50 protein-coding genes, 1 tRNA gene and 1 riboswitch (1 of these 52 only partly in view) are annotated in these 56,649 nt (G+C 65.0%); of the genes, 23 read left to right on the top strand and 28 right to left on the bottom strand.

Annotated elements, in window-relative coordinates; genetic code table 11:
* Positions 1-278: 278 nt before the first annotated feature.
* Positions 279-608, top strand: coding sequence for a hypothetical protein (locus tag LJ656_RS29220; protein ID WP_230512969.1), 330 nt, complete (start codon positions 279-281; stop codon positions 606-608).
* Between the two features lie 96 nt (positions 609-704).
* Here the strand turns inward: LJ656_RS29220 and LJ656_RS29225 are convergent, their stop codons facing one another.
* Both LJ656_RS29225 and LJ656_RS29230 read right to left on the bottom strand, forming a co-directional pair.
* Positions 705-1,451 (bottom strand): CbtA family protein, encoded by a 747-nt coding sequence (locus LJ656_RS29225; RefSeq protein ID WP_230512970.1) that lies wholly within the window; start codon positions 1,449-1,451, stop codon positions 705-707.
* 11 nt (positions 1,452-1,462) lie between these two features.
* Entirely contained in the window at positions 1,463-1,684 is a 222-nt protein-coding gene (locus LJ656_RS29230) for a CbtB domain-containing protein (RefSeq protein ID WP_075304984.1), read from the bottom strand.
* A gap of 42 nt (positions 1,685-1,726) precedes the next feature.
* Positions 1,727-1,872: riboswitch (cobalamin riboswitch) on the bottom strand.
* Between the two features lie 92 nt (positions 1,873-1,964).
* Between LJ656_RS29230 and LJ656_RS29235 the strand changes: the two genes are divergently transcribed.
* The 8 genes from LJ656_RS29235 to LJ656_RS29270 all read left to right on the top strand — a co-directional run bounded on the left by LJ656_RS29235 (position 1,965) and on the right by LJ656_RS29270 (position 11,892).
* Complete coding sequence (locus LJ656_RS29235) at positions 1,965-2,543, top strand: histidine phosphatase family protein (RefSeq protein ID WP_230513081.1); 579 nt, start codon at positions 1,965-1,967, stop codon at positions 2,541-2,543.
* Between the two features lie 424 nt (positions 2,544-2,967).
* The gene (locus LJ656_RS29240) at positions 2,968-4,485 is read left to right on the top strand and encodes an ATPase domain-containing protein (RefSeq protein WP_230512971.1); all 1,518 of its coding nucleotides are present in this window, start codon (positions 2,968-2,970) and stop codon (positions 4,483-4,485) included.
* A gap of 3 nt (positions 4,486-4,488) precedes the next feature.
* Positions 4,489-6,147: an ATP-binding protein gene (locus LJ656_RS29245; protein ID WP_230512972.1), complete on the top strand. Its 1,659-nt coding sequence runs from the start codon at positions 4,489-4,491 to the stop codon at positions 6,145-6,147.
* Positions 6,148-6,281: 134 nt separating this feature from the next.
* Positions 6,282-6,869, top strand: coding sequence for a MarR family winged helix-turn-helix transcriptional regulator (locus tag LJ656_RS29250; protein ID WP_230512973.1), 588 nt, complete (start codon positions 6,282-6,284; stop codon positions 6,867-6,869).
* Positions 6,870-6,875: 6 nt separating this feature from the next.
* Positions 6,876-8,978: an FUSC family protein gene (locus tag LJ656_RS29255; RefSeq protein ID WP_230512974.1), complete on the top strand. Its 2,103-nt coding sequence runs from the start codon at positions 6,876-6,878 to the stop codon at positions 8,976-8,978.
* 81 nt (positions 8,979-9,059) lie between these two features.
* On the top strand, positions 9,060-9,269 hold the full coding sequence (locus LJ656_RS29260; RefSeq protein ID WP_230512975.1) for a DUF1656 domain-containing protein: 210 nt from the start codon (positions 9,060-9,062) through the stop codon (positions 9,267-9,269).
* Positions 9,266-10,291 (top strand): efflux RND transporter periplasmic adaptor subunit, encoded by a 1,026-nt coding sequence (locus LJ656_RS29265; RefSeq protein WP_230512976.1) that lies wholly within the window; start codon positions 9,266-9,268, stop codon positions 10,289-10,291. The genes LJ656_RS29260 and LJ656_RS29265 overlap by 4 nt, the downstream gene beginning before the upstream one ends.
* Positions 10,288-11,892 carry an efflux transporter outer membrane subunit gene (locus tag LJ656_RS29270; protein WP_230512977.1) on the top strand — a complete coding sequence of 535 codons (1,605 nt, stop codon included), beginning with the start codon at positions 10,288-10,290 and terminating at the stop codon, positions 11,890-11,892. Before LJ656_RS29265 ends, LJ656_RS29270 begins: the two co-directional genes overlap by 4 nt.
* 225 nt (positions 11,893-12,117) lie before the next feature.
* Here LJ656_RS29270 and LJ656_RS29275 read toward each other — a convergent pair whose 3' ends face one another.
* The 5 genes from LJ656_RS29275 to xylF all read right to left on the bottom strand — a co-directional run bounded on the left by LJ656_RS29275 (position 12,118) and on the right by xylF (position 19,025).
* On the bottom strand, positions 12,118-12,579 hold the full coding sequence (locus tag LJ656_RS29275; RefSeq protein WP_230512978.1) for a (2Fe-2S)-binding protein: 462 nt from the start codon (positions 12,577-12,579) through the stop codon (positions 12,118-12,120).
* 40 nt (positions 12,580-12,619) lie between these two features.
* On the bottom strand, positions 12,620-14,890 hold the full coding sequence (locus LJ656_RS29280) for a xanthine dehydrogenase family protein molybdopterin-binding subunit (protein ID WP_230512979.1): 2,271 nt from the start codon (positions 14,888-14,890) through the stop codon (positions 12,620-12,622).
* 255 nt (positions 14,891-15,145) lie between these two features.
* A complete protein-coding gene (locus tag LJ656_RS29285; RefSeq protein ID WP_230512980.1) occupies positions 15,146-16,345 on the bottom strand; it encodes a sugar ABC transporter permease in 1,200 nt (399 codons plus the stop codon).
* Complete coding sequence (xylG, locus tag LJ656_RS29290; RefSeq protein WP_230512981.1) at positions 16,342-17,901, bottom strand: D-xylose ABC transporter ATP-binding protein; 1,560 nt, start codon at positions 17,899-17,901, stop codon at positions 16,342-16,344. Before xylG ends, LJ656_RS29285 begins: the two co-directional genes overlap by 4 nt.
* 95 nt (positions 17,902-17,996) lie before the next feature.
* A complete protein-coding gene (gene xylF / locus LJ656_RS29295) occupies positions 17,997-19,025 on the bottom strand; it encodes a D-xylose ABC transporter substrate-binding protein (protein ID WP_230512982.1) in 1,029 nt (342 codons plus the stop codon).
* Positions 19,026-19,527: 502 nt separating this feature from the next.
* On the opposite strand from xylF, the gene LJ656_RS29300 reads away from it, so the two are divergent.
* The 5 genes from LJ656_RS29300 (at position 19,528) to LJ656_RS29320 (ending at position 24,279) form a co-directional block, all read left to right on the top strand.
* Positions 19,528-20,751 carry a XylR family transcriptional regulator gene (locus LJ656_RS29300; protein WP_230512983.1) on the top strand — a complete coding sequence of 408 codons (1,224 nt, stop codon included), beginning with the start codon at positions 19,528-19,530 and terminating at the stop codon, positions 20,749-20,751.
* Positions 20,752-20,785: 34 nt separating this feature from the next.
* Positions 20,786-21,871, top strand: coding sequence for an aldose epimerase family protein (locus LJ656_RS29305; protein WP_230512984.1), 1,086 nt, complete (start codon positions 20,786-20,788; stop codon positions 21,869-21,871).
* 193 nt (positions 21,872-22,064) lie between these two features.
* On the top strand, positions 22,065-22,373 hold the full coding sequence (locus LJ656_RS29310; RefSeq protein ID WP_230512985.1) for a DUF4148 domain-containing protein: 309 nt from the start codon (positions 22,065-22,067) through the stop codon (positions 22,371-22,373).
* Positions 22,374-22,566: 193 nt separating this feature from the next.
* Positions 22,567-23,388 (top strand): isocitrate lyase/PEP mutase family protein, encoded by an 822-nt coding sequence (locus tag LJ656_RS29315; protein ID WP_230512986.1) that lies wholly within the window; start codon positions 22,567-22,569, stop codon positions 23,386-23,388.
* Between the two features lie 255 nt (positions 23,389-23,643).
* On the top strand, positions 23,644-24,279 hold the full coding sequence (locus tag LJ656_RS29320) for a helix-turn-helix domain-containing protein (protein ID WP_230512987.1): 636 nt from the start codon (positions 23,644-23,646) through the stop codon (positions 24,277-24,279).
* Between the two features lie 53 nt (positions 24,280-24,332).
* Here LJ656_RS29320 and LJ656_RS29325 read toward each other — a convergent pair whose 3' ends face one another.
* Entirely contained in the window at positions 24,333-25,370 is a 1,038-nt protein-coding gene (locus LJ656_RS29325) for a DUF1338 domain-containing protein (protein ID WP_230512988.1), read from the bottom strand.
* 126 nt (positions 25,371-25,496) lie between these two features.
* On the opposite strand from LJ656_RS29325, the gene LJ656_RS29330 reads away from it, so the two are divergent.
* Positions 25,497-26,429, top strand: coding sequence for a LysR substrate-binding domain-containing protein (locus LJ656_RS29330; protein WP_230512989.1), 933 nt, complete (start codon positions 25,497-25,499; stop codon positions 26,427-26,429).
* 24 nt (positions 26,430-26,453) lie between these two features.
* On the opposite strand, the gene LJ656_RS29335 is transcribed toward LJ656_RS29330, so the two are convergent.
* On the bottom strand, positions 26,454-27,581 hold the full coding sequence (locus LJ656_RS29335; RefSeq protein WP_230512990.1) for a 4-hydroxyphenylpyruvate dioxygenase family protein: 1,128 nt from the start codon (positions 27,579-27,581) through the stop codon (positions 26,454-26,456).
* A gap of 252 nt (positions 27,582-27,833) precedes the next feature.
* Complete coding sequence (gene pcaQ / locus LJ656_RS29340) at positions 27,834-28,868, bottom strand: pca operon transcription factor PcaQ (RefSeq protein ID WP_230512991.1); 1,035 nt, start codon at positions 28,866-28,868, stop codon at positions 27,834-27,836.
* Between the two features lie 109 nt (positions 28,869-28,977).
* Here pcaQ and pcaH point away from each other — a divergent pair, with 109 nt between their 5' ends.
* Complete coding sequence (gene pcaH, locus LJ656_RS29345; protein ID WP_230512992.1) at positions 28,978-29,682, top strand: protocatechuate 3,4-dioxygenase subunit beta; 705 nt, start codon at positions 28,978-28,980, stop codon at positions 29,680-29,682.
* Positions 29,683-29,685: 3 nt separating this feature from the next.
* Positions 29,686-30,273, top strand: coding sequence for a protocatechuate 3,4-dioxygenase subunit alpha (pcaG, locus tag LJ656_RS29350; RefSeq protein ID WP_230512993.1), 588 nt, complete (start codon positions 29,686-29,688; stop codon positions 30,271-30,273).
* 212 nt (positions 30,274-30,485) lie between these two features.
* Here the strand turns inward: pcaG and LJ656_RS29355 are convergent, their stop codons facing one another.
* Positions 30,486-30,752: an H-NS family nucleoid-associated regulatory protein gene (locus tag LJ656_RS29355; protein WP_230512994.1), complete on the bottom strand. Its 267-nt coding sequence runs from the start codon at positions 30,750-30,752 to the stop codon at positions 30,486-30,488.
* Between the two features lie 508 nt (positions 30,753-31,260).
* Between LJ656_RS29355 and LJ656_RS29360 the strand changes: the two genes are divergently transcribed.
* The gene (locus tag LJ656_RS29360; RefSeq protein WP_075304953.1) at positions 31,261-31,899 is read left to right on the top strand and encodes a LysE family translocator; all 639 of its coding nucleotides are present in this window, start codon (positions 31,261-31,263) and stop codon (positions 31,897-31,899) included.
* Positions 31,900-31,964: 65 nt separating this feature from the next.
* Here the strand turns inward: LJ656_RS29360 and LJ656_RS29365 are convergent, their stop codons facing one another.
* Entirely contained in the window at positions 31,965-33,599 is a 1,635-nt protein-coding gene (locus tag LJ656_RS29365; protein ID WP_230512995.1) for an acyl-CoA synthetase, read from the bottom strand.
* A gap of 225 nt (positions 33,600-33,824) precedes the next feature.
* Here LJ656_RS29365 and LJ656_RS29370 point away from each other — a divergent pair, with 225 nt between their 5' ends.
* Positions 33,825-34,568 carry a Crp/Fnr family transcriptional regulator gene (locus LJ656_RS29370; RefSeq protein ID WP_230512996.1) on the top strand — a complete coding sequence of 248 codons (744 nt, stop codon included), beginning with the start codon at positions 33,825-33,827 and terminating at the stop codon, positions 34,566-34,568.
* A 35-nt stretch (positions 34,569-34,603) separates the two neighbouring features.
* On the opposite strand, the gene LJ656_RS29375 is transcribed toward LJ656_RS29370, so the two are convergent.
* Positions 34,604-34,954: a transposase gene (locus tag LJ656_RS29375; protein WP_230512997.1), complete on the bottom strand. Its 351-nt coding sequence runs from the start codon at positions 34,952-34,954 to the stop codon at positions 34,604-34,606.
* A 273-nt stretch (positions 34,955-35,227) separates the two neighbouring features.
* Here LJ656_RS29375 and LJ656_RS29380 point away from each other — a divergent pair, with 273 nt between their 5' ends.
* Complete coding sequence (locus tag LJ656_RS29380) at positions 35,228-36,367, top strand: porin (RefSeq protein WP_230512998.1); 1,140 nt, start codon at positions 35,228-35,230, stop codon at positions 36,365-36,367.
* A gap of 168 nt (positions 36,368-36,535) precedes the next feature.
* Here LJ656_RS29380 and LJ656_RS29385 read toward each other — a convergent pair whose 3' ends face one another.
* The 9 genes from LJ656_RS29385 to LJ656_RS29425 form a co-directional block, all read right to left on the bottom strand.
* Positions 36,536-37,681: a porin gene (locus tag LJ656_RS29385; protein WP_230512999.1), complete on the bottom strand. Its 1,146-nt coding sequence runs from the start codon at positions 37,679-37,681 to the stop codon at positions 36,536-36,538.
* An 898-nt stretch (positions 37,682-38,579) separates the two neighbouring features.
* Positions 38,580-38,753, bottom strand: coding sequence for a hypothetical protein (locus LJ656_RS29390; protein ID WP_230513000.1), 174 nt, complete (start codon positions 38,751-38,753; stop codon positions 38,580-38,582).
* Between the two features lie 205 nt (positions 38,754-38,958).
* Positions 38,959-39,165, bottom strand: a complete 207-nt coding sequence (locus LJ656_RS29395; RefSeq protein ID WP_230513001.1) for a hypothetical protein — start codon at positions 39,163-39,165, stop codon at positions 38,959-38,961.
* Positions 39,166-39,498: 333 nt separating this feature from the next.
* Positions 39,499-39,586, bottom strand: a tRNA-Ile gene (locus LJ656_RS29400).
* 155 nt (positions 39,587-39,741) lie between these two features.
* Positions 39,742-42,132, bottom strand: coding sequence for an RNA polymerase sigma factor RpoD (gene rpoD, locus LJ656_RS29405; protein WP_230513002.1), 2,391 nt, complete (start codon positions 42,130-42,132; stop codon positions 39,742-39,744).
* Positions 42,133-42,224: 92 nt separating this feature from the next.
* A complete protein-coding gene (gene dnaG, locus LJ656_RS29410) occupies positions 42,225-44,102 on the bottom strand; it encodes a DNA primase (protein ID WP_230513003.1) in 1,878 nt (625 codons plus the stop codon).
* 121 nt (positions 44,103-44,223) lie between these two features.
* The gene (locus LJ656_RS29415; protein ID WP_230513004.1) at positions 44,224-44,670 is read right to left on the bottom strand and encodes a GatB/YqeY domain-containing protein; all 447 of its coding nucleotides are present in this window, start codon (positions 44,668-44,670) and stop codon (positions 44,224-44,226) included.
* A gap of 246 nt (positions 44,671-44,916) precedes the next feature.
* Complete coding sequence (gene rpsU, locus LJ656_RS29420; RefSeq protein ID WP_008919901.1) at positions 44,917-45,129, bottom strand: 30S ribosomal protein S21; 213 nt, start codon at positions 45,127-45,129, stop codon at positions 44,917-44,919.
* A gap of 68 nt (positions 45,130-45,197) precedes the next feature.
* On the bottom strand, positions 45,198-46,415 hold the full coding sequence (locus tag LJ656_RS29425) for a BaiN/RdsA family NAD(P)/FAD-dependent oxidoreductase (RefSeq protein WP_230513005.1): 1,218 nt from the start codon (positions 46,413-46,415) through the stop codon (positions 45,198-45,200).
* A 133-nt stretch (positions 46,416-46,548) separates the two neighbouring features.
* Here LJ656_RS29425 and tsaD point away from each other — a divergent pair, with 133 nt between their 5' ends.
* Positions 46,549-47,577 (top strand): tRNA (adenosine(37)-N6)-threonylcarbamoyltransferase complex transferase subunit TsaD, encoded by a 1,029-nt coding sequence (tsaD, locus tag LJ656_RS29430; RefSeq protein WP_230513006.1) that lies wholly within the window; start codon positions 46,549-46,551, stop codon positions 47,575-47,577.
* A 154-nt stretch (positions 47,578-47,731) separates the two neighbouring features.
* Here the strand turns inward: tsaD and folE2 are convergent, their stop codons facing one another.
* The 4 genes from folE2 to LJ656_RS29450 all read right to left on the bottom strand — a co-directional run bounded on the left by folE2 (position 47,732) and on the right by LJ656_RS29450 (position 51,958).
* On the bottom strand, positions 47,732-48,538 hold the full coding sequence (gene folE2, locus LJ656_RS29435) for a GTP cyclohydrolase FolE2 (protein ID WP_230513007.1): 807 nt from the start codon (positions 48,536-48,538) through the stop codon (positions 47,732-47,734).
* Between the two features lie 238 nt (positions 48,539-48,776).
* Positions 48,777-50,684, bottom strand: coding sequence for a 1-deoxy-D-xylulose-5-phosphate synthase (dxs, locus tag LJ656_RS29440; protein WP_230513008.1), 1,908 nt, complete (start codon positions 50,682-50,684; stop codon positions 48,777-48,779).
* A gap of 87 nt (positions 50,685-50,771) precedes the next feature.
* Positions 50,772-51,653 (bottom strand): polyprenyl synthetase family protein, encoded by an 882-nt coding sequence (locus tag LJ656_RS29445; RefSeq protein WP_230513009.1) that lies wholly within the window; start codon positions 51,651-51,653, stop codon positions 50,772-50,774.
* Positions 51,650-51,958, bottom strand: coding sequence for an exodeoxyribonuclease VII small subunit (locus LJ656_RS29450; protein ID WP_230513010.1), 309 nt, complete (start codon positions 51,956-51,958; stop codon positions 51,650-51,652). The genes LJ656_RS29445 and LJ656_RS29450 overlap by 4 nt, the downstream gene beginning before the upstream one ends.
* Before the next feature lie 320 nt (positions 51,959-52,278).
* Between LJ656_RS29450 and LJ656_RS29455 the strand changes: the two genes are divergently transcribed.
* On the top strand, positions 52,279-53,385 hold the full coding sequence (locus LJ656_RS29455) for an aromatic ring-hydroxylating oxygenase subunit alpha (protein ID WP_230513011.1): 1,107 nt from the start codon (positions 52,279-52,281) through the stop codon (positions 53,383-53,385).
* A 148-nt stretch (positions 53,386-53,533) separates the two neighbouring features.
* The gene (locus LJ656_RS29460; protein ID WP_230513012.1) at positions 53,534-54,403 is read left to right on the top strand and encodes a sulfurtransferase; all 870 of its coding nucleotides are present in this window, start codon (positions 53,534-53,536) and stop codon (positions 54,401-54,403) included.
* 24 nt (positions 54,404-54,427) lie between these two features.
* On the opposite strand, the gene LJ656_RS29465 is transcribed toward LJ656_RS29460, so the two are convergent.
* Positions 54,428-55,300 (bottom strand): dienelactone hydrolase family protein, encoded by an 873-nt coding sequence (locus LJ656_RS29465; protein WP_230513013.1) that lies wholly within the window; start codon positions 55,298-55,300, stop codon positions 54,428-54,430.
* 91 nt (positions 55,301-55,391) lie between these two features.
* On the bottom strand, positions 55,392-56,649 hold the 3' portion of the coding sequence (locus LJ656_RS29470; protein WP_230513014.1) for an NAD(P)/FAD-dependent oxidoreductase. The gene runs 98 nt beyond the window's last position; only the last 1,258 of its 1,356 coding nucleotides appear in the window; its start codon lies off the right edge, out of view; it ends in the stop codon at positions 55,392-55,394.

Genomic DNA, 56,649 nt, shown 5'->3' on the forward strand with positions numbered 1-56,649 from the left:
TGTTTTCGGTTTCGTCAGAAACCGGTCGCTCACTCAACGTACTGACGATGATTAATCCGTCTTTCGACAGACAAACCTTCCTCTAATACTGTGTGAGGCTTTTGATACTTTTGCTATCCGGTGACTCCGAAGAACCACCGTCGCATTCCGCATCAAGTGCCCACACTTATCGGCTGTTAGTTTTTAAAGATCGATTCGCTCAACGCGCTGCGCCTGAACTTCAACTACCCGGCGCTGCTTCGTTTGCGTCGCTGCGTCATCAGCGAAGAAGCGAGATTATGGAGATCCGAACACACTCCGTCAACACCCTTTTCGCAATTATTTTAAAAAAGTCGCAAAGCACAAAAAACAGGCAATGGATCACCGCCCCGCAATTAGTTAGGGATCCGATTGGACTGGCCGCACTTGCGCGAACCACCAAGGCTCGACAAACATCGGAAGAAACAGAAACCGCCGAACTCGAATGTTTCGCGCCGGGCGAATACCGAAGTTCTCTGCAGGCGAACGCTGACCGCGCAACCCAGGCGCGGCGAGAATCAGATAAGAGGAATGAAGAGCACGCCGGCTGGAAGCTTTTCCACAGAAAATGTTCGCAAGCCTGTGGATAACCCCGCCAAAACTGCGCCAAGTACTTGATGCAAAACCGTTCTTTTGCATTGCGCTGAAAGCGCGACCGCGCCTGCGGTCGCGCGTCGAGCGGAGAATCAGAGCGACTTCATCGTCACGCGCGCATTCGTACGCATGAAAGCGCTGCGCTCGACCAGCGCGCCGAACAGCAGCCCGATGGTCGTCCACATGATGAACTGCATGCCGATCGCTGCCACACGGAATTTCCACAGGAGCACCGCCGGGAACGAGGCAGGCACTTCATCGATAACCGGCATCGACAGTTGCACGGTCGCGATGATCGCGACGAACACGAGCCCCGCGACGATCGAGCCGTTCCACGCGCCGAGCTTCGCCACCGCGCGCCGACGTACTTTCAGCGAAAACACCAGCGTCGCGAGCGAAATCGCAATCATCAGAAAGAACAGGCCGGTACGCGTGCCGATCGTTTCCGGGTCGCCGACCGACGGTGGATTGGCCGGATACTTGAGATTCGGCACGATCACGAGCGCGATAAAAGCGCCGACTGCGAGCCACGCGGACAACGCGCGCACGCTCAGCGCGCCCACGCGCCCATATGCATACGCGAACACCAGCGAGAACAGTCCGCCGAATGCCGCACCATAAGTGACCACGCCGGTCAGCAAGCCGAGCCCGGCCTGGGTCTCGCGGCTCACGAGTTCGTGTTCGTGTTCGTGCTCCTCGCCGTGCGCGGCGGCCGCTTTTTCCTCGAGGGAAACAGCCTGATCGACCTGCGGCTCGCCGGCGATTCGCGCGAACGCGAACGTGAGCAGGCCCGCGACGATGCCCGCGAGCATCCCGCGTACTAATAACTTACCCACCATGATGAACTCCGTTAGTGGCAGGGAAAGCCGAGCAGATGGCGGCCGTCGTGCACGAACTCATGCACGTACATGCCGGGCACCAGCGACGTGGCGCCCTGTTCCGCACCAACGAAGTACAGCGCGAGCAACAGCAGCAAACCGCCGAACACCACCCAAGGCAGCAGCTCGCGCAGAGGAATGGGAGTGGGCTGAGCCGCCGGTTGCGCGGCGGAATCGAAAACAGCTTGGGTCATCACGGACATCTCCTGGGGTAACGCGCCCCGATAGTCGATTGCAGAGGAATGGTGCGAAGTTCAGGTCTGGCTTTCGGCTTTTGTAAATGCATTGCCGATTACAGTGGCGCGACCGCGCCGGGTTCTCACCGGCTTCCGTGCTTCGCAAGGCGCCTATTCTACGCGCTAAACTTCGGCCTTCGTGAACGTCGGCATCGGGTCTCGCGGCGTCATGCGTCAGCATGAATACTGGCGCAGCGGCGGCCGCGCAAAAGCGCGTCGGGCACTCATAAGGGACTCAATGGATACGCGACTGTTACTGGTGAGCCACGCGGCGACGCTCGCGCAGCGCGCGGGCCGCTTCCCCGCCGACGAACCGCTCGAAGCCCGGGACCGTGCCGCAGCCGAGACCGCGCGCGCGGTTCTCGCACGGCGCGCCGATCTCGACGGCGCCACCGTATTCACCAGCCCGGCGGCCTGTGCGCGCGATACCGCCACCGCGCTCGGCCTCATGGCCACACCTGTCGATGCATTGGCGGACGTCGACTACGGCGAGTGGCGCGGCCAGCGTCTCGCCGACATCGCGCAGCAGGCGGCTGACGCGCTGGCCGCGTGGACACGCGACCCCGCGATCGCGCCGCCCGGCGGCGAGTCATTTACTGAAGTGGTGCAACGGGTCGGGCAATGGCTCGACCACGCCGCGCCTTCGGCTCGAACCGTTATCGCCGTTACGCACGCGCCGCTAATGCGCGCCGCCCTTGTTTATGCGCTCGGCGCTGCGCCGGAGCTGTTCCCTCGTATAGAGATCGCGCCGCTATCGATGATCGAATTGCGCTCGTCGCGGCGCGTCTGGACCTGGTGGCCGGCCACTGCTCTTTAAAGACCGACCGCGCTGCTTCCGTCTCGACGCCCCGGCCGCCAGCCTGCTGGCAGCTTGCGACGTACGTCAGCTCGATTCGCACGCGCGGTCCTTTCGCCCCCGCGTGGACGGGTTGCTGTTCCAGCGCGCGCCGACAAAAACCGCCCGCGCCTGTCGCCCCGACACCACCAGCCGCAATTGATCAGCCCCCGGCGGCGTCAACGTTATCTCGGCGCGCTGCCCCTTCCCACATAAATAGAACTGCTGCCGTGCCGCCGAATTCTGATCGCGGGTCGCGACGGACAGACACGCCGAGCCGGCACACCTCATCACCGTCTCAAGGCACGCAAATTGCATAGCGCCATACCGCCCGCGACCTCGCCGCCGCGTTAATCCAACACATCCGACGCATCCGACGCTACCGCCGACACCCACGCTAACCATCATGTCGACCACACCCGCCACCTCCACCCCCGCCCGCCTTGCCTCGGGCATCGAAGGCATCGACGACATCCTCGGCGGCGGTCTCACGCCGAACCGCATGTATCTCGTCGAAGGCGCGCCCGGCACAGGTAAAACTACCCTGGCATTGCAATTCTTACTCCAAGGTCTCGAAGCGGGGCAGTCGGGCCTGTACATCGCGCTGTCCGAAACCCGCGAGGAACTCCTTGCGATCGGCGCGAGCCACGGCTGGGATCTGAGTCGCTTCACGATCTTCGAGCAGTTGCCCGAAGAGGAGCTCGAGCCGCAGTACGAGCAAAGCGTGCTGCATCCGGCGGAAGTCGAACTCGGCGAAAGCGTGCGCAACGTGATCCAGCACGTCGACGAACTCAAGCCCGCGCGCATCGTGCTCGACAGCCTGTCGGAGCTGCGTCTGCTGGCGGAGAACCCACTGCGCTACCGCCGACAGATTCTCGCGCTGAAGCGGCATTTCTCGACCCGCGAATGCACGGTGCTGCTGCTCGACGACACCTCGTCGGTCGGGAGCGGCATCCAGCTGCACAGCATCGTGCACGGCGTGATCAGCCTCGACAACGTCGCCCACGATTACGGCGGCAACCGCCGCCGCGTACGCATCGCGAAGATGCGCGGGATCAAGTTCCGCGAGGGCTATCACGACTTCACGCTCAACACCGGCGGCCTGCGCGTGTATCCGCGCCTCGTCGCGGCCGAGCATCACCGGCAGTTCGACACGCAACCGCTCGGCACCGGCACGCCGGGTCTCGACGCGCTGCTCGGCGGCGGTCTGATTCCCGGCACCAATGCGCTGATCATCGGTCCGTCGGGGGTTGGCAAGACCACCACCGTGGTGTCGTGTCTGATCACCGCGCTCAACCGCGGCGAACGCTGCGCCTACTATGTATTCGACGAAACGCTCAGCACGCTCATCAGCCGTTGCGCGACGCTCGGCATGGACCTCGCGCCGTACGTCGACAGCGGTCTGCTGACGCTGCGGCAGATCGATCCGGCGGAAATCTCGCCGGGCGAGCTGTCGAGCGACGTGCGCAACGCGGTCGAAAACGAGCACGTGCGCTATGTCGCGATCGACAGCCTCAACGCGTATCTGCAGGCGATGCCGGGCGAGCGCTACCTGCTGCTGCACATGCACGAGATGCTCGGCTATCTGAACCAGCAGGGCGTGGTCACGATGCTGGTGCTCGGCCAGCACGGCATCATCGGCGAAGTGCAGACCGAGGTTGACATCAGCTATCTGAGCGACGTGGTCATACTGTTCCGCTATTTCGAGCATCACGGCGAGGTGCTGACCGCGGTGACTGCGGTGAAGAGCCGGGCGAACGACCATGAACGCACGATCCGCCAGTTTCGTCTCAGCCGCGCGGGTGTCGAGGTCGGCGAGGCGCTGCGCGACTTCGAGGGCGTGCTGTCGGGTCTGCCACCGTATCGCGGCGCGACCGCGATGCTCGGCGCGAGCAGCAATCTGCTCGATAGCACCGGACACTGAACGATGGAGCAGCGTGTCCTCATCCTCGCGCCGTTCGGCCGCGACGCCGACGTGATCGCCGCGGTCCTGCACAACGACGCCCGCGCATGCGTGAGCTGCGCCAGCACCGACGCGCTCACCACCGAGCTCGACATCGGCGCGGGCACCGCGCTGCTGACCGAGGAAGCGCTCGCCAACGGCCACGCGGCGGGCCTGTTCGCATGGCTCGAGCGGCAACCCGCGTGGTCCGATTTCCCGTTCATCCTGCTGGCCGCGCGCAGCATCGGCCGCCGCTCGGCGCGCGGGCTCGAGATGCTGGAGCGGCTCGGCAACGTGGTCGTGCTCGAACGTCCGCTCAATTCGGAGACCCTGCGCCGCGCGGTCGGCTCGTCGCTGCGCGCACGCGGGCGGCAATACGAATCGCGCCGCCTGCTCGCCGAACGGATTGCCGCGCAGGACGCGCTCGAACAGCTGAACGATTCGCTGGAAAGCCGCATCGCCGCACGCACGCACGAACTCGCGTCGGCCAACGATCGCCTGATGGCCGAGATCCACGAACGCGCGAAGGTCCAGGCGGTGCTGGTCCAATCACAGAAGATGGAAGCGCTCGGCCAGCTGACCGGCGGCATCGCGCACGACTTCAACAATCTGTTGAACGTGATCATGGTGAATGCCGAACTGATCTCGCGGGTCACCAGCGACGAGCGCCTGCGCGGGATGGCCGCCTCGGTCAAACGCGCGACCGAACGCGGCGCGAAACTGACCGGCCAGCTGCTCACCTTCTCGCGCAACAGCAACCCGGATCTGCAGGCGCTCGACGTGGTCGCGCTGCTGCAGAACATGCGCGACATCATCGCGGTCTCGCTCGGTTCCGGCATCCGTTACGACACCGTGTTCGAGCGCAGCGAAATGTGGACGCGCGCCGATGCGAACCAGCTCGAACTCGCGGTGCTCAATCTGGCCATCAACGCGCGCGACGCGATGCCGGGCGGCGGCACCCTGGAGATTCGCGTGAGCAGCCGCGACGCGCCCGACGAAACCCTGAACGCGGGCCGCTACGTGGTGATCGACGTGATCGATAGCGGCACCGGCATTCCGCCCGCGGTGATGTCGCGAGTCTTCGATCCGTTCTTCACGACCAAGCCGGTCGGCAAGGGCACCGGGCTCGGTCTGAGCCAGGTGTACGGGATCGCGCGCCAGGCCGGCGGCGCCGCGCGCATTTTCAGCGAGGAAGGCGTCGGCACCACGGTGCAGATCTGGCTGCCGTGGCGCGAGCGAGTGGCCGCTCGCAACGAAGCCGAGGCCGACGCCGAAGCGAATGCGACCAGCGACAAGCGCGTGCTGGTGGTGGAAGACGACAGCGAAGTGCGCGCGATGCTGGTCGAATCGCTGCGCATGCTCGGCTATACGGTGACCGAGGCCGCCGACGGTCAGGCCGGCCTGAGCCGCCTCGCCGACGATCAGCCCGATCTGCTGATGGTCGATTTCGCGATGCCGGGCATGAACGGGCTCGAGGTGATCGCCGCCGCGCGCAAGCAGCGCGCCGATCTGCCGGTGATCCTCGCGACCGGTTACGCGGACGTCGACATCACCGGCGCCGCGGTCAAGCACTGCACGATCCTGCGCAAGCCGTTCCAGCTCGACGAGCTGGCGCGCACGGTGCGGCTCGGGCTGGCCGCTTAACCGACACCGCGCGCCGGCCTTTACCGCGTCGCGTTGACATCACTGTCGCATTCTTGCCGCAGACTCAGGTGATCCGGCATTAATTTCCAATTCAATAGCTTGCTAACGAATCGTTTGGAAATACAATACCGGCCATGTCGAATCTCGATGCCCTGCGTCTCACCGTGAGCAGCACGCTGGTCGTGGCCGCCAGAAAATGGCGCCGCACGAGTCATGGCGTACTGGCCACGTTCAATGTGTCGGAAGCGTGCGCGACGCCGCTGCTGACCGCGAGCCGGCTCGGCTCCGCGGTGCGCCAGGTCACGCTCGCCGATCACATCGGCATCGAAGGGCCATCGCTGGTGCGCCTGCTCGATCAGCTGTGCGCGGCCGGCCTGATGCGCCGCGAAGAAGACCCCGACGACCGGCGCGCGAAGACCGTCGCGCTCACCGACGAGGGCCGCGCGGTCACCGCGAAGATGGAAGAGGAACTGGTGACGCTGCGCGCGCAGGCGCTCAAGGGCGTGTCGCGCGACGATCTCGAAGCCGCGCTGCGCGTGCTCGGCGCGTTCACGGTCGATGCCGCCGAGCAAGCCGCCGCGCCATCGGCGAACCAGGCGGACCAGGCAAACCACGGGAACCGGCCGCAACCCACGAGCCCGACGGCCGTCCCGGTCAAACCCCGCAAGCCCACCAAACGCCGCGCGCGCGCCGCCGCGCCGCATCACGCCGAGTCCGCGTAACGGTTTATGGTCTATCCCTCCCTCCGCGACTGGCTGTTCTCGGTCAAGACTTTCGCCGCGGCCATGCTCGCGCTCTACATCGGCCTCGCGTTCGAGCTGCCGCGGCCGTACTGGGCGATGGCCACCGTCTACATCGTATCGAATCCGTTCGTCGGCGCGACCCGCTCGAAGGCGATCTATCGCGCGCTCGGCACCGCGCTCGGCGCGGCCGGCGCAGTCCTGCTGGTGCCGCCGTTCGTCGAATCGCCGTATCTGTTCAGCGTGATCGTCGCGACCTGGGTCGGCACGATGCTGTACTTCGCGATCTCCGATCGTACCGCGCGCAGCTACGTGTTCATGCTGTCCGCCTACACGATGCCGATCATCGCGCTGCCGTCGGTGGGCAATCCGCTCGGCGTGTTCGATCTGGCCGTCAGCCGTACCGAGGAGATCATTCTCGGCATCGTGTGCGCGAGCATCGTCGGCAGCACGCTGTTTCCGAGCCGGCTCGCGCCGACCATCATCGAGCGCACCGACGCGTGGTTCCGCGACGCCGCGTTCTACGCGACCGAAACGCTGTCGGGCCGCATCGCCGGCGCGGCGCTTTCCAGCGCGCGGCAACGGCTCGCCAGCACGATCAACGGTCTCGAACTGCTGCTGAGCCAGCTCGCCTACGATCACACCCGTCCCGACATCCTTGCGCGCGCGCACGAGCTGCGCGGCCGCATGCAGTTGCTGCTGCCGATCATGTCGGCGCTCGCCGACCCGCTGCTCGCGCTCTATAACAACGGCCCGCAACACTGGCCCGCCGGACTGCGCGAACTGATCGACGACGTCATCAAGTGGTTCAATCAGCCGCTGCCCCCGGCGAGCGAGGGCTATCACGCGGACGAGACCGCCAACGCGCTGCGCGAGCGCATCGCCGCGATGCGTCCACCCGCCGATGCGTTGAAACATTGGGAAGGCGCGCTGCTGTCGAATGCGCTGTGGCGTTTGAAACAGGTGATCGACGTGTGGCAGGACTGCCGCTCGCTGCGCATCATCATCACGCGCGAGGAAGGTTCGTGGCGGCCGCACTTCCGCCATTGGCGGCTCGGCGGCACCGAACGCTTCTACGACCGCGGGATGATGCTGTTCGCGACCGTGTCGGCGGCCGCGGCGGTGGTGTTCGCGTGCGCGCTGTGGATCACCTCGGGCTGGAACGACGGCGCCAGCGCGGTGACGCTCGCGGCGGTCGCGTGCTGCTTCTTCGCCGCGCTCGACGAGCCCGCGCCGCTGGTGTTCCGCTTCTTCGTCGCGACCGCGGTCGCGGTGGTCGCCGCCGGTCTGTATCTGTTCGTCGTGCTGCCGAACGTGCACGACTTCGCGATGCTGGTGGTCCTGTTCGCCGCGCCGTTCATTCTGGTCGGCACGCTGATCCCGCGCCCGCAATTCAATATGGTGACGGTGCTGGTCGCGGTGAACACCGCGACTTTCATCAGCATTCAGGATGCGTACGACGCGAACTTCCTGACCTTCCTGAACGCGAACCTCGCGGGTCTCGCCGGGCTGCTGTACGCGTACCTGTGGACTCGCGTGACCCGGCCGTTCGGCGCCGAACTCGCGGCCGCGCGGCTGCTGCGCTCGAGCTGGGCCGACGTCGCGCTGACCGCGTCCGCTCAGCGGATCGAGGATCCGCGCAATCTCGCCGCGCGCATGCTCGACCGGCTGATGCAGCTGATTCCGCGGCTTGCCGCGACCGACGACCATCGTCATCCGTCGATCGAGAGCTTCCGCGATCTGCGCATCGCGTTCAACGCGCTCGACCTGCGCCGCCTGACCCGCAAGCTCGGCGGCGAAGCGCCGGCCGCGATCGATCATGTTCTCGATGGCGTGCATACCTACTACGAGAGCTGCGTCGCGCGGCGGCATCGTCAGCCGGTGCCGCCGAGCCTGATGTCGTCGATCGACGCGGCGGTGGCGCGCGTCACCGCGCAAGGCCTCGCCAACGCGGCGGCGCCGACCGAAATCTCGCCGACCTCGGCGCGCCAGCTGCGCGATGCGCTGCACGCGCTGGTCGGCTTGCGTCTTTCGCTGTTTCCGGCGACGCTCACGAAACCGACACCGACCGAACCGGAGGCCGCCGCGTGATGAACCTGCGCGTCATGACCCCGTTCATCCTCGTCAGCGCGTTGGCATGCGCCCCCCGTCCACCCTTTTCCAGTTCCCGCGATGCTCGGTGAAATCGATATCTTCGGCGTGTTCGTGCCGTCCGTGCTGGTGCTGATGTTGATCGCCTATCTGATCAACCTCGCGATCCGCACGGTGCTCGCCTACACCGGCTTCTACCGCCTCGTCTGGCATCGCTCCATCTTCGATCTCGGCATCTATGTGCTGGTGCTGGGCCTTGTCGTCGTTGTTTCGCACAGACTAATAACGTGAAAAAAACCTGGTTCTCCATCGGGCAGATTCTGCTGACCCTGATCGTCGTCGTGATCGCAGCGCTGGTGCTGTGGAAACTGGTCAACTACTACATGTTCGCGCCGTGGACCCGCGACGGACACGTGCGCGCCGACGTGATCCAGGTCGCGCCGGATATCTCGGGGCTGATCTCGTCGGTCGAAGTCACGGATAACCAGCAGGTCAGGCAGGGCCAGGTGCTGTTCGTGATCGACCAGGCGCGCTACACGCTCGCGTTGCGCCAGGCCGAGGCGACCGCGCAGCAGCGTCGCGCGACGCTCGACCAGGCGCGCCGCGAGTACGCGCGTAACCGCCAGCTCGGCAACCTCGTGGCCGCCGAAATCCTGGAAGAAAGCCGCTCGCGCGTCGAAGCCGGCGAAGCGGCGCTGGCCGACGCGAACGTCGCGATCGACACCGCCAAACTGAACCTCCAACGCTCGACGATCAAGAGCCCGGTCGACGGCTATCTGAACGATCGCGCGCCGCGCACCGGCGAATTCGTGTCGGCGGGCCGCGCGGTGGTCGCGGTGGTCGATATGCATTCGTTCCGCGTCGACGGCTACTTCGAGGAAACCAAGCTGCGCGGGATCGACATCGGCCAGCCGGTCGACATCACCGTGATGGGCGAGCCGACGCCGTTGCGCGGTCACGTGCAGAGCATCGTCGCCGGTATCGAGGACCGCGACCGCACGCAGAGCGCCAACCTGCTGCCGAACGTGAACCCGGCGTTCAGCTGGGTGCGCCTCGCGCAACGGATTCCGGTGCGCGTTGCGCTCGATGAAGTGCCGGCCGATTTCCGTCTGATCGCCGGACGCACCGCGACGGTGGCGGTGCGCGATCTGTCGCCGGTGAGAAGGCGGGCGGTGTCGGGCACCGGCCCGGCATCCGGTGCGGTGGCGGCGTCGGCCGCGCCGGTGGCGCCGGCTTCGGCGCTCGCGTCGGCGCCGGCGGCTCCCGCTGCTTCGGCTGCTTCGGCTGCTCCTTCGGCGGGCAAGTCGCAATGAAATTCGCGCACACCTTGTCTTCGCTGCCGCGGCTGCCCGCGCGATTGCCCCGTCTGCCCCGCCTGCCACGCCTGCCGCTGTTGCCGTTGCTGCCGCTCGCGGTCGCGCTGAGCGGCTGTATCAATGTCGGTCCCGATTACACGCTGCCGAAACAGGCGATGCTCAATGCGCCGCTCGCGAACGGCGCGATCGAAGGCGCGGACCCGGGGCTGACCTCGACGCTCAATCCGCCGACCGTCTGGTGGAAGCTCTACGACGATCCGGTGCTCAACAACCTGATCGACGAAGCGCTGAAATCGAATACCGATCTGCGGGTCGCGGCCGCGAACCTCGCCCGGTCGCGCGAGGCGCTCGGCGTCGCGCAGGCGCAGGGCGGCTTCTCGGGCGGCGCGTCGGCAACGGTCCAACGCGCGCAGGAATCGGCCGAGCAGTATCTGCTGTTCGAGAAACTGCCGGTCGCCAACCTCGGCGACTTCGGCCTGAGCGTGTCGTACGAAATCGATCTGTTCGGCAAGCTGCGGCGCGGCGTCGAAGCCGCGCAGGCGGACACCGAAGCGGTCGAGGCCGCCGGCGACCTCGCGCGCATCACGGTGGTCGCGGCGGTGGTGCGCTCGTACGTCGAGCAATGCTCGTCGGCCGAGGAACTGCGCATCGCGCAGCAGTCGCTGGCGCTGCAAAAGCAGCGCGTGGACCTGTCGCGCCGGCTGCGCGACGCGGGCCGCGGCAACCAGACCGAGGTCACGCGCGGCCAGACTCAGGTCGAGAACCTGAGCGCCGATATTCCGCGCTACACCGCGCGCCGCAAGATCGCGCAATACCAGCTCGCGGCGCTGCTGGCGCGCGCGCCGTCGGATCTGCCGCCGGCCGTGCTCGCGTGCGAGCGGCTCCCGCAACTGAATCAGCCGGTGCCGATCGGCGACGGCGCCGCGCTGCTGCGGCGGCGCCCGGACGTGCGCGAGGCCGAGCGGCAACTGGCCAGTTCGACCGCGCGGATCGGCGTCGCGACCGCCGCGCTGTATCCGAGCATCAGCATCGGCGCATCGGCGGGCTTCACCGGCATTCTCGAAGACATCCCGCAACAGCCGACCGCGCGCTGGGGCTTCGGTCCGCTGCTCACGTGGAACTTCCCGACCAACGGCGCGCGCGGCCGCATCCGCGAAGCCGAAGCATCGAGCCAGGTCGCGCTCGCGAAGTTCGACGGCGTGGTGTTGAAGGCGCTGCGCGAAACCGAGACCAACCTCGCGACCTACGCATCGGACTACGCGCGCGCCGAAGCGCTGCGCGCGGCGCTGAAGTCGGCCGCGCAATCGGCCGACGAAACGCATCGGCTGTATCGCGCGGGACGCGAGTCGTTCATCTCCGATCTCGATGCGACCCGCACGCTGACCGCGGCGAAGGCGCAATTGTCGGCGGCGGAAGGCCAGGTCACGGTCGATCAGGTCAACCTGTTCCTGTCGCTCGGCGGCGGCTGGGAGGTTTCGGGGCAGAGTACGCCGGGCGAGACGGCGGCGGCACTGAAGGCCGCTCCGGCGCTGAAGACCAGAACGGCGCCGGCCGGTTCGGCCTCGCGCCCGGCTGCCGAAACGGCGAAAGCGCCCTGAGCGAGCGAGCTTACGAATTATTTTTGATCAGCTTTCTTTTGCCTTTCGTTTCGGGTTAAATACGGGACACCACTACTCGCTACGGGGTCTCTCATGTCGCCATTCATGCAAGGTGCAGCAACGCTCGGCGGATGTATCGGCGTGTTCACGGCGGTCGTCGCCATCGTGGAAATGCTGGCCAATTGAGTTTCGGGCGGGGCGTTGCAGCGTGCCGGCTCGCCGGCTCTAACGCCCCTTTTTTCCCGCCGCCAGATGAATCGCCGCCCGCACTCGCGGGTACGTGCCGCAACGGCACACCACCGGCGTCATCGCCTGATCGATCTCCGCGTCCGTCGGCTCCGGCTTGTGCTTCAGCAGCGCGCAAGCCGCCATCAATTGAGCACTCTGACAATAGCCGCATTGCACGACGTCGAGTTCGAGCCACGCCGCTTTCAGCGCCTGCGCCTCGCGTCCCTGCAAGCCTTCGATCGTCACGATCCTGTTCTGCGTATGCAGGCTCGACACCGGCGTCTGGCACGCAAGGCACGCGGCATCGTCCAGATTGACCGTGCACGCGCCGCAGATCCCCACCCCGCAGCCGAACTTGGTGCCGGTCATGCCGAGATCGCAACGCAGCACCCATAGCAGCGGCATGTCCGGCTCCGTGTCGATCTTCACCAGCTTCCCGTTGATATTCAGTACCGCCATGCTTGCCTCCTGAATTCGACGCGATCCGCTCATGCTCCGCTCACGCGAGCCGCAACGGCAGACTGCGCAGCCGCTGCCCGGTCAGCGCGAACACCGCGTTGGCGATCGCCGGCGCGACCGGCGGCACGCCCGGCTCGCCGACGCCCTGCGGATGCAACTGGCTCGGCATGATGTCGGTTTCGATCGCCGGACACACGTTCATCCGCACCACCGGGAAGTCGGTGAAGTTCTTCTGCTGCACCTGGCCGTCGACGATCGTGATCTCGTTTTGCAGCGCGCTCGACAGTCCGAACACGATCCCGCCTTCCATCTGCTGACGAATCAGATTCGGATTCACCGGCAAGCCGCAATCGATTACGCACACGACCCGGTGCACACGAATCTGCCGCTCCGGCCCGATCGACACTTCCGCGACCTGCGCGACCACGCTGCCGAACGCCTCGTGCAGCGCGACGCCGCGCGCGCAGCGCGCGCCGTCGGCCGCCGGTTTGAGCGGGCGGCCCCAGTCGGACAGCGTCTCGACCCGTTTCAGCACTGCCAGATGACGCGGATGCTCAGCGAGCAGCGCCGCGCGAAACGCGATCGGGTCCTGACCGGCGGCGGCCGCGACTTCGTCGGTGAAGCTCTCGGTGAAGAACGCCTGATGCGAGTGGCCGACCGAGCGCCAGAAACCGATCGGCACCGGCAATTCGACGATCTTGTGCGACACGCGCGCGGCCGGCCATTCGTACGGCTGATCGAACGCGCCTTCGAGCGTGGTCTTGTCGAGCGGGATACGCGGCACGCCGTAGTAGCGCGCGAGCGCCTCCGGCACGATCGCCTGGCCCGCCGATTTCGCATGCCACGCGACCACTTTGCCGTGCTCGTCGAGGCCCGCCCGCAGCCATGCCGCGCACGCGGGCCGGTAGTAGTCGTGGGTGAAGTCCTGCGCGCGCGACCAGATCGTCTGAACCGGACGGCCGTCGGCCTCGCGCGCGATCGCGGCGGCCTGCGCGATGAAATCGAGCTCGAGCCGGCGGCCGAACGCGCCGCCGAGTAACTGCGTCTGCACGTCGACCTGGTCGGCGTCGATCCCGAGCGCCTTCGCGACGTGCTTGCGCGCGAGCCCCGGCATCTGCGTCGACACCCAGACGGTCGCCGCGCCGTCCGCGACCTGCACCGTGCAGTTCAGCGGCTCGACCGCGCCATGCGCGAGATACGGCGCGCGGTAGACCGCTTCGAGCGTGCGCGCCGCGCGGCCCATCATGCTGTCGACGTTGCCGCGATGGAAGTACACATGACCGTCGCTGTCATCGAGCGCGGCGACGAGGCGCTGGTCCACCGTCGCGCTCGAGATCTTCGCGGCCGCGCCGTCGTGCCAGTCGACCTTGATCGCGAGCACCGCGTTCATCGCGCGATAGGCGTTGTCGGCGATCACCGCGACGCCGCCGGTGCCGCCCGCATACGGCGGCACCGCGAGCGCCTTGACGAAGCCGGGCATTTTCTCGGCCGGCGTCGCGTCGAAATGCGCGACCGTGCCGCCGAGCGTCGGGCACATCACGACGCTCGCGTACAGCAGGCGATTGGGCAATACGTCGATGCCGAAGCGTGCGACGCCGTCGATTTTCGACGCGGCTTCGAGCCGCTTGAGCGGCTGACCGATCAGCCTGAAGTCGGCCGGCTGTTTCAGTGCGACCGTGCGCGGCAACGGCTGCAGCGCGGCTTGCGACGACAACTCGCCGAAGCTCGCCTTATGTCCCCGCGCGTGCAGCACGTAGCCCCGTTCGACCCGGCATTCGTGCGGCGGCACCTGCCATTGGCCGGCCGCCGCGCCGACCAGCATCGCGCGCGCCGACGCGCCGGCCTCGCGCATCGGCGTCCACAGGTCGTTCATGCTCGACGAGCCGCCGGTCATCATCGTGCCGAACTCACTGACCGCCTTGCGCGCGATCCACACCGTGCCCTGCTTAACGAAACTGTCGTCGTCGGGACGAAACGGCAGATCGTCGACGATGCCCTGCACGCTGTTGTAGATCCGGTCGATCGGCGCTTCCTCGACGCGCACCCGCGACCAGTCGGCGTCGAGTTCTTCGGCGAGCAGCATCGCGAGACCGGTGTGGATGCCCTGCCCCATCTCGGTCTTGACCATCATGATCGTCACGCGATTATCGGCGTCGATCTTGACCCAGCCGTTGAGCGCGATCTGCGAGCCTTGCACCGGCAGCGGTGTCGCGGTGTTCAAACGCTGGCGCGGCGGCAGCACGGCCCAGCCGACCAGCAGGCCGCCAAGCGCACTGGCGCTGCCGAGCAGGAAGGTTCTGCGCGTTAGCATGGAAAACTCGCTATGGCGGCACCGGCACGATCACGGGGAAACGGCGCAAGCGGGCGGACGCCCGTCTGCGTTTGCGAATAGTAATAAGACGGACGGGTAGACGTGAGACTTAAATGCGCGCGACCCGGGCAATGGGCCGTGCGGCATGGGACCGGGGGACAGGCAGGCGGGGTGGAGAAATCGTGGGGTGCTTCATTAACTGCGAGATGGGCCGCAAGTTAGCGGCCCATCGCGGATATTGCGCGGCGCCGCAGATTAGCGGCGATTCGAGCCGGACATCACATCGATCCATACGGCCAGCACCAGAATGCCGCCCTTCACGATCATCTGCCAGTACGCGTCGACGTCGAGCATCGACATGCCGTTATCGAGACTGGCCATCACGAGCGCGCCGATCAGCGCGCCGTACACGGTGCCGGAGCCGCCGCGCATCGACGTGCCGCCAATAAAGCACGCGGCGATCGCATCGAGCTCGCCCATCGAACCGGCCGACGGCGAACCCGCCGCGAGCCGCGCGGTGTTGACGATGCCGGCGAACGCGCACATCAGGCCCATCAGCGCGAAGATCGCGAGCTTCACGCGGTCGGTGTTGACGCCGGACAGGCGGGTCGCTTCGAGGTTCGAACCGACCGCATAGATACGGCGGCCGAACACGGTCTGCGTCGCGATCCACGTGAAAATGCCGAGCAGCGCGAGCAGCAACAGCACCGGAACCGGAATGCCGCCGTAGTTGTCGAGCATCGCGACGAAGCCGGCGAGGATCGCGCCCGCGCCGATCACCTTCGCAATGTCCTGCCAGAGCGGCACCACGCGCAACTGATAGCGCTGCCGGTTCGCGCGCTGGCGAATCGTCAGGAACGCCAGCAACACAAACAGCACGACCGCGAGCGTGTCGCCCGCGAGCCGGGGCAGATAGCCCTGGCCGACGAACACGAAGCTGTCCGACACCGGCGCGATCGTCGAGCCGCCGGTGATGCCGAGCAGGATGCCGCGATACGCGAGCATGCCGCCCAGCCCGACGATAAACGACGGCACGCGCCGATACGTCGACCACCAGCCATTGAACATGCCGACCGCGACGCCGAGCAGCAGCACCACCGGAATCGTCACGCCGATCGGCCAATGCCGGTTCACGTCGAGGATCGCGGCGACGCCGCCGAGCAGTCCGAGCAGCGAGCCGACCGACAGATCGATCTCGCCGGCGATGATCACGAACACCATCCCGCACGCGAGCATGCCGGTGATCGACATCTGCCGCAGCAGGTTCGACAGGTTGCGCGGCGTGACGAACGCGCCGTGCGTGAGCACCGAGAAGAACGTCCAGATCACGGCGACCGCGATCAGCAGCGCGAGAATCTTGTAGCGCGCGAACAGCTGCTGCACGCGTTGCGTACCGCCGACGGCGTGCCGCGGCGCGGCCTCGTCGGTGCGTTGAGAAGTTACTTCGGGCGTCATGCGGCACTCGCTGCGGTTGGGTTCGAAGATAGCTGCGCGGGGCGGATCGCGGCGCCGAGGATGTCCTCCTGGGTCAGCCCGTCATTGACGAAGTCGCCGCGCAACTCGCCTTCGCCGATGACCAGCACGCGGTCGCTGAGGCCGAGCACTTCCGGCAATTCGGACGACACCATCACGATCGACATGCCGCGCTGGGCCAGCTGGAAAATCAGTTTGTAGATTTCGTATTTGGCGCCGACGTCGACGCCGCGGGTCGGCTCGTCGAGGATCAGCACCTTCGGATCGGTCAGCAGCATCCGCGTGAGCACGGCCTTCTGCTGGTTGCCGCCCGACAGGCTCGCAATCGACAGCATCGGGTTCGCGGCGCGCACCGACAGCCGCTTCATCTCGGTGTGGATCGTGTCGAGCTCGGCCGCGGAATCGATCCGGCCGCCCGCCGTGAAACGCTGCAACACCGCGAGCGTAATGTTGTGGCCGACGCTCATCCCCGGCACGATGCCGTGGCGTTTGCGGTCCTCGGGCACCATCGCGATGCCCGCGCGAATCGCGTCGATCGGCGCGCGAATCTTCAACGGCTTGCCGTCGAGTTCGACGCTCGCTTCGCTGATGCCCGGATACGCGCCGAAGATCGCCTGCATCAGTTCGGTACGGCCCGCGCCGACCAGACCGGCGACGCCGAGAATCTCGCCGCGCCGCAACGCGAACGACACGTTGTCCACGCGTTTGCGGCGCGGATTGGTGACGTCGAAACAGGTCACGTTACGCGCTTCGAAGATCACCTCGCCGACCGGATGCGGTTCGCGCGGGAACAGGTTCTTGATCTCGCGGCCGACCATCAGCGCGATGATGCGGTCGGTGGTCAGCGCGTGCATCGGCTCGGTCGCCACATGCCGGCCGTCGCGGATCACGCTGATCGTGTCGCACACCGCCGCGACTTCGTCGAGCTTGTGCGAGATGTACACGCAGGCAATGCCGCGCCGCTTCAGATCGCGCACGATGTCGAGCAGAATCGCGATCTCCGAGGCGGTCAGCGACGACGACGGTTCGTCCAGAATCAGCAGTTTCGCGCGCTTGTTCAGCGCCTTCGCGATTTCGATCAGTTGCTGATGACCGCCGCCGTAGTTCATCACCGGCTGCGCGGCATTGATCCCGGTGATGCCAAGTTCGCGCAGCAGTTCGTCGGCGCGCTGATACATCGCCGCGTAGTTCATGCGGCCGCCGGGCAGCGTGATCTCATTGCCGAGGAAGATGTTCTCCGCGACCGACAGCTCCGGCACCAGCATCAGTTCCTGGTGAATGATGATGATCCCGGCGCGTTCGGTGTCGCGCACGCTCGCGGCCCGCAAGGGCTCGCCTTCCCACGTTATTTGGCCATCCCAGGTACCGTGCGGATACACGCCCGAGAGGACTTTCATCAGCGTCGATTTGCCCGCGCCGTTTTCGCCGCACAGGCCCACGCACTCGCCCGGCCGGACCGTCAGGTCGATGCCGTCGAGCGCTTTCACGCCGGAAAAAGCTTTGACGATGCCGCGCATCGTCAGAAGAGGTTGCGTCATTCGCTCTGCCTCGCTGCAAGGTGGGCGGGTGCGCCGGCACGCTCCCGGGCATCCGGCCCGGAAGCGTACGTGTCACGCGATGCCCGTCTGCGGTCTTATTTGCTCGCGAGTTGCGCGTCGGTGTAGAAGCCGTCCTTCACGACGATGTCGATGTTGGCCTTGGTCAGCTTGGTCGGCTGCAGCAGCACCGTGTCGACCTTCCTCTTGCCGTTGTCGTATTGCGCGTTGAAGCCCGGCTTGTCGCCCTTCGCGAGCGCGACCGACAGCTTCGCCGCCTCGCCGGCGATCAGCTTGAGCGGCTTGTAGACCGTCATCGTCTGGGTGCCGGCCTTCACGCGCTTGACCGCCGCGAGGTCCGCGTCCTGGCCCGAGATCGGTACCTTGCCCGCGAGGTTCTGCGCGGCCAGCGCCTGGATCGCGCCGCCGGCGGTGCCGTCGTTCGACGCGACGACCGCGTCGATCTTGTTGTTGTTCGCGGTCAGCGCGTCTTCCATGATGCGCAGCGCGGTCGACGCGCTCCACTCCGGCACCCACTGCTGGCCGACCACCTTGATGTCGCCCTTGTCGATCGCCGGTTGCAGCACCTTCAGCTGACCCTGGCGCAGCATCTTCGCGTTGTTGTCGGTCGGCGCGCCTCCGAGCAGGAAGTAGTTGCCCTTCGGACGCACGTCGTAGACGCCTTGCGCCTGCATTTCGCCGACCTTCTCGTTGTCGAACGAGATATACGCGTCGATGTCCGCATCCAGAATCAGGCGGTCATACGAGACCACCTTGATGCCGGCCTTGTGCGCTTCGGCGACCACGTTGCCGAGCGTCTTCGAGTTGAACGGCACGATCACGATCACGTCGACGCCGCGCGAGATCAGGTTCTCGATCTGCGAAATCTGGCGCTCTTCGCTCGCGTCCGCCGATTGCACCGACACCTTCGCGCCGAGCTTTTCCGCCGCGGCGACGAAATAGTCGCGATCGCGCGACCAGCGCTCGACGCGCAGATCGTCGATACAGAAGCCGATTTCCGGGTGGTCCTTGCTCGCGTGCGCGAGCGGCGCGGCGAGCGACAGGCTGGCGAGTACCGCTCCGCATACCAGCGAACTCAGTACGTTGCGACGCATGGCGAATTTCATTTCTGTCTCCTTGTGTTGTGATAGCCGGAATCCCGGATGTGTCGGCCCGCGCTGCGAGACGCGGACCTGAACAAACGACAGCCGACAGCTTGCTGCTCCGCGCGGTCGACGTGGCCGGCGGATGGTTATCGGAAGACTCGTGCTGCTGCGCCGCGCGGGCCGCGGCAACGCAGGCCGCGGGCGGGACGCCGGGGTGGCGGCGCGGATAGTACGGCGCCCCAGACTTTGGGATCGATGCAAACGCGGCATCGGCCGAAGGGGCTCCGAACATGGCCCGCCGGCCGATGAAGTGACGACATGCTGCCGCTTGCGCGAAGTGCCGGCAATTGCGAAATTGCGCAGCGCGCTTGATGTTTCTTACCACCCGCGCGTTTGTTGATGACCGCGGCGCATTTCGCGGCCTAGAATAACCGGACGCTTAAAAGAACGGAGTGCTTTTCGGGCACTCACGACAAAGGAGACGAAGCCGCATGGCCGCCACGGCCACGCGTCCTTGACCGCCATGACCCGTCCGCCCACACCCCAGACGACTCACCGGATCGCGCTGCTGTTCAACGCGAACAAGGTCTACGACCGCGAGATCATCACCGGCATCGGCAACTACCTGCTGTCGACCCGGGTCGCGTGGGACCTGTTCCTCGAAGAAGACTTCCGCTGCCGGCTCGCCGGGATCGAGCGCTTCGACGGCGACGGCATCATCGCGGACTTCGACGACCCGGCCGTCGACGAAGCGTTGCGCGGCTGTCCGCTGCCGGTGGTCGCGGTCGGTTCGTCGTACGAGGATCCGACGCAATATCCCCCGGATTTACCCTATATCGCGACCGACAACAGCAAGCTGGTGTCGCTCGCGTACACGCATCTGATCGGCGCGGGCCTGACGAACTTCGCGCTGTACAGCCTGCCGGCGGCGCAGGAAAACCGCTGGGCGCAGCAGCGCGAACTCGCGTTCATGGAGTTGCGCGGCCAGGACGGCCGCACGACCGAGCAGATCGACAGCGAAATCTATCGCGGGCTGTCGACCAGCGCGCCGTCGTGGAATCAGGCGATCGAGCAACTGACCAACTGGCTGCGGCAACTGCCGAAGCCGGTCGGCATCATCGCGGTGACCGATGCTCGCGCGCGGCATCTGCTGCAAGCCTGTCTGATTGCCGGCATCTCGGTGCCGGAGGAAGTCGCGATCATCGGCATCGACAACGATCCGCTCACCCGTACGCTGACGCGCATTCCGCTTTCTTCGGTCATTCAGGGCACCGAAGAAATGGGCCGCACCGCCGCGCACATCCTGCATCAGATGCTGCACGGCGCGCGTTTTCCGGGGCGGCGCATTCTGGTGCCGCCGGTCGGCATCAACGTGCTCGAATCGACCCGCCATCAGCCGCTGGCGAGCCCGTACGTGATGCGCGCGCGTCATTTCATTCGCCAGTACGCGTGCCAGGGCATTCGCACCGAACAGGTGGCCGACTACGTGGGTGTGTCGCGTTCGTCGCTCGAAGAGTACTTCCGCCGTGAGCGGCAGTGCACCGTGCATCAGGAAATCCTGCGCCACAAGCTCGACGTCGCGAAATCGCTGCTCGCGAAACGCGATGCGTCGAGCGCGGAAGTCGCGGTTCGTTGCGGCTTCACTTCGCTGCAATACATGTATGCGGTGTTCCGCCGCGAACTCGGCTGCACGCCGCGCGAGTACCAGGAGCGCGTGAGTGCGAAGCCGGCCAAGGCCGCCGGCTGAACCTGCTCTTTTTCTTCTTTCTCGCACGGATCACATGATCAGCATTGCACAAGTTTCTTCCGAGCCGTGGGGCACGCTGCAAGGCGGCGATCGCGTGCGGCTCTATACGCTGCGTAACGCGCACGGCATGAAAGTGGCAATCAGCGACCTCGGCGCGACGCTGGTGTCGTGGCACGCGCCGGATCGCGCGGGACGTCTCGGCGATATCCTGCTCGGTCACGACACGCCCGCCGAATACGTGGCCGCGACCACTTACATGGGCGGACTGATCGGCCGCTGGGCGAACCGGATTGCCGGCGCGCGTTTCGAGCTCGACGGCATCGAATACACGCTCGATCGCAACGAAGGCGCGAACCTGCTGCATGGCGGCACGGTCGGTTTTCATCGCGCGCTGTGGGACGTGAGCGAGGACGACGGCGCGTTGCTGATGCGGCTCGAATCGCCCGAAGGCGATGCCGGCTTTCCCGGCAACGTGACCGTGCAAGTGCGCTATTCGCTCGACGACGACGGCACGCTGACGATCGAATACGAAGCGATCACCGACGCGCCGACTCCGCTCAATCTGACCAGTCACCCGTATTTCAATCTGACCGGTCAGGCGGGCACCGACATCCGCGGCCACGTGCTGACGATCGACGCGGAGCGCTTCTTCGAAGTCGACGCGCAGTTGATTCCGTGCAAGCTCGCCGAGGTGGCGGGCAACGCGTTCGACTTCCGGCAGAGCGCGCCGATCGGCGGCCGACTCGACTGGCCCCATGCGCAACTCGCGCGCGCCGGTGGTTTCGATCATTGCTATGTGCTGCGCGCAGCGGCCGAGGCCGCAAGCGACGGCAACGCACCGCCGGTGCGTGAAGTTGCGTGTGCTTACGATCCCGGCAGCGGACGTGAGTTATGCGTGCTCACCGATCAGCGCGGGCTGCAGTTTTACAGCGGCAATGCGCTGAACGGCAACGCTGGACGCGGCGGTGCGCGTTATCAGCGGTACGCCGGTTTGTGTCTCGAAGCCGGCGGCTTTCCGAACGAAGTCAATATGAGCGAACGGGGCGAGGTGATCCTGCTGCCCGGCGAAACTTACCGGCAGGTCAGCGCTTATCGGGTCGGCGTGCGCGAAGGGGTTTAGCGCCTGCGCGAACGAGTCGTTGCGCGCTTACGAAGGTCGCGGCGGCGAGATTACAGCATGCCGACTGGCTGTTTGCTGCAATACTGAATTAGCGCGCCCACCGTTTTTGACCGGGTGGGCGTCCCTCTAGACTGGGGTCAATGGGCGCCGCTACCGCTGTGCTCCCGAACCACCACTCCCGGAGGGAAATCTTATGAAATCGCTCATCCAGGCAGTCGCGCTGGCGGCCGCGCTCGCCGCGCCGGCCATCTCGTTCGCGCAAACGGAGCAGCCGGTCACGCGCGCGCAAGTGATCGACGAAGTGAAGCAACTCGAACAGGCCGGCTATAACCCGGCGACCGCGCGCGATCCGCAGTATCCCGCCGACATTCAGGCAGCCGAAGCGCGCGTGTCCGCGATGAAGGCAAATGGTCAGGGCGGCAACTCGGGATACGGATCGTCGATGGGTGGATCGTCGCAATCGGGCCAGCATCCGATGTGGGTCAATCCGGCCGATCAGTGATCAATGCCGCGGCCGCATAACGAATAACGGCGAAGGGCGCCGGTCTGACTGCCGCGCTTGGGCCAGCGTCATTTCTCTTCGTTAAGAAACGAGCAGATGCTTTGCAAAGCATGTGCTCGTTTTTTTCGTTTATCGGTTCGATACCGTCCTAGACTTGCCGATGACGAACGCCGCTTTCTACAGGAGAACCGCGATGCCCCGCACCGTTGCCGAAAAACGCGCCGCGTTCCGCGCGCTGCACACGTCCGGCTGTTTCGTGCTGCCCAATCCGTGGGACGCGGGCAGCGCCCGTTATCTGCAAACGCTCGGCTTCCAGGCGCTCGCGACCACCAGTTCCGGTTTCGCGTGGTCGACCGGGCACGCGGACAACACGTTGCCGCGCGAAGCGATCCTCGCGCATCTGCGCGCGATCGTCGACGCCACCGATCTTCCGGTCAATGCGGACTTCGAAAACGGCTTCGGTAGCAGTCCGGACGAAGTGGCCGCAAGCGTGACGCTCGCGGTCGGAACCGGCGTCGCGGGGCTGTCGATCGAGGACTCGACGGGCGACCCCGCCGCGCCGTTGTTTCCGCTCGACGTCGCGGTGCAACGCGTTTCCGCCGCGCGCAAAGCCATCGATCAGAGCGGCGGCGATACGTTGCTGATCGGCCGCGCGGAAAACTTCTTCGCCGGCAAACCGGATCTCGACGACGCGATTGCGCGTCTGCAAGCGTATGCGGCGGCCGGCGCCGACTGTCTGTACGCGCCCGGCATCCAGACGCGCGAACAGATCGAGACGGTGGTGGCAGCGGTCGCGCCTAAGCCGGTCAATCTGCTGATCGGCTCGACGTCGGAGCTGACATTGCAGGACGTGGCCGCGCTCGGCGTGCGGCGCATCAGCGTGGGCGGCGCTCTGGCGCGCGCCGCGTGGGGCGGATTCATCCCGGCCGCCCAGGCGCTGGCCCAAGGTCGCTTCGCTTTCGACCGCGCGACGCCGGGCGCGAAGCTCAACGAACTGTTCAAGCGGGGCGCGTGAAGCCGCCGGAAAAGCGGCCGCTCGAGCCCGCGGGTTTCCGATGCGAAAGGGACGCAAACGCTGCGCACTCCCCGGCTGCGGGTGCGCAGCTTCCCACTCGCGCGTCCGAAAGCAGCGAACATGTGTGCTCAAATCGCTTTACGCGCGCAGCATCGCTCCCGCCATCGATGCCCGCCGAATAATCGCGCCGCGCCAAATGTTATTATCGGAAACATCATCCGCCGACACGGCGCGCAGCCGAACCGCAGCAAGCCCATGGACAGCCACCTCAGCAAACCCGCCGATCCCTCCACCACCGACCTCGGCCGGCGCGTGCGCGCCGCGCGCCAGGCGCAGGACCTGACGCTCGAAACCGCGAGCCGCCTCTGCGGCGTGTCGCGCTCGACGCTGTCGAAAGTCGAAAACGGCCTGATGTCCCCCACTTTCGACGTGCTGCAGAAAATCGTGCTGGGCCTGAAGATCGAAATCGGCGAGCTGTTCGGCTCGACGCCGAAGGTCAGCGCGAGCGGCCGGCGCGCGTTGACCCGCAAGGACGAGGGGCAGCGTCACGCATATCGCGGCTATCAGATGGAACTGCTCGCCACCGATCTCGCGCACAAGGCGATGCTGCCGTTTCGTATCCGCATCTCCGCGCATACGCTCGACGCGTTCGACGACTGGGGCCGCCACGAAGGCGAAGAGTTTCTGTACGTGATCAGCGGCAGCGTGTGCCTGTATTCGGAGCTGTACGCACCGACGCATCTGAACGCGGGCGACAGCCTCTACTTCGACAGCCGCACCGGTCACGCGGCGGTGTCCACCAGCGACGAAGACGCCGAGGTGCTGTGGATGGCGACCAATGCCGACCTCGCGCACACGCCGCCGGCCGTCGTCGAACCGGCGAAGAAATAGCACGCACGCCGAAGCATCGAGCGCGCTGCCGGAGCCCGCGCCTTTACATGCGCTCAGGCCGCTTGGCCCGCGGTCATCCGGAAGATCCCCTGCGCGTTGCCCGCATCGAAGCGCAGGTCGGTTTTCCAGCGGCGCGCGTCCTGATCGAAACTGCGCTTGCGCGTGATGAATTCGTAGAACGAGCCAGGCACGTCGCGCGTGACGACGCTGCCGTCAAGCGCGCGAAACTCGCGCCGCACGATATCCGCCCGATACGCGGTCTGGAACACCCGGCCCGAACGCGAATGCTCGACGTCGGGTTTCATCGGCCGCCCCTTGGCTTTTTCGTCGTCCGACAGTTGGAACACGTCGGCGACGCGATCGGTCGCGTGATTGAACGCGTTGCCCTCGGTCGCGATCCACGCCATCTCCGCCGACTCTTTCAGTAGCACGTCGTAATCGGCTTCGCTGGGCATCTCGTGCTGACGCGCAAACGCGCCGACGAGCACCGGCAACAATTGATGCGCGGCCTCGAGCGGCAGCATGCCATCGCGCTCGAGCTCCCACAGCAAGCCGCTCGCGCGCGGCGTCAACGGATCGCGCGACGCGCCGATCACGTTCGTCACCGCCTGCTGGAACGCCGCGGAAAAGCGCTCGGGGTGCAACTCGCTGACAAAGAACTGGGCGATCTCGTCCGGCGCGTCGTCATGCGCCCATGCGCGGCCGGTCATGCCGAGCCGGTCGAGCGGATAGCGGCCGGCGACGCTGAAACCGAGCGGCCGCAGGATCCGCGCGAACGCGGCCTCGCCGGGCGGTAGCGCGCCGCTGTGCGGCCAGCGCACGCTGCGTAGCGCGCCGTGATCGAAGTACACGCTGCCGCCGGCCGCGACCGTTTCGTCGGTATAGCGCCGGCCGTTTTCCGAGCGCGCAAGCAGATCGTCGAACAGCGCCATATTCAGTGCCTGCGCGAGTTCGGCGCGCGTGACGGTGCCGCTTTCCCATTCGGCGAGCAGCGCCGGACGATTCAGTGTCGCGAAGAGCCGCGCGGTTTTCTCCGCGCCGAGCAGCTTCGTGAGCAGTTGTTCGACGTTCGCATTGTTCCGGTTTTGCATCTTCGAATTCTCCACGCTCCACAGCGCGCATCCCTGCGCGCTCGATATCGGCGGCCATTATTGAGAATCGGCTGGGGCCCCGTAAAGCGAGATAAACTGGCCACTTGATGAGTTTTCGGAATTAACGTGCGCAAGTTCAGGATTCCCAACATGGGCGCGCTGCTCGCGTTTGAAGCCGCGGCCCGACACGAGAGCTTCACACATGCGGCGCGCGAACTGTTTCTCACCGAAAGCGCGGTGTCCCGGCAGATCAATACGCTCGAAAGCAATCTCGGCGTGCGGCTGTTCGTGCGCGTCAAGCAACGCGTGGTGCTGACGCGGGCGGGCCACGTGTATAGCGCGCAGGTGCGGCGCTCGCTCGAACAGCTCGATCGCGACACGCTGTCGATCATCGCGCATGGCAGCGGCGGCGGTTATCTGGAGCTCGCGGTGCTGCCGACTTTCGCGTCGCAATGGCTGATTCCGCGCATGGACGCGTTCAACCGCCAATACCCGGACGTGCGCGTGAATATGGGCGTGCGCACCGCGACTTTCGCGTTTGCCGACACGCCGTTCGAAGCCGCGATTCACTACGGCAAGCCGACCTGGCCGGGGACGTCGGCCGATTTTCTGTTCAGCGAGGAAGTGGTGCCGGTGTGCGCGGCGAGTCTGTTGAAGCGGCCGGTGCGCGATGCCGCGGACCTGCTCGACTATCCGCTGCTGCATTCGACCACCCGCCCCGACGGCTGGGCGTCGTGGTTCGCCAGTCTCGACGTCGACGACAACCGCGCGATGCAGGGGGTGCGCTACGAGCTGCACACGATGCTGATCAGCGCGGCCGCGGCCGGCCTGGGCATCGCGCTGGTGCCGCGCTTTTTCGTCGACCGGCAGTTGCAGCAGCTCGGTCTGGTGATTCCGTTCGAAGCACCCGCGGTCGCCGACGCCGCGTACTACCTCGTGTATCCGACCGAGCTCAGTCATGGGAAACCGCTCGCGAGTTTTCGCGAGTGGCTGTTGCGCGAGGCCGCCGCGTATGGGGCGAGCTATCCGGAGCTTGCGCAACGGCCAGCGGGCGTGTGATCGCTCACCCGTCCGCCCGAATCATTAACCGCCCGAGCGCGCCTGCGCGAGCGCCGCCAGATTGCCTTCGCCGAAACCGTGGTGTCCGCGACGCTGCACGATCTCGAAGAAGATTTCCCCGGCGCGGCGCCGCACGAAGGTCTGGAAAAACAGCAGCGGCACGCCGTCCGCGCCGATCTCGCCATCCACCAGCACATGCGTGCGGCGCAGACGTTCGACGTCGAGCCCATGCCCCGGCAAGCGCGCATCGAGCTGATCGTAGTAACGCGGCGGCGGCTCGACGAATTCGACGCCGTTCGCGAGCAGTTGCTCGACGCACGCGAAGATATCGTCGGTGGCGAGCGCGATATGCTGCACGCCCTCGCCCGGATGATCGGGCAAGTACTCGTGCATCAGCGTGGTCCGGCGCGTGCCTTCCTCGTACAGCGGCACGCGGATCGCGCCGCACGGCGACACCATCACGCGCGATTCCGCCGACACGTGCCAGTTCGCGTGCAGTTCATGAATCTCGCGGAAATTGAGCAGGTCGCGATAGAAGTCGATCCACTCCTGCATGCGGCCTTCGCCGACGGTCTGCGTCAAATGATCGACCGCGCTCAGGCCGCTGCCCGCGTGGTTCAGGTCGGCCTCGGCCGTGTCGATTTCGATCGGCCGGAAGTCGATGTCGAAGATCGAGATATCGCCGAGGCCGCCGCGCTGACCGCCGCGGCCGCGCCAGCGGTCGACGAAATAGATGTGCGAATCGCCGATCCCCTGGATCGCCGGAATCAGCAGCTCGCCGGCGCCGAGACGCTCGCCCTCGAATTCCCACGCGCCGAGCTCCACCGCGCGCTCGAACGCGCGCTGCGCGTCGGCCACGCGAATTCCGATCGCGCAGATTCCGGTTCCGTATTCTTCCGCGTAGCGCGCGGCGAACGAATCGGGCTCCGCGTTGATCAGGAAATTCATCTCGCCCTGGCGGTACAGCGTGACGTCCTTGCTGATATGTCGCGCGATCGCCTTGAAGCCGAGCCGGGTGAAGGTCTCGCCTAGCCCGCGCGGGTCGCGCGCGGCGAATTCGACGAATTCGATGCCGGCCGTGCCGAGCGGATTGTGCTCCGGCGCCAACACGGCGCGCTGCGCGGCCTCTGGAGTGGGCAAGTCGCTGGGCATGACAATCTCCTTGTACGGTCTTTCTGGCGGATGGCCGGTGGCGCCGGGATTCGGCGCGAACTGTGCCGGCCATTTGCGGCGGGCCGCATGATGAGTGGTGCGCCGCCGCAACGCCCGGGCCGCGGCGGCTTTCGCACCGTGTTTGTACACCGGGTCGCGGGGCGTTCGCAACCGCGATTTTGTACTGAATGGTTCACACGCTGAAGCGTGCAGCGGTCGAGGTCGCTCGCGCGCGGCCCGCGCCGCGTCGAATCAGTGTTCCCGCGGCTTGCTTCGGCCACTTTTGCGAGCCGGCGCGCGGGTCGTGTTAGCGGCGCTTTTGCGCGGCTTTTTCGCCGCCTTGCGGTCCGCGACCGCGGCCATCCGCTCCCTGGCGACCTCGCGCACCGCCTCGATGAACGCGCGGCCCACCGCCGACGGCTGGGTATCCGAGCGCCGGATCAGGCCGACCGGCTCGCCGGTGCCCGCGAACGGCAGCGGCAGACGCACCATCATCCCGTGCGCAAGCTCGTATTCGACCGCGCTTTGCGGCACGAACCAGACCGCGCCGTTTTCGAGCGTCAGCGCGCGCCCGGTCGACACCGACAAGACCTCGACGAACGCCGACAACGGCGGCGCGCCCCACGCGGCCAGCAGACTTTCGGCCGACTGGCGGATCAGCGTGCCGAACGGCGGCAAGACGACCGGAAATGCGTCCAGCGACGTGACCGGCAAGCCCGCCCCCTGCGCGAGCGGATGCCCGGCGCGCACGACCGCGATCAGCGGCTCGGTAAACAGCTGCTCGAAACTCAGACCGACCATCCGCTCGGGATCGGCAAGACGGCCGATCGCAAATTCGATCGACCCCGCCTTCAAACGCTCCAGCAGTTCGGGATTCGCGCCGGTCGCGAGCCGCACGATCACGCGCGGCCAAGGCTCGGCGAGCTGCCGCAGCACCGGCGGCACCAATACCGCCGCGACGGTCGGCAGCACACCGATTTCGAGCGTCGCGGCCGCCGCGCCTTCGGCTTGCGCGAGCAGATCGACACCTTGGCGCAGCGCGCTCACGCAGGCGCTCGCATGCGGCATGAAAAGCTGCCCCTCGCGGGTCGGCACCGCGCCGTGGCGGCCGCGCTCGAACAGCCTCACGCCCAGAATCGCCTCCAGCTCGGCGACCGTTTTGGACACCGCCGGCTGCGTGATGGACAGACTGTCGGCCGCCCGCTGGACGCTGCCGAATTGCGCGACGGCCAGAAAGCACTGAAGATGACGGAACTTGACGCGGCTGTCCGCGAGACTGCGTTGCATAACGGGAGGTTATACGAAACGGGCCAAAACGTCATTTTGCATAACTGCCGGCGTTGTATAAAGTGCCCGACACACGTTGCACCCACGATTCCTCCAACGGAGACACCTCATGGAAGATTCCCTGCTCAGCCCGCGCGATTTCCCGTCGCATCCCGAATACATCTACCCGCAGTACGGTTCGTCGGTCAAACGCGGCCCGACGCGGCCGCTGATTCCGTTGAAGGAGCGTCTGCGCGACCAGCGCGTGCCGGTCTACGGCACCGAAGACCTCGACGCTCTCGACAACGACCTGACCCGCAACGCGGTGCGCAACGGCGAGCCGCTCGGCGAGCGCATCATCGTCACGGGCCGCGTGCTCGACGAAGGCGGCCGCCCGGTCCGCAACACGCTCGTGGAAATCTGGCAAGCCAACGCAGCCGGCCGCTACGTGCACAAAGCCGACCAGCACGACGCGCCGCTCGACCCGAACTTCCTCGGCGCGGGCCGCTGCATCACCGACAACGAAGGCCGTTACCGCTTCCTGACCATCAAGCCGGGTGCCTATCCGTGGGGCAACCATCCGAACGCATGGCGTCCGCAGCACATCCATTTCTCGCTGTTCGGCGATCACTTCGGTTCGCGTCTGGTCACGCAGATGTACTTCCCGGGCGACCCGCTGCTCGCATTCGATCCGATTTACCAGGGAACGCCGGAAAAGGCCCGTGAGCGCCTGATCTCGAAGTTCTCGCTGGATATCACGGAAGAAGCCTATGCGCTCGGCTACGATTTCGACATCGTGCTGCGCGGCCCGAACGAAACCCCGATGGAGCGCTAAGCCATGACGACCCTCAAGCAAACGCCTTCGCAAACCGTTGGCCCGTACTTCGCGTACGGTCTTGTCCCGCAGCAATACGATTTCGACTACAAGAGCCTGTTCACGCACGTGCTGGCTGACCGCGAAGCGGCCGGCGAGCACATCACGATCGTCGGCAACGTGTACGACGGCGACGGCAACGTGATCGGCGATGCGATGGTGGAAATGTCGCAAGTCGACTCGAACGGCCACTATCCGGAATCGCGCCAAGAAATCCGCAAGACCGGCTTCCGCGGCTTTGCCCGCGTCGGCACCGGCACGGATCCGCACAAGCGCTTCTACGTCGAAACGGTGAAGCCGGGCCGCGCGAATCCGGACGAAGCGCCGCACATCAACGTGATCCTGACGATGCGCGGCATGCTGCTGCATACGTTCACGCGTATCTATTTCGAAGACGAAGCGCAGGCTAACGAAAAGGACGCGGTGTTGGCGGCAGTGCCGGCCGAGCGTCGCAATACGCTGATCGCGCGTCGCGAGCCGGGTGCGGCCAACGTTTATCGCTTCGACATTCACATGCAAGGCGATAAGGAAACCGTGTTTTTCGATCTGTAAGGCAGCAATGGCGAGTCAGGCTGGAAGGCGAAACTGTGAAGCGATTGCTGCACACTTTCATCCAGCTTTCACCTAAACTGCGCACGATCCGTCCATCGACCGGATCGCGAAACTCCGAGTAGTAAAGTTAAGCCCGCGTCGAGCGGGCTTTTTTCTGCGCGGCGTGCGTCGGGGCCAGCGGTTTTGCGGCGATTTTTTTCAGGCCGCTTCGCTCAGCAAAGGAAATGGTCGATGCTCTGGCCCGCGTAAATCGCGCGGCGCAGCCACTCGGGCTTGTCGCCACAACCGTCCCACGTATTGCCGAACGCATCGCGATAGCGCACCGCGCGCACCGCGTTCGCGTCGGCTTCGATCGATTCCGCCAGCGCCTCCAGCGTAATGCCGTAGTCGTCCATGCGACGGCGGATCCACACGATCATCCGATCGCGCACATTCTCATCGAGTTCGAACAGGCGTTGTTGTCCTTCTCGCTCTTTCATAACGTTCTGATATTGCAACTGATGCTGGCGTTAGACAAACAGGGCCGTCGCGAAACAACGCGAAGCCCGTGCGCGATTCAAAAGAAAACGGAAACAAGCAGGATTCACGGCATCCGCGCAAATGCGTGAAAAATCGCACTCGCGAAATGAAGGTTCGTTAAATCCGGGATTGAAGCAGCTGAATGAAGGCGTTGGAGTCAGGCAAGCTGGCTATTCCAAGGGCGCTTCAGCATATGGAAGGCGATTCTAGCATTCAATTTATTTGGGACGCAGCAACGGAGTTTTTCCAATTGCGCCCGTTGCACCGATGGCGCCGATTGCACCGATTGCACGACCAGCCGCTTTTCGGTATTCGTGGCCGCGGCCGCGCGATTGACGGACAATGCGATACGTTACGTCCGATACCCGCCGGCGACGCCAGCCACGCCCGCATCGTAGCGCATCGAACCGCGCATCTCACCGCGCGAGCGTGGTCCGCCCGAACGACCGCCCCTCAGGAGACAACCGAATGCCCGCCTCGACCGCCATCCTCACGATCCTCGCCGCGTTGTTATTGGGTGCGATGAGCCCGGGACCGAGCTTTGTAATCGTCGCGCGCAACGCGATCGGCCTGTCGCGCAACGACGGACTCGCGACCGCGCTCGGGATGGGTATCGGCGGGGTGTTCTTCAGCGGCATCGCGCTGCTCGGGCTGTATACGCTGCTGGCGACCGTCGAGTGGCTGTACGTCGGGCTGAAAGTGGCCGGCGGCGTCTACCTGATCTATCTGGCCTCGAAAATCTGGCGCGGCGCCGCGCAGCCGCTCGCCTTCAGCGCGACCCCGGCCGGCGCTGGCGGCAATCCGCGCAAGTCGTTCTGGATCGGCCTGAGCACGCAGCTCAGCAATCCGAAGACGGCGGTCTATTACGGCAGTATCTTCGCGGCATTGCTGCCGCAGCATCCGCCGCTGTGGTGCTACTTCGCACTGCCGCCGGCGATCTTCGCGATCGAGGCGGGCTGGTACACGATCGTCGCGCTGTGCTTTTCGAGCAAGCGGCCGCGCGAGATCTATCTGCGCTGGAAGGCGTGGATCGACCGCATCGCCGCCAGCGCGGTGACCGCGCTAGGCCTGCGGCTGATCCTGAACGCGCACAAGATGGGGATTTGACGGCGCGGCGCGGCGTGTCGCGCACGCTCGCGCCGCCATCGGACCAGCGTCAAAGGCAGCGAGCGTCAGCCCTTGCCTTCCGCCTTGATCCGCGCGCGCAACTCGAACTTCTGGATCTTGCCGGTCGAGGTCTTTGGCAACTCGCCGAAGCGTACCGCCTTCGGCAGTTTGTAGCCGGCGAGGAACAGCCGGCAGTGCGCGATGATTTCCTCCTCGGTCGCCTGCGCGCCTTCCTTCAACTCGACGAACGCGCACGGCACCTCGCCCCACTTCGGATCGGCCATCGCGACCACCGCCGCCACCGAAACCGCCGGATGCCGGTACAGCGTGTCCTCGACCTCGATGCTCGAAATGTTCTCGCCGCCCGAAATGATGATGTCCTTGCTGCGGTCGCGGATGCGCACGTAGCCGTCGGCGGTGCGCACGCCGAGATCGCCGGTATGGAACCACCCGCCGGCGAACGCCGCTTCGGTCGCGCGTTCGTTCTTCAGATAGCCCTTCATACAGATGTTGCCGCGGAACATGATCTCGCCGAGCGTTTCGCCGTCGTCCGGCACCGGCGCGAGCGTCTCCGGATCGAGCACCGCGACCGCCGCCTGCAGGTGATAGCGCACGCCCTGGCGCGCGGTCAGGTCGGCACGGGTAAGGTCGTCGAGTTCGTCCCACGCGTCCTGCTTCGCACAAACGGCCGCCGGCCCGTAGGTTTCGGTCAGCCCGTACACGTGCGTCAGGTCGAAGCCGATCTCCTTCATCTTCGCGATCACCGCAGGCGGCGGCGCCGCGCCGGCGACCATCGTCGACACCCGGTGCGTGATGCCCTCGCGCCATTCGGCCGGCGCATTGGCCAGCGCGCTCTGCACGATCGGCGCGCCGCAGTAGTGCGTGATGCGCTCGCGGCGAATCAGCTCGAACACGGTCTTCGCGTCGAACCTGCGCAGGCACACGTTGACGCCCGCGCGCGCCGCCACCGTCCACGGGAAGCACCAGCCGTTGCAGTGAAACAGCGGCAGCGTCCACAGATAGACCGCGTGCTTCGGCATGTCCCATTCGAGGATGTTGCTGAGCGCATTCAGATAGGCGCCGCGGTGATGGTAGACCACGCCTTTCGGGTCGCCGGTGGTGCCGGATGTGTAATTGAGCGCGATCGCGCCCCATTCGTCGGCGGGCGGGGTCCATTCGTAAGCGGGGTCGCCGGCTTGCAGAAACTGCTCGTAGTCGGTCGCGCGGGGGAACTGCGCGGGGTCGGCCGGCTGCGCGTCGGCCACGCTGATCACGCGCAGGTCCGGAAATTCGAGCGCCGCGCGATGCGCGAACTCGCCGTATTCGGTATCGACGATCAGCGCCCTGGCTTCGCCGTGGCGCAGCATGAACAGTAGCGTGGCGACGTCGAGCCGGGTATTGAGCGTGTTGAGCACCGCGCCGGCCATCGGCACGCCGAAGTGCGCTTCGACCATCGGCGGAATGTTCGGCAACAGTGCGGCAACCGTGTCGCCGCGCTCGATGCCGGCCCCCCGCAACGCGCTCGCGAGGCGCCGCGCGCGCTCGTAGGTCTCGCTCCAGTTGCGACGAATCTCCCCGTGGACGATCGCGAGCCGGTGGCCATACACTTGCGCTGCGCGCACGAGGAAATCGATCGGCGTCAGCGGGACATAATTGGCCTCGCGCCGCTCGAGACCTTCGTCGAACATATGCTGCGTCATTGCGGAGTCTCCTTGGGCGCGAGCCGCGCCGATGATCGTTCTGATTGGCAAACCGGGACCTGCTGCCGGCCCTTCACGTTGGCAACAAGCCCCAGCCTAGCAATTGTCATCGCGAACTGTCTGTCATTCAAATGACAGAGTCTCGTGGCCCGCATTGCGCCCCTGGTTCGCGCAGCGCTATCCTGCTTCAACCGTTGCTACCACCGCTCAAGCCGCTTATTGCCGATGAACGACGCTCCGCTCACCGACCACGCCGAAACCCGGCCGCCGTGCTCACGCGTCGCGCCCGCCGAGCTCGAACGGCTGTTCGCCAACTGCGCGTGGTTTCGCGCGTTGGCGGCGGAGCATCGGGCGCTGGTGCTAGCCAGCGCACATGCCGAACAGCTTGAAGGCGGCGCGTGGATCGCGCGCCGCAGCGAACCGTCCGACTACTGGATCGGCGTGCATTCCGGACTCATCAAGCTGGCGATCTACAACGCGTCGGGCCGCAGCTGCACGCTGTCGGGCGTGCCGCCGGGCGGCTGGTTCGGTGAAGGCAGCGTGATCAAGCGCGAATTGCGCAAATACGATGTGGCGGCCATCCAGCCGTCGCTGGTAATGTTCGTGCCGTCGGCGACGTTCCATGCGCTGCTCGAAACGAGCCTGCCGTTCACGGGCTTCGTGATCCGGCAGTTGAACAACCGGATGGGGGAATTCATCGCGTCGATCCAGAACAGCCGGCTGCTCGATGTGGACTCGCGTGTCGCGCAGTCGCTCGCCCAGTTGTTCAATCCCGATCTGTATCCGGACACCGGGCGCACGCTGGCAATCTCGCAGGAGGAAGTCGGGCTGCTCGCGGGCGTGTCGCGACAACGGATCAATCAGGCACTGCAGAACCTCGAGAAGCTGCGGATCTTGCGGCTGTCGTATAACCAGATCGACGTGCTCGATCTGCAGCGGCTGTGCGAGTTCGGGCGGGAACAGATCTAGTCGACGGCCCTTCTGTTGTTGCTTCGTTCTGTCTGCTACCGGACGCGGGCGGCTCTACGCGTGGCGCGAGTTTCGAGCACGTCGTCGGTACTGAACAGCGCGAACATGATCGCGGTCATCACGCCGGACTTTTTCCAGCGCAGATAGTAACGATGCGCGCTCTGGTACGGGACATAGCCCTCCGGCATCGCGCTCCACGGCGCGCGCGTGTGAAGCACCCACATCACGCTGTCGAGCACGCGGCGCACATCGTGCGACGGGCGTCCGCGGCGAGGTCCGCCGTTCAGCGACTCGGCCAGCAGCGGCGCGACACGCAACCACTGTTCGTCGGTCAAGTCCTGCACTTTCGGCCATGTCGCGGTGGATTCGGTAGAAGGGATATTCATGCATCAATACCCGTCCGCACGAAACATGAGCCAGCGTCGCGGAGAATGGGTGTCCATGGATCAACCCGCTCGAGACTACTCGAAGCCCGCTTGGGCAAAAGTCAAATCTTGTTAGCAATGCGGACGCAATTGTCAGAAAGCGCAATACGTTATTGCAGCAACACTTCGAGTGAGGCGCGCGGGCCGTCGTCTATCATCGGCGCGCCCGGCGCCGCGGGCGATCCGCGCGCCGCGTCCAACGATAAATCTCTCTCTCCACACGCAGGAAACTCAGTGAGACACACCCGTCTTCTCAGGAGCGCCGCGCTGCTCGGCGGCGCCGCCCTCGCACTCACGGCGGAACAGGCCGCCGCGCAAAGTTCGATCACGTTGTACGGCGTCGCCGACGTCAGCGTGCGCTATCTGACCAACTCGAACGCCAGCAACGACAACCGCCTGTTCATGACGAACGGTGCGATCACCAATAGCCGCTGGGGTCTGCGCGGCTCGGAAGACCTTGGTGGCGGCATCAAGGCGATCTTCGATCTGGAAAGCGGTATCGACCTGCAGAACGGCGCGGCGTCCGATAGCCACCGCATCTTCAACCGCAACGCGTATGTCGGCTTGAGCAGCCGCTACGGCACGCTCACGCTCGGCCGTCAGAAGACGCCGCTGTTCGACCTGCTCGGCGACACCTACGACCCGCTGACCGTCGGCAATTATGCCGAGAACTCGTGGCTGCCCGGCGCACTCGGCGCGGGGCTCTATGCGGACAACGCGGTCAAGTACACCGGCACGTTCAACGGCCTGACGGTGGCGGCGATGTACTCGTTCGGCACCGACTCTACGTCGACCGGCGAAGGCGGCTTCTCGGGCCAGGTGCCGGGCCATCTCGGCGCGGGCAATATGTACGGCTTCACGCTGTCGTACGTGGCCGGGCCGCTTAGCGTCGCGGCCGGCGTTCAGCAGAACAGCGACAACAGCAATCACAAGCAGACCACCTTCAACGCGAACGCGGTCTATGCGTTCAGCTCGACGAAGGTCTACGTCGGCTATCTGCATTCGAAGGACGACACCGGCTTTGTCGACAGCGCGCTCGCGCAGCAAACGCTCGTGCCGGGTGTCGATATCGTGAAGGGCTCGGGCCGCATCGACAATGGCCCGTTCGCCGGCGTCACCTGGCAGGCCACCCGCGCGCTCACGCTGACGGGCGCCGCGTATTACGACCACATGTCCAATGCGGCGATCGGCAACGGTCAGCTCGACAGCGGCTACCGCTACACGTTCGTGGGCCTCGCCGAATATGCGCTGTCGAAGCGCACCGAGGTGTACGGCACCGTCGATTTCAATAAGGTGTCGGGCGCGGCTTCGGTCGAACTGCCGGGCCGCAACAATCAGACCGGTGTTGCACTCGGTCTGCGGACGATTTTCTAACAGGCGATTTTCCGCATCGTAACGGCAAAGCGGCGCCCCTCGGGGCGTCGTTTTTTTTTTCGCCTGTCGCGCGGCAAGCCGGCTCGCCGGTTTGTGCATTTGCCGCACGCATAAAAAAAGGTGCCGCGAACGGCACCTTTTTGTACTACAGGCAGCTTCTGTGGAAGCTTAGAAGCGGTGACGCAGACCGATCGTAGCAGCCGTCTGGTTCTTCGACGACGAGGTCGGAACCGTGTTGTCGCCGCTGTAGATCGAAGCCACGCCGCCGTCGCCCATTGCGTGCTGGTACACAGCCTGAGCGTACACGTCGGTGCGACGCGACAGCGAGTAGTCAGCCTGCAGGCCGATCTGGTGGTAACGGGTCTTCATGTCGTTGCCAGCTTCGTTCACGCCGTAGCCACGCGAGTCGGTGAACGTGTAAGCGATGCCCAGAGCCATTGCCGGCGTCAGGTTGTACTTACCGTTGACTTCGTAGTTGTTGGTGTGACCTTGACGCTGACCAACTGCTGCGCCGACCAGGTTGTCGATACGCGATTGCGTCCATGCCAGACCGACGGTTGCCGGGCCGAGGTCATACGAAGCCGCTGCGCCGAACTGACGCTGACGGAATTGAGCTGCGTTGATCACGCCGCCTGCGTTCGCAACGACGCCGTCCGAAGCGCCCGTGCGGTTGCCAGCCGGGTTGTTCTGCTGGGCGTAAGCAGCACCGAGGTGCAGGCCTTGCCACTGGTATGCAGCACCGAGGCTGTACTGGCGGTTGTTCGCGAAGTTGCCAGCCTGGTTCGAGAAGCCGTACGTGCCGCCGAACGTGAAGCCAGCGTAGTTTGCGCTCGAGTACTTGATCGAGTTGTTAACCGACAGACCACCGTTGGTGTTCAGGTTGTCGTTGTTGTACGGGTGCGCGAAGAACGTGCCGCCCCAGCTGCCCGTTGCGGTCAGCGGTGCGAGGTAGTCTTGAGCTGCGTCGTACTGACGGCCCAGCGTGACGGTACCGAATTGTGCGCTCGACAGACCGACGAATGCCTGACGGTTGAAGATGCCGCCGTTGTTACCCAGGCCGCCGTTGTTGATGTTGAAGCCGCTTTCCAACGTGAAGATTGCCTTCAGACCGCCGCCCAGATCTTCCGAACCGCGCAGGCCGAACATGCTCTGGTTGATGCCGCCGCTGCCTGCTGCCCACTTAGCGTTGCCAGCAACGTTGCTGGTGTACGTCAGGCCTGCGTCGAGCAGACCGTACAGGGTCACGCTGCTTTGTGCGTGTGCGACGGAAGCGAACGATGCGGCAGCCGCAACGACGATGAGACTCTTTTTCATGGGAACTCCAATTCGAAAAATTTACGGGGAGCGGGACCCGCCTCAGCGGCCGATGCCGAGAGCATCTGCCACCGCCCTGTGGCCGAGCCGTGAAGCTTGGCTGGGCACCCTTGAAACGAAGCGTGAGTGTAGGGGGACACCCTAATAGCGGCGCCAATAATTCACGCAACAGGATTTTTCGAATTTCGCAACAATAGCCACCCATCTTGATTTAAGTCATTGTTTTTCCGTCAGTTATGACAAGATTGCGTCGGCCGCTGAGCTGCGCCAACCAAGGCGAATTTGCAATGTCTCAATATTCGAAGTTGTGCGTTTGCAACACCGTCTTAATACAAATGACTTAGTCGGGTCGGAACAGAATGCCGAATAAATGCGCAGAATTTCCGTACGCGGATCTATTGAAACGAATGGCATCCGGGAGTATAGAAAAAATATTTACGAATTCTGGGAACTTAATGGAGTTAATCCTGTCATTCCCGCGCCTACTGCGACGAGTAGCCAATTGCCGTGCGGGTCGATTAACGCGTGTCCCAATAACCGATGGATTTGCCCGCCCTGCAATTCACCACTTTCAAGCAGCGGCTCACTGGCCGCACAAGGAGAGGGGCCTTGGCCCGGCCGCCGATCTGTTATCTCAACAAAACCTCGCGCGCCCGGCTCTGTGGTGATTTCCGCTTTCGGCTAACGCCTGCCATTGGCTTTTTCATAAAGCCTATACGCGCCGTGAAGAAGCTTTCGGCACGGGCATTGCCCGGAGGTGAATTGCGGCGCCGGCCGCCGCGTGACAAAACCCGTGCGGAAAGCGGAAGAATTAATTTAATAAGGCTTCCGTATTGATTTAACGACTCAGGCGCGGTCTTTTTTACACGGAGTTTCCCTGATACCGGTCAATCCTGGCTTATGGTGCGGGGCGCGAGGGCCTGACAGCCTCTTCATCCTCCGGCGACGAACCGGGTGCGAGCGGGTCGGTTGCGGGCGGCGTATCGGGCAATGGCCGCGGTTGCTCGTCGGGTTCGTCGAGCGGCTGGTTGGCGGGATCGGCAATCGGGTCGACGGTGGGATCGGTTTGCATGGCGGCGTCCAGTGTCCAGTGAATGGGAAGAACTCCCAGCGGCGGACGCGCAACCGTTATTCCCGGCAAGGCTGGCGGCAGATCGCAACACGCGCCGTGCCGCTCGTCTCTCAGGCCCAGACGCAGGCACGCGATCGCTGAACGGCACCGCAAGCCTGTAGAAACTGCTCTCGCTTAAAACGAAAGTTTCAACGCGCGCGGCGCTTCAATGCGAATCGCGCTTCGATCCGCTCGAATCCTCGGACGCAGCCGAGAGGAACGGCTCCAGCCCGAACAGCCACGCGAAACAGAAGGCGACCCGCGTCAGCATGCGCATCGGTGGTCGCGACAGAGGGGCGGCCGCATTTTCCAGCGACGGGCCCGGCGCCGGCTGGGGTTCGGTTAAATCGGCGGTGGTGTGGTCGGAGCGCATGGTAGTTCTCGTTATTGGATGAGCGTGGAAGCCGACCTGTGCAAACGACATGCCACTCACGCCAGACCGAATACTTCTTGTCTGTAGGACCAGCCTACCGACGCGCCGCGACCGGCTCTGTGCGTTTGCACGCGAATAAAGGGACGCCACGACGATGCGAGCGTCGCTCAGGCGCGCGACGTGTATGAGATCGAATGCACGGGGCACCGGAGCCCCCGCGAAGAACAGACCGAGAAGGATGCGGAATGGCGCGGGGTCGTGCGACGCATGCAGCACGAAGCCCGCCAAAACAAAAAAGGGTTCCGAAAATCGGAACCCTTTTTATCGATACTTTGGTGGGCCGGGTGGGATTCGAACCCACGATGTCCTTTCGGAGGCGGATTATGAGTCCGCTGCCTGCAACCAACACGGCGTCCAGCCCACGAAGAAAAAGACCCGGTCATAAAGGCCGGGCCCGTTTCATCGATTGGCCGACATACTACACGAAAAAGGGGCCTCCGCAACCGCCTCGCTCGCGCGAAACGACCGGGAGGCCCCTTTGATTGCATCATTCGCGGCCAGCCGCGGCTGCCGCGCTCAACTTCCTTCGAGGAACGACTTCAGCTTGTCCGAACGGCTCGGGTGACGCAGCTTGCGCAGCGCCTTCGCCTCGATCTGACGAATCCGCTCGCGCGTCACGTCGAACTGCTTGCCGACCTCTTCGAGCGTGTGATCGGTGCTCATCTCGATCCCGAAGCGCATCCGCAGCACCTTCGCCTCGCGCGGCGTCAGCGAATCGAGTACGTCCTTCACAACGTCGCGCATGCTGGCGTGCAACGCCGCGTCGGCCGGTGCGACCGTGTTGTTGTCTTCGATGAAGTCGCCCAGATGCGAATCGTCGTCGTCGCCGATCGGCGTTTCCATCGAGATCGGTTCCTTCGCGATCTTCATGATCTTGCGAATCTTGTCCTCGGGCATCTCCATCTTTTCCGCCAGCGTTGCCGGATCCGGCTCGAGACCGGTTTCCTGCAGAATCTGACGCGAGATACGGTTCATCTTGTTGATCGTCTCGATCATGTGAACCGGAATCCGGATCGTGCGTGCCTGGTCGGCGATCGAACGCGTAATGGCCTGACGAATCCACCACGTCGCATACGTGGAGAACTTGTAGCCGCGCCGGTATTCGAATTTGTCCACCGCCTTCATCAGGCCGATGTTGCCTTCCTGAATCAGGTCGAGGAACTGCAAGCCGCGGTTCGTGTACTTCTTCGCGATCGAAATCACCAGACGCAGGTTCGCCTCGGTCATCTCGCGCTTCGCCTGACGCGCCTTCAGCTCGCCGGCCGCCATCTGCCGGTTGGTTTCCTTCAGGTCCTTCAGCGGCAGCACTACGCGCGCCTGTAGATCGAGCAAACGCTGCTGCTGTTCGCGGATCGCCGGGATGTTGCGCGTGAGTATCGCGCTATACGCATGGCCTTCGGCCACGATCTTGTCGGCCCATTCGAGGTCAGTTTCGCTGCCGGGGAAACGCGCGATGAATTCCGCCCGCGGCATCCCGCACTTGTCGACCACCGTATGCAGGATCTGACGCTCGACCTGGCGCACTTCGTCGACCTGCGCACGCAGCGTGTCGCACAGACGCTCGACGGTACGCGCGGTAAAGCGGATCGACATCAGTTCGTTCTGGATCGTTTCCTGCGCCTTCAGATACGACTTGGACTTGTAACCTTCCTTTTCGAACGCGCGCCGCATCTTGTCGAACCATTCGCTGATCAGCGCGAATTTTTCGAGCGACGCGCGCCGCAGCGCTTCGAGCTGCGCAGCGTTGGCCGTCGCTTGCGCGGCGCCATCGTCTTCTTCCTCGTCCTCTTCGTCCTCTTCCTCGGCTTCCTCGTCTTCGTTTTCGATCGCCTCGGCTTCCTGCGCGGAGAAGCCGTCGGCATCTTCCGCGTCGGCGTCGATCAGGCCGTCGACGAGTTCGTCGATACGTATTTCGTCATTCGCGACGCGCTCGGCCATCGCAAGGATGTCGGCGATCGTGGTCGGGCAGGCCGAGATGGCCATCACCATGTGCTTGAGGCCGTCCTCGATCCGCTTCGCGATTTCGATTTCGCCCTCGCGCGTCAGCAGCTCGACCGTGCCCATTTCGCGCATGTACATGCGCACGGGATCGGTGGTGCGGCCGAATTCGGAGTCGACGGTCGACAGGGCGACTTCCGCTTCCTCTTCGACTTCGTCGTCCGACGAAGCCGCGGGTGCGTTGTCGTTGAGCAGCAGCGTTTCGGCGTCCGGGGCCTGTTCGTAGACCGCGACGCCCATGTCGTTGAACGTGCTGATGATGCCTTCGATCGCCTCGGTCTCGGTGAAGTTGTCCGGCAGGTGATCGTTGATTTCAGCGTAGGTAAGGAAGCCGCGCTCCTTGCCGAGCTTGATCAGCGCGCGCAGTTTGGAGCGGCGTTCTTCGAGTTCCTCGACGGTGCCGGGCTGCGACGACGCGAATGCATCCTTCAGCAGCGCCTTTTCCTTTGCACGACGGTCGCGAGCCTTGACCTTCTCCGTCTTGCCCGGAGCGGCGGCGGCGGTTTCTTCGGCCTGGGTTGCATCGTCTTCGACAGATACTTCGTTCAGCTTTTTCGTCATGGAGTTCGCTGTACCAGCTGTAGTCTCGACCCCCGGCTGTCGAACAACAGCCGGTTGAACCGTGGATACTGGAGTCACGCGCGCTACCGCACCTTTCTCAACGGCAGCCGCTTCCCTTGCGCTTCTGACACCTGACCGCTTCGCGGCCGACGGTGCTACCGCTTTCGCCGCCCGGACCGAGGCAGCCTGCGCGGCCGCAGTCGTCGACGACTTCTTCCCGGCAGCCGGGGCGACGTTGACGGCAGACGATCTTCGGGCGGATACAGTCAGCTTGGCTTCGGTAATTTTTCCGCTGCGCTCTTTAGCGCGTGAGCCTGTTGTCTGATTTCCGCCTGTAGTCTTTGCCATCGCATCGCCTTTTCGCCTTTGCTAGGAAAACCCTTGAAAAACAAACCGCTACAAACCTTTTATTCTACCACCCGGGTTTTTTGACCTCACCGTTACAGCCCGAGCTGACGCTTCATGTCAGCCCGCTTCCGATTGAGCTCCGACAACTCCGCGAACTCTTCCGGCGTGTGCCGGGATTGTCTCGACAAATGCTCGAGACGCTCGCAATAAGCGTCGTACCGCATCTTCAGAATCGCAGCTTTCAGTTCCTCGCCGACGATCCGTTCCTGCTCGCGCCGCTCCTCGATAACGGTTGGATCCTGCGGGTCTTTCAGCAGCAAATCCCGGACGTTTTCATCATAGTCTAGAATTTTGCGAAAGATTTCCTCGAAAGTTGGGGCGTTCGCGCCATTTCGCAAGAGATCGGACAAGAGTTGGAACTCCGCCGAGTCGCCCAACGCGCGTGCGTGCGTGGTCACCTCCGCGAACAGCTCGGCGTGCCGCGTCACGGTAACGAGCGCCTCTTCGGCCTCCTCGTCGAGCATCGCGACCGTGCGCGGATGCATCACCAGATTGCGCAGCGTTTTTTCCTCGATCCCGGTCACGCTGCGGCGGTCCTTGCGAGCCGGCGCCTCGCGAGCCGCGGCGGCGATCCGCGCATCGACCTCGCACAGCGCCGCGACTTCGCTGAACGGCACGTCGAGCCGGTCCGCGAACATATGCATGATCTGCGCGCGCAGCGCATTGGCCGGCAGCGCCTGCAACAGCGGCTTCGCGTCGAACAGCGCGCGCGCCTTGCCTTCCGGCTGATCCAGCTCCTTGCCGGCCAACACCTCGTTGAGCATGAATTGCGACAGCGGCATCGCGCGTTCGACCTGGGTTGCGAACGCCTCGGTGCCGAACTCGCGCACGTAGCTGTCGGGATCGTGCTCGGCCGGCAGGAACAGGAAGCGGATCGTGCGGTTGTCGGCGGCGTGCGGCAGACAGGCGTCGAGCGCGCGGCGCGCGGCGCGGCGGCCGGCCGAATCGCCATCGAAACTGAAGATGACCGTGTCGGTCTGGCGCATCAGTTTCTGCACATGAATCGGCGTGCAGGCGGTGCCGAGCGTCGCGACAGCATTCTGAAAGCCAAGTTGCGCGAGCGCGACCACGTCCATGTAACCTTCGACGACCAGCACGTAGTGCTGCTCGCGAATCGCCAGACGGGCCTCGAACAGCCCGTACAACTCGCTGCCCTTGTTGAATAGCGGGGTTTCGGGCGAATTCAGATATTTTGGCTCGCCGCCGTCGAGCACGCGTCCGCCGAACCCGATCACCTGCCCCTTCACATTGCGGATCGGGAACATGATCCGCTCGCGGAAGCGGTCGTAGCGGCGGTTCTGCCCCTGCGCGTCGGACTTTTCGCTGACGATCACGAGACCTGCTTCGACCAGCGCGTCGTCGCGATAGTTCGGGAACGCGGTCTCAAGGTTCTGCCAACCGTCCGGCGCATAGCCGAGGCCGAAACGCGCGGCGATCTCGCCGGTCAGGCCGCGCTTTTTCAGGTATTGGATCGCGACCGGCGCGCCGCGCAACTGCTTGCGGTAGTAATCGCAGGCGGTCTGCATCAGGTCGGACAGCGCGGTGGTGACGGCCTTCGACGCCGCCGGCGCATAGCCGCCCGAACCGCCGCTGCCCCCGCCGCCATAGCCGGGCGAAGGCTCGCGCGGCACGGTCAAGCCGACCGATTGCGCAAGCTCGGTGACCGCTTCGGGAAACGACATGCCCACGTGCTCCATCAGGAACCCGATGGCGGTGCCATGCGCGCCGCAGCCGAAGCAGTGATAAAACTGTTTAGTCGGACTAACCGTAAACGAAGGGCTCTTTTCGTTGTGAAACGGACAGAGCCCCATCAAATTCGCGCCGCCCTTTTTCAACTGCACGAACCGGCCGACCACGTCGACGATATCGACGCGGTTGAGCAGGTCCTGCAGGAATGACGGTGGGATCACAGTAGATGACGCTGCCAGGGAAGCTTCAAAATCCAGGCCCGGAAACCGGGCTCGACACTGCAAGCGGGCCGCAAGCGCGCCTCCTTCGACGCGGCGCGCAGCCCGAACCAGAGCTCGCGGGTTACTTTGCGAGCGCGGCTTTGACCTGTGCGGAGACGGCGGTCATGTCGGCGCGGCCGGCGAGCTTGGACTTCAGCACGCCCATCACCTTGCCCATGTCCTGCGGACCGGCCGCGCCGGTTTGCGCCACCGCCGCCTGCACTTCCGCGGCGATTTCCGCGTCGGACATCTGCTCCGGCATGTAGGCGGACAGAATCGCCAGTTCGGCCTTTTCCTTGTCCGCGAGGTCCGTGCGGCCGGCGGCTTCGAACTGGCTGATCGAATCCTTGCGCTGCTTGATCATCTTGTCGACGACGGCGGTCACGCCGGCATCGTCGAGCGTGATGCGCTCATCGACTTCGCGCTGCTTGATCGCGGCGAGCAGCAGGCGGATCGTGCCGAGACGCTCGGTTTCGCGCGCCCGCATCGCAGCTTTCATATCGTCGTTGATCCGGTCCTTGAGACTCATCACTCACCTGTATTACGTTGAAAAATTGAAAAACCGGCGGATCGGCGGCGGCATGCCGCGGCATCAACACAAAAACCCGCTTGGGACAGCTTCCTCAAGCGGGTTGGCGCAATGTGCGTAGTGGATGCGACCCTGCCGGCTGGCCCGATGGGCCGGGTTTTCCGCGACGGCACCGGTGGTGCTGCCAGCGGTTTCGAGGTTGCCGCGGCGCTCGTTCAAGCGAAAGGGCAGCAACGCCAGAATCAATCAGTAGAGCTTTTTCGGCAGCATCTGGCCACGCAGACGCTTGAAATGACGCTTCACCGCCGCTGCTTTCTTGCGCTTGCGTTCGGCGGTGGGTTTCTCGTAAAACTCGCGAGCGCGAAGTTCCGTCAGCAAACCGTTTTTCTCCATGGTGCGCTTGAATCTGCGCATCGCCACTTCGAACGGCTCGTTATCTTTTACGCGGATGGTCGTCATTTTTCAATAACGGAACTTTGTAAAGGTTGGTGAGTATAGCAGAGCTTTCTCACAAAGCCAGCGCGCCGTCAAGCCCCCCGCGCATAGCCGGCGGCCGCCTCGCCCGCCGCGACACCCGACGCCCACGCCCACTGAAAGTTGTAGCCACCGAGCCAGCCGGTGACGTCGACCGCCTCGCCGATGAAGTAAAGGCCGGGCACGCGCGAACTCATCATCGTCGTCGATGACAGGCCGCGCGTGTCGACGCCGCCGCGCGTCACCTCGGCCTTCCGATAGCCTTCGGTGCCGTTGGGGGTGAGCGTCCAGCGTGACAGCGCCTCGCCGATGCGGCGTAGCGTCTTGTCCGGCAGATCGGCAAGGCGGGCGTCGGCGGGCACCTGATGGGTGTCGAGCCACACATGTGCGAGCCGTTGCGGCACCCACTCGGACAGCAGATTGGCGATTTGCCGCCTGGTGCTGCTTTTGGCCTCGATCAGCTCGGCCGCCGCGTCGCGTTCCGGCAGCAGGTTGATATGGATCGGTTCGCCCGGCTGCCAGTAGCTCGAAATCTGCAGCACGCCGGGGCCCGACAGACCGCGGTGCGTCAGCAGCAGGTCTTCGGTGAATTCGGCGCCGGTCTTCTTATTACCGGTCGACAGCTGCACTTCGAGCGACACCCCCGAGAGCGCCGCGAACGGCTCCCAGTCTGCGGGCGCGAAGGTCAGCGGCACCAACGCCGGGCGCGTATCGATCAGCTTGTGGCCGAATTGCTTGGCGAGCCGGTACGCGAAATCGGTCGCGCCGATCTTCGGGATCGACAGCCCGCCGGTGGCGATCACCAGCGCGCGGGCCTCAATCGTCCCGGCCGAAGTGCCCAGCGTGAACTGGCCCTGGCCGTCCTGGCCCACCTGTTCCACCGCCAGCGGGGCGCGCCACGCGACTCGCCCCTCATCGCATTCGCGCTTGAGCACGTCGATGATTGCGTCGCTCGACTGGTCGCAGAACAGCTGGCCTTTGTGCTTCTCGTGCCACGTAACTCGATGCTGCTTCAGCAGCGCCATGAAGTCGCGCGGCGTGTAGCGCGCGAGCGCGGAACGGCAAAAATGCGGATTCGCCGACAGGTAGTTCGCCGGCCCCGCATTCAGATTCGTGAAGTTGCAGCGGCCGCCGCCGGAAATGCGGATTTTTTCCGCGAGCCGCTGCGAGTGGTCGATCAGCACGACGCGCCGGCCGAGTTGCCCGGCCACGGCCGCGCACATCATGCCGGCCGCGCCCGCGCCAATTACCGCGATATCGAAGGATTCCATGGGGCCGCATTGTACCTGCGGGCCCTCGCCGGCAGAGGGGGCGGCCGGCGGCCGTTGCACCGCGCTGCTATACTTTCAGGCTTACCTTTCACTTTCGGGCGCGCGTTCGCGCGTCCGGCTCAAGCGATTCATCATGCTCGTTCTCGGCATCGAAAGCTCCTGCGACGAAACCGGTCTCGCGCTCTACGACACGGAGCGCGGCCTGCTCGCGCACGCGCTGCATTCGCAGATTGCGATGCACCGGGAGTATGGCGGCGTGGTGCCGGAACTGGCGTCGCGCGACCATATCCGCCGCGCGCTGCCGCTGCTCGAAGAGGTGATGGAGCGCGCCGGCGTCGCGCGCAGCGACATCGACGCGATCGCCTACACGCAGGGCCCGGGGCTCGCGGGAGCGCTGCTGGTCGGCGCGAGCGTCGCCAATTCGCTGGCGATGGCCTGGAACAAGCCGACCATCGGTATCCACCATCTCGAAGGGCATCTGCTGTCGCCGCTGCTCGTCGACGAACCGCCGCCGTTCCCGTTCGTCGCGTTGCTGGTGTCCGGCGGTCATACGCAGTTGATGCGCGTGACCGACGTGGGCATCTACGAGACGCTCGGCGAGACGCTCGACGACGCCGCCGGCGAAGCGTTCGACAAAACCGCCAAGCTGCTCGGCCTCGGCTACCCGGGCGGCCCGGAAGTATCGCGGTTGGCGGAATTCGGCACGCCCGGCGCGGTCGTGCTGCCGCGTCCGATGCTACATTCCGGCGACCTCGATTTCAGCTTCAGCGGCCTGAAGACCGCGGTGCTGACGAATGCCAACAAGCTCGGCGGCGCGAATATCTGCGAGCAGTCGAAGGCCGATCTGGCGCGCGGTTTCGTCGATGCCGCCGTTGAAGTGCTGGCGGCCAAGTCGCTGGCGGCGCTCAAGCGCACGAAGCTGAACCGGCTGGTGGTCGCGGGCGGCGTCGGCGCGAACCGGCAGTTGCGCGAAGCGCTGTCGGCGGCTGCGCAGAAGCGCAATTTCTTCGTGCACTATCCGGACCTGTCGCTGTGCACGGACAACGGCGCGATGATCGCGCTGGCCGGCGCGCTGCGTCTGCAACGCTGGCCCGAGCAGGCCGGCAATGACTACGCGTTCACGGTGAAGCCGCGCTGGGATTTGAGCTCGCTCGCGCATTGAAGCGAAGCCGGGAACCGCAACTCCCGCGACAATGAGCGCAAGCGCCGCGGTCTGCGCGAACACAATGCGAAAAAAAGCCGCTTCAAGAAGCGGCTTTTTTTCATACTTGGAGCCGATGCGCGACAACCCGGTCCACGCATCGACGGCACGCCTTTTAAGCGCCCCGCTTATCCCGCTCGATCACCGCATACGCGCTGTGATTGTGGATCGACTCGAAGTTCTCGGCTTCGAGCACATAGGCGACCACGCGCTCGTCCGCATTCAGACGCTGCGCGACGTCGCGCACGAGGTCTTCGACGAACTTCGGATTCTCATACGCGCGCTCGGTCACGAACTTCTCGTCCGGGCGCTTGAGCAGCCCCCACAGTTCGCACGACGCCTCTTCCTCGGCGATCCGCACCAGTTCTTCGACCGCGACGTCGCCGTTCAGCTCGGCATTGATCGTCACGTGCGAGCGCTGATTGTGCGCGCCGTACTGCGAGATTTTCTTCGAGCACGGGCACAGGCTCGTGACCGGCACCAGCACTTTCAGAAACAGCCGCGTCGCGCCGTTACGGGTGTCGCCGGTCAGCGTCACTTCGTAGTCGAGCAGGCTTTGCACGCCCGACACCGGCGCGGTCTTGTTCACAAAGTACGGGAACGACACTTCGATACGGCCCGCCTCGGCCTCGAGCTTTGCGAGCATTGTGGCGAGCATCGTGCGGAAGGTGGCCGCGTCGAGCGGCGCCTTGTTCTCTTCGAGCAACGCGACGAAGCGCGACATGTGCGTGCCCTTCTGCTCGGCCGGCAGATGCACGTCGAGGTTCCAGGTGCCGACGGTCGGCTGCACGTCGCCGGCTTGCGTGCGCACCGTCAACGGATGCCGCACGCCCTTCACGCCGACGCGCTGGATCGGGATCTGGCGGGTGTCGGGCGTGCTTTGCACATCGGGCATCACAAAGGCGGGATTCATCTGATTCATTCTTTTGTCCTTTCTGGAAAGCGCCGGGCCGCGCCTCGTTTCGTTGCTTCGTAACCTGTCGCACAAGCGACAGCTTCGCGGCGCCCAGCGGCCGTGCGGATCAGTACGCGCAACGGCGAACGCCGGCTCTCGCCGGCGTTGGGTGACGGGTCGCAACGCCCGTTCGTTCAAACTGGAGATTGCCGCGGCCGCCGTCGCATGACGGCGGCACTGGCGCTACGACCAGCGATAGCGCGCTTTAAGCGACGCGCTTCACCGACGATTGACCGCCGACCGCGCCGCTTGCAAGAAAGCGTTCGCGGATCGACCGGGCGATACCCGCTGCGTCCAGACCGCACGCGGCGAGCAGCTTGGCCGGGTCCCCGTGATCGATGAACCGGTCGGGGAGGCCCAATTGTAGTACGGGTCGCATAACCCCACTCTCGAGCAGGGCTTCGACGCAGGCCGAGCCCGCGCCGCCCATGATGCAGCCTTCTTCGACGGTAACGATCGCGTCGTGGGTTTCGGCGAGCTGGCGCACGAGGTCGGCGTCGAGCGGCTTCACGAAGCGCATGTTCGCGACGGTGGCGTCGAGCTGCTCGGCCGCCGCCAGCGACGGCGCGACCATCGTGCCGAACGCCAGAATCGCGATCCGCTTGCCGGCCGGTTGCGAGGTCTCGCGACGCACTTCGCCCTTGCCGATCGGCAGCGCGCTCATCTGCTTGACCGTCGCGACACCGGTTCCCGCGCCGCGCGGATAACGCACCGCGGTCGGGTTCGGCTGTTGCAGCGCGGTGTACAGCATCTGGCGGCACTCGTTTTCGTCCGACGGCGCCATCACGGTCATGTTCGGGATGCAGCGCATGAACGCGAGGTCGTACGCGCCGGCGTGAGTCGCGCCGTCCGCGCCGACGAGGCCCGCGCGGTCGATTGCGAACACGACCGGCAGGTTCTGCAGTGCGACGTCGTGGATCAGTTGGTCATACGCGCGTTGCAGGAACGTCGAGTAGATCGCGACGACCGGCTTCATGCCGTCCGCGGCGAGACCGCCGGCGAAGGTCACCGCGTGCTGCTCGGCGATGCCGACGTCGAAGTAGCGATCCGGGAAGCGCTTTTCGAATTCGACGAGGCCCGAGCCTTCGCGCATTGCCGGCGTAATGCCAACCACGCGCGAATCGAGTTCGGCCGCGTCGCACAGCCATTCGCCGAACACCTGGGTGTAGGTCTTCTTCGACGGCGTCGCCGCCGGCTTGATGCCCTCGGCCGGATTGAACTTGCCCGGGCCGTGGTACAGCACCGGATCGGCTTCGGCCAGCTTGTAACCCTGGCCTTTCTTCGTGACGACGTGCAGGAATTGCGGACCGCGCAGTTCCTTGATGTTCTGCAGCGTCGGGATTAGCGAGTCGAGGTCGTGACCGTCGATCGGGCCGATGTAGTTGAAGCCGAACTCTTCGAACAGCGTAGCCGGCACGATCATGCCCTTCGCGTGCTCTTCGAGCTTGCGGGCGAGATCGAGCATCGGCGGCGCGACGCGCAGCACGCGTTCGACGCCGGCGCGCGCAGCCGCGTAGAAGCGGCCCGACATCAGACGCGCGAGATGGCGATTGAGCGCGCCGACCGGCGGCGAGATCGACATATCGTTGTCGTTGAGGATCACCAGCAGCGGCACGTCGTCTTCGACGCCCGCGTTGTTCATCGCCTCGAAGGCCATGCCGGCCGTCATCGCGCCGTCGCCGATCACGGCGATGCCCATCCGGTTGTCGCCCTGCAGCTTGCTCGCGACCGCCATGCCGAGCGCGGCCGAAATCGACGTGCTCGAATGCGCGGTGCCGAACGTGTCGTACTCGGATTCGTCGCGTTTCGGGAAGCCCGAAATGCCGTTCAGCTGACGCAGCGTGTGCATCTGGTCGCGGCGGCCGGTCAGGATCTTGTGCGGATAGGTTTGATGGCCCACGTCCCAGACGATGCGGTCGTGCGGCGTGTCGAACACATAGTGCAGAGCAATGGTCAACTCGACCGTGCCGAGGTTGGACGAGAGATGGCCGCCCGTCTGCGACACGCTGTCGAGCACAAAGGCGCGCAACTCGTCGGCAAGCGGTTGCAATTGGCGGCGATCGAGGCGGCGCAGGGCTGCCGGGTCGTCGATGGTTTTCAGCAAGTCGTACATCGTCGTTCCATTGTAGGAAAACTTACGCGCCCGCACTTCATACATGCACCCCGGGGATGGAAGGTGCGCGGCGGCGGGCTTTCGCGTTCAGCTGACCCGGTTCACCACCAGGTCGGCCAGTTCGGCAAGGCGCTGTGCGCGCGCGCCGAACGGCGCGAGCGCGGCGTGGGCGTCGCTGCGCAGTTGCGCGGCGAGCGCGCGCGACGCGTCGAGCCCGATAATCGACACGTAGGTCGGCTTGCCGTCCTTCGCGTCTTTGCCGGCGGTCTTGCCGAGCGTCGCGGAGTCGGTCGTGACGTCGAGAATGTCGTCGACGACCTGAAACGCGAGGCCGACCGCGGCGGCATATGCGTCGAGCGAACGCAGGGCGTCCGCATCCGGCGTGTCGCCGGCCAGCGCGCCCATGCGCACGGCCGCGCGCAGCAGCGCGCCGGTTTTCATCCGGTGCATGGTTTCGAGTTGCGGGCGCGTCAGCGTATGGCCGACGCTCGCCAGATCGATCGCCTGCCCGCCGCACATGCCGAGCGAGCCGCTCGCGAATGCGAGTTCGCGCACCAGCGACGCCTGTTGCTGCGGCGCCAGCACGTCCGAAGTCAGCACCACGAATGCCTGCGACTGCAGCGCGTCGCCGACCAGCAGCGCGGTCGCTTCGTCATACTTGACGTGGACCGTCGGCTTGCCGCGGCGCAGTTCGTCGTCGTCCATACACGGCATGTCGTCGTGCACGAGCGAATACACGTGGATCATTTCCAGCGCGGCCGCGGCCGCGTCGAGGCACTCGGCGCGCGCGCCGGTCAGCTCGCCGGCCGCGTGGCACAAGAGCGGCCGCACCCGTTTGCCGCCGCCGAGCACTGCGTAGCGCATCGCTTCATGCAGTTTGGCGGGTTCGGTGGTCTCGGCCGGCAGGTAGTTTTCCAGCGCCGTTTCGACGCGTTCGAGCACCGAGCGCGTCCATTGTTCGAATGTCATAGGTCGTCCCCGCTTTCAGTAGCGGCTGTGCCTGCGGTATTCATGGGTAACGGCTTGAGCGTCTCGCCATCCAGCACCCGCACCTGCTGCTCGACCTTCTCGAGCTGCTGTTGACAGAATGCGACAAGTGCCGCGCCGCGACGGTACGCGGCCAGCGATTCCTCGAGGCTCAGGCTGCCGCCTTCCATGCGCGCGACGAGCTCTTCCAGTTCCGCCTGCGCAGCCTCGTAATTCTCCGGCAGCGGCGCGTTGTCGCCGGATTCGGCTGACGCGACGGGGGAATCTTTCGATGCGGTCTTCGCCATGAATAGTCGCAAAATTAAAACAAGTCGGACATTCTACGGCAAAAGCGCCAGGTTCGACCCTCTCGCGACCGCGCGCTCCGCCTTGCCACCCCGTTTGCACCTTTTTCGCCGCACGCTTTTGCAGCGCTTCGACCCGCAAGTCTCGCAGAAAAAAATCCGAGGGTCTGCGGCGAAAATGCCGAACTTTCTCGACATTTTTGACCCAAATCAGTCACTTAAGCGCCCCAGCAGCGGGGAAACAGGTATAATCGCCGGTTCCCTAAATCGAATCTATCGATGGTTGGGTTGTTCACTGCTTTCACGTCTTCACGGGAGTGGGAATGTCCAATCTGAGCAATGCATTGCAGTTGCGGTCTGTCCACAGCCAGCTGCCAGTCACGGCTTACTTTGACGAAGCGCTTCTTACGCGCGAAATCGACACCCTTTTCAAGAAAGGTCCTCGCTACGTCGGCCACGATCTGATGGTGCCCGAAGCGGGGGATTATTTTGCCTTGCCCAGCGAACGCGAGGGGCGGGTGCTCGTCCGTAACCAGCAGTCGCAAGTCGAACTGCTGTCGAACGTCTGCCGGCATCGCCAGGCCATCATGCTCAACGGCCGCGGCCAGACGCAGAACATCGTCTGCCCACTGCATCGGTGGACCTATGACCTGAAAGGCGAGCTGCTCGGCGCGCCGCATTTCGCGGACAACCCCTGCCTGAATCTCGGCGCGACACCGCTGCAGAACTGGCAAGGCCTGCTGTTCGAGGCGCAGGGCCGCGATGTCGCGAAAGATCTCGCGCGCCTCGGCCCGAGCCGCCACTTCGATTTTTCGGGCTTCATGTTCGATCACGTCGAAGTCCACGAGTGCAACTACAACTGGAAGACCTTCATCGAGGTCTATCTGGAGGACTATCACGTCGCGCCGTTCCATCCGGGCCTGGGCAGCTTCGTCAATTGCGACGATCTGACGTGGGAGTTCGGCGACTGGTACAGCGTGCAGACGGTCGGCGTGCACAAGGCGCTCGAGCAGCCGGGCAGCCCGACATACCGCAAGTGGCACGACGAAGTGCTGCGCTTTCGCGGCGGCAACCCGCCCGAGTTCGGCGCGATCTGGATGGTGTACTACCCGGGCATCATGATCGAGTGGTACCCGCACGTGCTGGTCGTGTCGTGGCTGATTCCGCGCGGTCCGCAGCAAACCACCAACGTGGTGGAGTTCTATTACCCCGAGGAAATCGCGCTGTTCGAACGCGACTTCGTCGAAGCCGAGCGCGCCGCCTATATGGAGACGGCCCGCGAAGACGATGAAATCGCCGAGCGCATGGACGCCGGCCGGCTCGCGCTGATGGAGCGCGGCGAGTCGCAGGTCGGTCCGTATCAGAGCCCGATGGAAGACGGCATGCAGCACTTCCACGAGTTCTTGCGCCGCGAGCTCGGCACGATCTGAGCCGCGCCGCCTGGTGCTGCAAGCAACACAAGGAAAGACGGGCTGCGGCCCGTCTTTTTTGTTTAGACTACCCACATAGACCGGCCACCCGCCCGCCGCATCGAAACACGCGGCCCGGAGCCGCCATCGCCTGCATCGAGGAGACATCATGCCCCATACCCACTACACCACCCTGATCTCCGCGACCAATCTGGCCGAGCGGCTCGCCGCCGCGCCGGGCAGCGTCTTCGTGATCGACTGCCGGTTCGATCTCACCGATCCGGAGGCGGGCGAAAAAGCCTATCTGGCCGGCCATCTGCCGGGTGCGCATTTTCTGCATCTCGATCGCGATCTGTCCGGGCCGAAGACCGGCTCGAACGGCCGGCATCCGTTGCCGGATCGCGCGCGGCTCGTCGAGACGCTCAAATCGCGCGGGCTCAAGCAGGGCCAGCAGGTCGTCGCTTACGACGCGCAAGGAGGCATGTACGCGGCGCGAATCTGGTGGCTGTTGCGCTGGCTCGGTCACGACGCGGTGGCGCTGCTCGACGGCGGATTGCAGGCCTGGCAAGCCGCCGGCCAGCCGTTGACGCAGGACGCGCCCGCCCAGGACACCGGCGACTTCAAGCCGGCCGCGCCGCTCGCGGTCACCGTCGATGCACAGACGGTCGAGCGCAATCTCGGCTCGAAGGAACGCGTGGTCGTGGATGCGCGCGCGGCCGACCGCTATCGCGGCGAAAACGAGACGCTCGATCGCGTCGGCGGCCATATCCCGGGCGCGCTGAATCGCTTCTTCAAGGACAATCTGACCGCCGACGGCCGCTTCAAGCCCGCCCACACGCTGCGCGAGGAATTCCACGCGCTGCTCGGCGACACCCCGCCCGAGCACGTGGTGCTGCAATGCGGCTCGGGCGTGACCGCCTGTGTCAATTCGCTCGCGATGGAAATTGCCGGCCTGCACGGCTCCGCGTTGTACGCGGGCTCGTGGAGCGAATGGAGTTCGGACCCGAAGCGGCCGGTCGCGACCGGCCCGAATCCTTAAGCCCTGAAGCGCCGGCCGCGCGCGTCACGCGACGCCGTGCTGCTTGAACCACACCAGCGCGCGACGCCAGCCATCCTCCGCATCGGCCTTGCGATAGCTCGGCCGGTAGTCCGCGAAGAACGCGTGGCCCGCATCGTCGTACACGACGAACTGCGAGCCGCGCCCCACCGCGGGACCTCGCGCGATCGCCTGTTTCATCTGCTCGAGCGTGTCCTGCGGAATGCTCTGATCCTGGCGCCCGTACATTCCGAGCACCGGCGCATGCAGATTCGCGACGAGATCGATCGGATTGGCCGGCGTGTTCTCGGTCTTCGCGCCCGTCACGCGGCCATACCAGGCCGCGCCCGCCTTCACGCGCGGATTGTGCTCCGCGTATAGCCACGCGATGCGCCCGCCCCAGCAAAAGCCGTTCACGCCCAGCCGGTTCAAGTCGCCGCCATGCGCGCCCGCCCACGCAGCGGCCGCATCCAGATCGGCCAGCACCTGCTGGTCGGGCACCTTGCTGACCAGTTGCTCGTTCAACTGCTGCATGCTCGTGAAGACGGTCGGGTCGCCTTGCCGCTCGTACAGGTCGGGCGCGATCGCCAGATAGCCCTGCTTCGCGAAGCGCCGGCAGACGTCGGCGATATGCTCGTGCACGCCGAAAATTTCATGCACGACGAGGATCACCGGCAGATCGGTCTTGCCCTTCGGTTGCGCGCGATAGGCCGGCACCAGCGTGCCGCCCGACTGGAACGCGACTTCGCCGGCTTCGAGGCCGTCGCTGTCGGTGTGGATGGTCTGCGCCGACACCGGCAGCACGGCCGCGGCGAAGCCGGTGCCGAGCGCGGCCTTGATGAAGGTACGGCGGTCAAACGGAACGTGCGGGATCAGGCTGTCGATTTCGGGTTCCAGCATGCGGCGCTCCTCGGTTGGTTGATCGGATGCAACAGGATACGCGCGGAGCGCATCCCGTTGCAGATTCAACCATGAGCGCAGCGCGCGCGCCTCAGTGCAGCTTGACGCGCGGCAGCGTGGTGCGGCGCAGCCAGTGCGCGAACGTGTCGAGCACCATGCGCGGATAGCCGTGCAGCGCGGCGATATGCAGCCGGTACAGCGACATGTACATGAAGCGCGCGAACAGCCCTTCGATCAGCATGTTGCCGCCGATCACCCCGCCCATCAGATTGCCGACCGCGCTGAAGTGGCCGAGCGACACCAGCGAGCCGAAGTCGCGATAGGTGAATTCCGGCAGCGGCCGGTTCTCGAGGCGGGCCGCCAGCGCCTTCAGCAAAAACGTTGCCTGCTGGTGCGCGGCCTGCGCGCGCGGCGGCACGTTGCGCTCGTTGCCCGGCCACTCGCAAGCGGCGCAGTCGCCGAGCGCGAAGATGTTGTCGTCGATTTCGGTTTGCAGCGTGCGGCGCACGGACAGCTGGCCGAGCCGGTTGACCGGCAGCCCGTCGAGTTGCCCCAGCACCGCCGGCGCCTTGATGCCGGCCGCCCACACCGTCAGATCGGCGCGCACCGTGTGACCGCTGGCGGTCCGGATAAAGCCGGGCGCAACCTCGGCCACGGTTTCGCCGATCATCAGCTTCACGCCGAGCTTGGTCAGCAATTCGGCGGTAGCCGTAGAGACACGTTCCTGCAGCGCCGGCAGAATACGCGGCCCCGCCTCGATCAACACGATGCCGACGTCATGGCGCGGGTCGAGCTTGTGCAACCCGTACGCGGACAACACCTGGGCGGTATTGCGCAATTCCGCCGACAACTCGACCCCGGTCGCGCCGCCGCCGACGATCGCCACCTGAATACGCGGTTCGCTGGTCGTCCAGGTGCCGGGGCCCGGGCGCGATTCGACCGGCTCGTGGGCCTGATGCTCGGCGCGCATGCAGGCCGCGATCAGGCGTTTGCGGAAACGCTCGGCCTGGCCGACGGTATCGAGTGCAATGGAGAATTCGGCCGCGCCCGGGACGCCGAAGAAGGCCGTGGTACTGCCGATCGCGATGACCAGCGTGTCGTACTCGAGCACGCGCTCTGGCAGCAGTTCGGCGCCGTCGTCGTCGAGCACGGTGCCCAGCGTGATGCGACGGCTCGCACGGTCGAGCCCGGTCAGCTCGCCCTGCTGGAACTCGAAGCCGTGCCAGCGCGCCTGCGCCGCGTATTCGAGTTCCTGCGTGAACGGATCCATGCTGCCGGCCGCCACCTCGTGCAGCAGCGGCTTCCAGATATGGGTCGGATTGCGGTCGACCAGCGTGACAAGGGCCTTC

Origin of the sequence: Paraburkholderia sejongensis (assembly GCF_020880815.1) — a bacterium.
Classification (GTDB): Bacteria; Pseudomonadota; Gammaproteobacteria; order Burkholderiales; family Burkholderiaceae; genus Paraburkholderia; species Paraburkholderia sejongensis.

Excerpts from the sequence above, each read along its gene's own strand:
- LJ656_RS29220 (WP_230512969.1), top strand. The coding sequence starts at position 279 with ATGGAGATCCGAACACACTCCGTCAACACCCTTTTCGCAATTATTTTA.
- LJ656_RS29225 (WP_230512970.1), bottom strand. The coding sequence starts at position 1,451 with ATGGTGGGTAAGTTATTAGTACGCGGGATGCTCGCGGGCATCGTCGCG.
- LJ656_RS29230 (WP_075304984.1), bottom strand. The coding sequence starts at position 1,684 with ATGACCCAAGCTGTTTTCGATTCCGCCGCGCAACCGGCGGCTCAGCCC.
- LJ656_RS29235 (WP_230513081.1), top strand. The coding sequence starts at position 1,965 with ATGGATACGCGACTGTTACTGGTGAGCCACGCGGCGACGCTCGCGCAG.
- LJ656_RS29240 (WP_230512971.1), top strand. The coding sequence starts at position 2,968 with ATGTCGACCACACCCGCCACCTCCACCCCCGCCCGCCTTGCCTCGGGC.
- LJ656_RS29245 (WP_230512972.1), top strand. The coding sequence starts at position 4,489 with ATGGAGCAGCGTGTCCTCATCCTCGCGCCGTTCGGCCGCGACGCCGAC.
- LJ656_RS29250 (WP_230512973.1), top strand. The coding sequence starts at position 6,282 with ATGTCGAATCTCGATGCCCTGCGTCTCACCGTGAGCAGCACGCTGGTC.
- LJ656_RS29255 (WP_230512974.1), top strand. The coding sequence starts at position 6,876 with ATGGTCTATCCCTCCCTCCGCGACTGGCTGTTCTCGGTCAAGACTTTC.
- LJ656_RS29260 (WP_230512975.1), top strand. The coding sequence starts at position 9,060 with ATGCTCGGTGAAATCGATATCTTCGGCGTGTTCGTGCCGTCCGTGCTG.
- LJ656_RS29270 (WP_230512977.1), top strand. The coding sequence starts at position 10,288 with ATGAAATTCGCGCACACCTTGTCTTCGCTGCCGCGGCTGCCCGCGCGA.
- LJ656_RS29275 (WP_230512978.1), bottom strand. The coding sequence starts at position 12,579 with ATGGCGGTACTGAATATCAACGGGAAGCTGGTGAAGATCGACACGGAG.
- LJ656_RS29280 (WP_230512979.1), bottom strand. The coding sequence starts at position 14,890 with ATGCTAACGCGCAGAACCTTCCTGCTCGGCAGCGCCAGTGCGCTTGGC.
- LJ656_RS29285 (WP_230512980.1), bottom strand. The coding sequence starts at position 16,345 with ATGACGCCCGAAGTAACTTCTCAACGCACCGACGAGGCCGCGCCGCGG.
- xylG (WP_230512981.1), bottom strand. The coding sequence starts at position 17,901 with ATGACGCAACCTCTTCTGACGATGCGCGGCATCGTCAAAGCTTTTTCC.
- xylF (WP_230512982.1), bottom strand. The coding sequence starts at position 19,025 with ATGAAATTCGCCATGCGTCGCAACGTACTGAGTTCGCTGGTATGCGGA.
- LJ656_RS29300 (WP_230512983.1), top strand. The coding sequence starts at position 19,528 with ATGACCCGTCCGCCCACACCCCAGACGACTCACCGGATCGCGCTGCTG.
- LJ656_RS29305 (WP_230512984.1), top strand. The coding sequence starts at position 20,786 with ATGATCAGCATTGCACAAGTTTCTTCCGAGCCGTGGGGCACGCTGCAA.
- LJ656_RS29310 (WP_230512985.1), top strand. The coding sequence starts at position 22,065 with ATGAAATCGCTCATCCAGGCAGTCGCGCTGGCGGCCGCGCTCGCCGCG.
- LJ656_RS29315 (WP_230512986.1), top strand. The coding sequence starts at position 22,567 with ATGCCCCGCACCGTTGCCGAAAAACGCGCCGCGTTCCGCGCGCTGCAC.
- LJ656_RS29320 (WP_230512987.1), top strand. The coding sequence starts at position 23,644 with ATGGACAGCCACCTCAGCAAACCCGCCGATCCCTCCACCACCGACCTC.
- LJ656_RS29325 (WP_230512988.1), bottom strand. The coding sequence starts at position 25,370 with ATGCAAAACCGGAACAATGCGAACGTCGAACAACTGCTCACGAAGCTG.
- LJ656_RS29335 (WP_230512990.1), bottom strand. The coding sequence starts at position 27,581 with ATGCCCAGCGACTTGCCCACTCCAGAGGCCGCGCAGCGCGCCGTGTTG.
- pcaQ (WP_230512991.1), bottom strand. The coding sequence starts at position 28,868 with ATGCAACGCAGTCTCGCGGACAGCCGCGTCAAGTTCCGTCATCTTCAG.
- pcaH (WP_230512992.1), top strand. The coding sequence starts at position 28,978 with ATGGAAGATTCCCTGCTCAGCCCGCGCGATTTCCCGTCGCATCCCGAA.
- pcaG (WP_230512993.1), top strand. The coding sequence starts at position 29,686 with ATGACGACCCTCAAGCAAACGCCTTCGCAAACCGTTGGCCCGTACTTC.
- LJ656_RS29355 (WP_230512994.1), bottom strand. The coding sequence starts at position 30,752 with ATGAAAGAGCGAGAAGGACAACAACGCCTGTTCGAACTCGATGAGAAT.
- LJ656_RS29360 (WP_075304953.1), top strand. The coding sequence starts at position 31,261 with ATGCCCGCCTCGACCGCCATCCTCACGATCCTCGCCGCGTTGTTATTG.
- LJ656_RS29365 (WP_230512995.1), bottom strand. The coding sequence starts at position 33,599 with ATGACGCAGCATATGTTCGACGAAGGTCTCGAGCGGCGCGAGGCCAAT.
- LJ656_RS29370 (WP_230512996.1), top strand. The coding sequence starts at position 33,825 with ATGAACGACGCTCCGCTCACCGACCACGCCGAAACCCGGCCGCCGTGC.
- LJ656_RS29375 (WP_230512997.1), bottom strand. The coding sequence starts at position 34,954 with ATGAATATCCCTTCTACCGAATCCACCGCGACATGGCCGAAAGTGCAG.
- LJ656_RS29385 (WP_230512999.1), bottom strand. The coding sequence starts at position 37,681 with ATGAAAAAGAGTCTCATCGTCGTTGCGGCTGCCGCATCGTTCGCTTCC.
- LJ656_RS29390 (WP_230513000.1), bottom strand. The coding sequence starts at position 38,753 with ATGCAAACCGATCCCACCGTCGACCCGATTGCCGATCCCGCCAACCAG.
- LJ656_RS29395 (WP_230513001.1), bottom strand. The coding sequence starts at position 39,165 with ATGCGCTCCGACCACACCACCGCCGATTTAACCGAACCCCAGCCGGCG.
- rpoD (WP_230513002.1), bottom strand. The coding sequence starts at position 42,132 with ATGGCAAAGACTACAGGCGGAAATCAGACAACAGGCTCACGCGCTAAA.
- LJ656_RS29415 (WP_230513004.1), bottom strand. The coding sequence starts at position 44,670 with ATGAGTCTCAAGGACCGGATCAACGACGATATGAAAGCTGCGATGCGG.
- rpsU (WP_008919901.1), bottom strand. The coding sequence starts at position 45,129 with ATGACGACCATCCGCGTAAAAGATAACGAGCCGTTCGAAGTGGCGATG.
- LJ656_RS29425 (WP_230513005.1), bottom strand. The coding sequence starts at position 46,415 with ATGGAATCCTTCGATATCGCGGTAATTGGCGCGGGCGCGGCCGGCATG.
- tsaD (WP_230513006.1), top strand. The coding sequence starts at position 46,549 with ATGCTCGTTCTCGGCATCGAAAGCTCCTGCGACGAAACCGGTCTCGCG.
- folE2 (WP_230513007.1), bottom strand. The coding sequence starts at position 48,538 with ATGAATCAGATGAATCCCGCCTTTGTGATGCCCGATGTGCAAAGCACG.
- dxs (WP_230513008.1), bottom strand. The coding sequence starts at position 50,684 with ATGTACGACTTGCTGAAAACCATCGACGACCCGGCAGCCCTGCGCCGC.
- LJ656_RS29445 (WP_230513009.1), bottom strand. The coding sequence starts at position 51,653 with ATGACATTCGAACAATGGACGCGCTCGGTGCTCGAACGCGTCGAAACG.
- LJ656_RS29450 (WP_230513010.1), bottom strand. The coding sequence starts at position 51,958 with ATGGCGAAGACCGCATCGAAAGATTCCCCCGTCGCGTCAGCCGAATCC.
- LJ656_RS29455 (WP_230513011.1), top strand. The coding sequence starts at position 52,279 with ATGTCCAATCTGAGCAATGCATTGCAGTTGCGGTCTGTCCACAGCCAG.
- LJ656_RS29460 (WP_230513012.1), top strand. The coding sequence starts at position 53,534 with ATGCCCCATACCCACTACACCACCCTGATCTCCGCGACCAATCTGGCC.
- LJ656_RS29465 (WP_230513013.1), bottom strand. The coding sequence starts at position 55,300 with ATGCTGGAACCCGAAATCGACAGCCTGATCCCGCACGTTCCGTTTGAC.